The sequence below is a fragment of the Micromonospora sp. NPDC048894 genome, from assembly GCF_040649765.1.
GTDB lineage: Bacteria > Actinomycetota > Actinomycetes > Mycobacteriales > Micromonosporaceae > Micromonospora > Micromonospora antibiotica.
The window spans coordinates 114,918-170,048 of sequence record NZ_JBEZFY010000001.1; the positions used below are offsets into that span (position 1 = coordinate 114,918).

At 72.2% G+C, this 55,131-nt stretch carries 52 protein-coding genes, 2 tRNA genes, 2 pseudogenes and 1 riboswitch (1 of these 57 cut by a window edge); of the genes and pseudogenes, 35 read left to right on the forward strand and 21 right to left on the reverse strand.

Features of this window, described 5'->3' with window-relative positions:
- Positions 1-33: 33 nt before the first annotated feature.
- Complete coding sequence (locus AB0C22_RS00540) at positions 34-912, reverse strand: hypothetical protein (protein WP_357532722.1); 879 nt, start codon at positions 910-912, stop codon at positions 34-36.
- 470 nt (positions 913-1,382) lie between these two features.
- On the opposite strand from AB0C22_RS00540, the gene AB0C22_RS00545 reads away from it, so the two are divergent.
- Both AB0C22_RS00545 and AB0C22_RS00550 read left to right on the forward strand, forming a co-directional pair.
- Complete coding sequence (locus AB0C22_RS00545; RefSeq protein WP_255597796.1) at positions 1,383-1,517, forward strand: hypothetical protein; 135 nt, start codon at positions 1,383-1,385, stop codon at positions 1,515-1,517.
- 164 nt (positions 1,518-1,681) lie between these two features.
- Positions 1,682-2,590 carry a hydroxymethylglutaryl-CoA lyase gene (locus tag AB0C22_RS00550; RefSeq protein ID WP_219470496.1) on the forward strand — a complete coding sequence of 303 codons (909 nt, stop codon included), beginning with the start codon at positions 1,682-1,684 and terminating at the stop codon, positions 2,588-2,590.
- Between the two features lie 82 nt (positions 2,591-2,672).
- Here the strand turns inward: AB0C22_RS00550 and AB0C22_RS00555 are convergent, their stop codons facing one another.
- Positions 2,673-3,242 carry a snapalysin family zinc-dependent metalloprotease gene (locus tag AB0C22_RS00555; protein ID WP_219465429.1) on the reverse strand — a complete coding sequence of 190 codons (570 nt, stop codon included), beginning with the start codon at positions 3,240-3,242 and terminating at the stop codon, positions 2,673-2,675.
- A 205-nt stretch (positions 3,243-3,447) separates the two neighbouring features.
- Between AB0C22_RS00555 and AB0C22_RS00560 the strand changes: the two genes are divergently transcribed.
- The 3 genes from AB0C22_RS00560 (at position 3,448) to AB0C22_RS00570 (ending at position 9,046) form a co-directional block, all read left to right on the forward strand.
- The gene (locus tag AB0C22_RS00560) at positions 3,448-4,980 is read left to right on the forward strand and encodes an acyl-CoA carboxylase subunit beta (RefSeq protein ID WP_219465431.1); all 1,533 of its coding nucleotides are present in this window, start codon (positions 3,448-3,450) and stop codon (positions 4,978-4,980) included.
- Between the two features lie 168 nt (positions 4,981-5,148).
- Positions 5,149-6,297, forward strand: a complete 1,149-nt coding sequence (locus AB0C22_RS00565; RefSeq protein ID WP_357532725.1) for an acyl-CoA dehydrogenase family protein — start codon at positions 5,149-5,151, stop codon at positions 6,295-6,297.
- Positions 6,298-6,421: 124 nt separating this feature from the next.
- Positions 6,422-9,046 (forward strand): helix-turn-helix domain-containing protein, encoded by a 2,625-nt coding sequence (locus AB0C22_RS00570; protein ID WP_219465434.1) that lies wholly within the window; start codon positions 6,422-6,424, stop codon positions 9,044-9,046.
- Between the two features lie 255 nt (positions 9,047-9,301).
- Here the strand turns inward: AB0C22_RS00570 and AB0C22_RS00575 are convergent, their stop codons facing one another.
- Positions 9,302-9,808 carry a MarR family transcriptional regulator gene (locus AB0C22_RS00575; protein ID WP_219465435.1) on the reverse strand — a complete coding sequence of 169 codons (507 nt, stop codon included), beginning with the start codon at positions 9,806-9,808 and terminating at the stop codon, positions 9,302-9,304.
- Positions 9,809-9,909: 101 nt separating this feature from the next.
- Between AB0C22_RS00575 and AB0C22_RS00580 the strand changes: the two genes are divergently transcribed.
- Both AB0C22_RS00580 and AB0C22_RS00585 read left to right on the forward strand, forming a co-directional pair.
- On the forward strand, positions 9,910-10,488 hold the full coding sequence (locus AB0C22_RS00580; protein WP_208565216.1) for a YceI family protein: 579 nt from the start codon (positions 9,910-9,912) through the stop codon (positions 10,486-10,488).
- A gap of 237 nt (positions 10,489-10,725) precedes the next feature.
- Positions 10,726-12,204, forward strand: coding sequence for a glutamate--cysteine ligase (locus tag AB0C22_RS00585; protein ID WP_219465436.1), 1,479 nt, complete (start codon positions 10,726-10,728; stop codon positions 12,202-12,204).
- Between the two features lie 658 nt (positions 12,205-12,862).
- Here AB0C22_RS00585 and AB0C22_RS00590 read toward each other — a convergent pair.
- Positions 12,863-13,744: pseudogene (locus AB0C22_RS00590) on the reverse strand (hypothetical protein); the annotation flags it as partial.
- A gap of 112 nt (positions 13,745-13,856) precedes the next feature.
- On the opposite strand from AB0C22_RS00590, the gene AB0C22_RS00595 reads away from it, so the two are divergent.
- Together AB0C22_RS00595 and AB0C22_RS00600 are read left to right on the forward strand one after the other, a co-directional pair.
- Positions 13,857-14,537 (forward strand): PASTA domain-containing protein, encoded by a 681-nt coding sequence (locus AB0C22_RS00595; RefSeq protein WP_219465438.1) that lies wholly within the window; start codon positions 13,857-13,859, stop codon positions 14,535-14,537.
- Between the two features lie 142 nt (positions 14,538-14,679).
- On the forward strand, positions 14,680-15,414 hold the full coding sequence (locus tag AB0C22_RS00600) for a PASTA domain-containing protein (protein WP_219465439.1): 735 nt from the start codon (positions 14,680-14,682) through the stop codon (positions 15,412-15,414).
- A 78-nt stretch (positions 15,415-15,492) separates the two neighbouring features.
- On the opposite strand, the gene AB0C22_RS00605 is transcribed toward AB0C22_RS00600, so the two are convergent.
- Both AB0C22_RS00605 and AB0C22_RS00610 read right to left on the reverse strand, forming a co-directional pair.
- Positions 15,493-16,056 carry a hypothetical protein gene (locus AB0C22_RS00605; protein ID WP_255597797.1) on the reverse strand — a complete coding sequence of 188 codons (564 nt, stop codon included), beginning with the start codon at positions 16,054-16,056 and terminating at the stop codon, positions 15,493-15,495.
- A gap of 101 nt (positions 16,057-16,157) precedes the next feature.
- The gene (locus tag AB0C22_RS00610) at positions 16,158-16,442 is read right to left on the reverse strand and encodes a hypothetical protein (protein WP_219465440.1); all 285 of its coding nucleotides are present in this window, start codon (positions 16,440-16,442) and stop codon (positions 16,158-16,160) included.
- 634 nt (positions 16,443-17,076) lie between these two features.
- Here AB0C22_RS00610 and AB0C22_RS00615 point away from each other — a divergent pair.
- The 3 genes from AB0C22_RS00615 to AB0C22_RS00625 all read left to right on the forward strand — a co-directional run bounded on the left by AB0C22_RS00615 (position 17,077) and on the right by AB0C22_RS00625 (position 18,699).
- On the forward strand, positions 17,077-17,958 hold the full coding sequence (locus tag AB0C22_RS00615) for a helix-turn-helix transcriptional regulator (RefSeq protein WP_219465443.1): 882 nt from the start codon (positions 17,077-17,079) through the stop codon (positions 17,956-17,958).
- Positions 17,928-18,149, forward strand: coding sequence for a DUF397 domain-containing protein (locus AB0C22_RS00620; RefSeq protein WP_091253343.1), 222 nt, complete (start codon positions 17,928-17,930; stop codon positions 18,147-18,149). The genes AB0C22_RS00615 and AB0C22_RS00620 overlap by 31 nt, the downstream gene beginning before the upstream one ends.
- A 154-nt stretch (positions 18,150-18,303) precedes the next feature.
- Entirely contained in the window at positions 18,304-18,699 is a 396-nt protein-coding gene (locus AB0C22_RS00625) for a hypothetical protein (protein ID WP_219465444.1), read from the forward strand.
- On the opposite strand, the gene AB0C22_RS00630 is transcribed toward AB0C22_RS00625, so the two are convergent.
- From AB0C22_RS00630 to AB0C22_RS00645, 4 genes are all read right to left on the reverse strand, one after another.
- Positions 18,667-19,287, reverse strand: a complete 621-nt coding sequence (locus AB0C22_RS00630; RefSeq protein ID WP_255597800.1) for a hypothetical protein — start codon at positions 19,285-19,287, stop codon at positions 18,667-18,669. The two genes, AB0C22_RS00625 and AB0C22_RS00630, sit on opposite strands and share 33 nt — an antisense overlap.
- Positions 19,288-19,445: 158 nt before the next feature.
- Positions 19,446-20,252, reverse strand: a complete 807-nt coding sequence (locus tag AB0C22_RS00635; RefSeq protein ID WP_219465445.1) for a WecB/TagA/CpsF family glycosyltransferase — start codon at positions 20,250-20,252, stop codon at positions 19,446-19,448.
- Positions 20,249-21,322, reverse strand: coding sequence for an NAD-dependent epimerase/dehydratase family protein (locus AB0C22_RS00640; RefSeq protein WP_357532731.1), 1,074 nt, complete (start codon positions 21,320-21,322; stop codon positions 20,249-20,251). The genes AB0C22_RS00635 and AB0C22_RS00640 overlap by 4 nt, the downstream gene beginning before the upstream one ends.
- A 112-nt stretch (positions 21,323-21,434) precedes the next feature.
- A tRNA-Leu gene (locus tag AB0C22_RS00645) sits at positions 21,435-21,520 on the reverse strand.
- A 228-nt stretch (positions 21,521-21,748) separates the two neighbouring features.
- Between AB0C22_RS00645 and AB0C22_RS00650 the strand changes: the two genes are divergently transcribed.
- The 7 genes from AB0C22_RS00650 to pknB all read left to right on the forward strand — a co-directional run bounded on the left by AB0C22_RS00650 (position 21,749) and on the right by pknB (position 30,802).
- Entirely contained in the window at positions 21,749-22,546 is a 798-nt protein-coding gene (locus AB0C22_RS00650; protein ID WP_208565226.1) for a DUF3662 and FHA domain-containing protein, read from the forward strand.
- Positions 22,547-22,552: 6 nt separating this feature from the next.
- Entirely contained in the window at positions 22,553-23,041 is a 489-nt protein-coding gene (locus tag AB0C22_RS00655; protein WP_208565227.1) for an FHA domain-containing protein, read from the forward strand.
- The gene (locus AB0C22_RS00660; RefSeq protein WP_219465447.1) at positions 23,038-24,462 is read left to right on the forward strand and encodes a PP2C family serine/threonine-protein phosphatase; all 1,425 of its coding nucleotides are present in this window, start codon (positions 23,038-23,040) and stop codon (positions 24,460-24,462) included. The genes AB0C22_RS00655 and AB0C22_RS00660 overlap by 4 nt, the downstream gene beginning before the upstream one ends.
- Before the next feature lie 92 nt (positions 24,463-24,554).
- On the forward strand, positions 24,555-25,982 hold the full coding sequence (locus tag AB0C22_RS00665) for an FtsW/RodA/SpoVE family cell cycle protein (RefSeq protein ID WP_208565229.1): 1,428 nt from the start codon (positions 24,555-24,557) through the stop codon (positions 25,980-25,982).
- On the forward strand, positions 25,979-27,484 hold the full coding sequence (locus AB0C22_RS00670) for a penicillin-binding protein 2 (protein WP_219465448.1): 1,506 nt from the start codon (positions 25,979-25,981) through the stop codon (positions 27,482-27,484). The genes AB0C22_RS00665 and AB0C22_RS00670 overlap by 4 nt, the downstream gene beginning before the upstream one ends.
- 1 nt (position 27,485) lies before the next feature.
- Complete coding sequence (locus tag AB0C22_RS00675; protein ID WP_219470500.1) at positions 27,486-28,997, forward strand: serine/threonine-protein kinase; 1,512 nt, start codon at positions 27,486-27,488, stop codon at positions 28,995-28,997.
- Complete coding sequence (gene pknB, locus AB0C22_RS00680; RefSeq protein WP_357532734.1) at positions 28,994-30,802, forward strand: Stk1 family PASTA domain-containing Ser/Thr kinase; 1,809 nt, start codon at positions 28,994-28,996, stop codon at positions 30,800-30,802. Before AB0C22_RS00675 ends, pknB begins: the two co-directional genes overlap by 4 nt.
- A gap of 118 nt (positions 30,803-30,920) precedes the next feature.
- Here pknB and AB0C22_RS00685 read toward each other — a convergent pair whose 3' ends face one another.
- The 4 genes and pseudogenes from AB0C22_RS00685 to AB0C22_RS00700 form a co-directional block, all read right to left on the reverse strand.
- A complete protein-coding gene (locus AB0C22_RS00685) occupies positions 30,921-31,571 on the reverse strand; it encodes an aminodeoxychorismate/anthranilate synthase component II (RefSeq protein ID WP_208565232.1) in 651 nt (216 codons plus the stop codon).
- 4 nt (positions 31,572-31,575) lie between these two features.
- Complete coding sequence (locus AB0C22_RS00690; RefSeq protein ID WP_208565233.1) at positions 31,576-31,854, reverse strand: hypothetical protein; 279 nt, start codon at positions 31,852-31,854, stop codon at positions 31,576-31,578.
- Positions 31,855-31,859: 5 nt separating this feature from the next.
- Positions 31,860-32,768: pseudogene (locus AB0C22_RS00695) on the reverse strand (class E sortase); the annotation flags it as partial.
- A gap of 263 nt (positions 32,769-33,031) precedes the next feature.
- Positions 33,032-33,838 (reverse strand): DUF881 domain-containing protein, encoded by an 807-nt coding sequence (locus AB0C22_RS00700; RefSeq protein WP_208565235.1) that lies wholly within the window; start codon positions 33,836-33,838, stop codon positions 33,032-33,034.
- A 229-nt stretch (positions 33,839-34,067) separates the two neighbouring features.
- On the opposite strand from AB0C22_RS00700, the gene AB0C22_RS00705 reads away from it, so the two are divergent.
- Both AB0C22_RS00705 and AB0C22_RS00710 read left to right on the forward strand, forming a co-directional pair.
- The gene (locus AB0C22_RS00705; RefSeq protein WP_208565236.1) at positions 34,068-34,331 is read left to right on the forward strand and encodes a cell division protein CrgA; all 264 of its coding nucleotides are present in this window, start codon (positions 34,068-34,070) and stop codon (positions 34,329-34,331) included.
- Positions 34,332-34,618: 287 nt separating this feature from the next.
- Positions 34,619-36,835 carry a (Fe-S)-binding protein gene (locus tag AB0C22_RS00710; RefSeq protein WP_219465453.1) on the forward strand — a complete coding sequence of 739 codons (2,217 nt, stop codon included), beginning with the start codon at positions 34,619-34,621 and terminating at the stop codon, positions 36,833-36,835.
- A gap of 69 nt (positions 36,836-36,904) precedes the next feature.
- Here the strand turns inward: AB0C22_RS00710 and AB0C22_RS00715 are convergent, their stop codons facing one another.
- Positions 36,905-37,585, reverse strand: a complete 681-nt coding sequence (locus AB0C22_RS00715) for a GPP34 family phosphoprotein (RefSeq protein ID WP_255597803.1) — start codon at positions 37,583-37,585, stop codon at positions 36,905-36,907.
- Positions 37,586-37,727: 142 nt separating this feature from the next.
- Here AB0C22_RS00715 and AB0C22_RS00720 point away from each other — a divergent pair, with 142 nt between their 5' ends.
- The 4 genes from AB0C22_RS00720 (at position 37,728) to AB0C22_RS00735 (ending at position 42,554) form a co-directional block, all read left to right on the forward strand.
- A complete protein-coding gene (locus AB0C22_RS00720; RefSeq protein ID WP_255598825.1) occupies positions 37,728-39,035 on the forward strand; it encodes a hemolysin family protein in 1,308 nt (435 codons plus the stop codon).
- The gene (locus AB0C22_RS00725) at positions 39,028-40,032 is read left to right on the forward strand and encodes a hemolysin family protein (protein WP_219465458.1); all 1,005 of its coding nucleotides are present in this window, start codon (positions 39,028-39,030) and stop codon (positions 40,030-40,032) included. Before AB0C22_RS00720 ends, AB0C22_RS00725 begins: the two co-directional genes overlap by 8 nt.
- A gap of 177 nt (positions 40,033-40,209) precedes the next feature.
- A complete protein-coding gene (locus tag AB0C22_RS00730) occupies positions 40,210-41,208 on the forward strand; it encodes a C40 family peptidase (RefSeq protein WP_208565241.1) in 999 nt (332 codons plus the stop codon).
- Between the two features lie 156 nt (positions 41,209-41,364).
- Positions 41,365-41,501: riboswitch (cyclic di-AMP (ydaO/yuaA leader) on the forward strand.
- A 12-nt stretch (positions 41,502-41,513) separates the two neighbouring features.
- Positions 41,514-42,554: an NlpC/P60 family protein gene (locus tag AB0C22_RS00735; RefSeq protein ID WP_357532738.1), complete on the forward strand. Its 1,041-nt coding sequence runs from the start codon at positions 41,514-41,516 to the stop codon at positions 42,552-42,554.
- Positions 42,555-42,605: 51 nt separating this feature from the next.
- Here the strand turns inward: AB0C22_RS00735 and dcd are convergent, their stop codons facing one another.
- On the reverse strand, positions 42,606-43,184 hold the full coding sequence (gene dcd / locus AB0C22_RS00740; protein ID WP_208565243.1) for a dCTP deaminase: 579 nt from the start codon (positions 43,182-43,184) through the stop codon (positions 42,606-42,608).
- Positions 43,185-43,375: 191 nt separating this feature from the next.
- On the opposite strand from dcd, the gene AB0C22_RS00745 reads away from it, so the two are divergent.
- Positions 43,376-43,930 (forward strand): pyridoxamine 5'-phosphate oxidase family protein, encoded by a 555-nt coding sequence (locus AB0C22_RS00745; protein WP_357532740.1) that lies wholly within the window; start codon positions 43,376-43,378, stop codon positions 43,928-43,930.
- 69 nt (positions 43,931-43,999) lie between these two features.
- On the opposite strand, the gene AB0C22_RS00750 is transcribed toward AB0C22_RS00745, so the two are convergent.
- Positions 44,000-45,034, reverse strand: a complete 1,035-nt coding sequence (locus tag AB0C22_RS00750; protein WP_357532742.1) for a zinc metalloprotease — start codon at positions 45,032-45,034, stop codon at positions 44,000-44,002.
- Between the two features lie 234 nt (positions 45,035-45,268).
- Here AB0C22_RS00750 and AB0C22_RS00755 point away from each other — a divergent pair.
- The 3 genes from AB0C22_RS00755 to AB0C22_RS00765 all read left to right on the forward strand — a co-directional run bounded on the left by AB0C22_RS00755 (position 45,269) and on the right by AB0C22_RS00765 (position 47,230).
- Positions 45,269-45,342: transfer RNA gene (locus AB0C22_RS00755), tRNA-Gly, on the forward strand.
- A gap of 675 nt (positions 45,343-46,017) precedes the next feature.
- On the forward strand, positions 46,018-46,281 hold the full coding sequence (locus AB0C22_RS00760) for an e9imm peptide (RefSeq protein WP_219465474.1): 264 nt from the start codon (positions 46,018-46,020) through the stop codon (positions 46,279-46,281).
- 61 nt (positions 46,282-46,342) lie between these two features.
- Positions 46,343-47,230 (forward strand): LLM class flavin-dependent oxidoreductase, encoded by an 888-nt coding sequence (locus AB0C22_RS00765; RefSeq protein WP_219465475.1) that lies wholly within the window; start codon positions 46,343-46,345, stop codon positions 47,228-47,230.
- A gap of 113 nt (positions 47,231-47,343) precedes the next feature.
- On the opposite strand, the gene AB0C22_RS00770 is transcribed toward AB0C22_RS00765, so the two are convergent.
- Positions 47,344-47,775: an ASCH domain-containing protein gene (locus AB0C22_RS00770; RefSeq protein ID WP_219465476.1), complete on the reverse strand. Its 432-nt coding sequence runs from the start codon at positions 47,773-47,775 to the stop codon at positions 47,344-47,346.
- A gap of 164 nt (positions 47,776-47,939) precedes the next feature.
- Positions 47,940-48,488: a phosphoribosyltransferase family protein gene (locus AB0C22_RS00775; protein ID WP_219465477.1), complete on the reverse strand. Its 549-nt coding sequence runs from the start codon at positions 48,486-48,488 to the stop codon at positions 47,940-47,942.
- A 219-nt stretch (positions 48,489-48,707) separates the two neighbouring features.
- Between AB0C22_RS00775 and AB0C22_RS00780 the strand changes: the two genes are divergently transcribed.
- The 4 genes from AB0C22_RS00780 (at position 48,708) to AB0C22_RS00795 (ending at position 53,094) form a co-directional block, all read left to right on the forward strand.
- Positions 48,708-49,352 (forward strand): septal ring lytic transglycosylase RlpA family protein, encoded by a 645-nt coding sequence (locus AB0C22_RS00780; RefSeq protein WP_219465478.1) that lies wholly within the window; start codon positions 48,708-48,710, stop codon positions 49,350-49,352.
- A gap of 87 nt (positions 49,353-49,439) precedes the next feature.
- Positions 49,440-50,567 (forward strand): PP2C family protein-serine/threonine phosphatase, encoded by a 1,128-nt coding sequence (locus AB0C22_RS00785; protein WP_219465479.1) that lies wholly within the window; start codon positions 49,440-49,442, stop codon positions 50,565-50,567.
- Positions 50,568-50,684: 117 nt separating this feature from the next.
- The gene (locus AB0C22_RS00790; RefSeq protein WP_219470507.1) at positions 50,685-52,541 is read left to right on the forward strand and encodes an acyl-CoA dehydrogenase; all 1,857 of its coding nucleotides are present in this window, start codon (positions 50,685-50,687) and stop codon (positions 52,539-52,541) included.
- Positions 52,542-52,824: 283 nt separating this feature from the next.
- Positions 52,825-53,094 (forward strand): DUF6458 family protein, encoded by a 270-nt coding sequence (locus AB0C22_RS00795; protein WP_091253403.1) that lies wholly within the window; start codon positions 52,825-52,827, stop codon positions 53,092-53,094.
- A gap of 89 nt (positions 53,095-53,183) precedes the next feature.
- Here AB0C22_RS00795 and AB0C22_RS00800 read toward each other — a convergent pair whose 3' ends face one another.
- The gene (locus AB0C22_RS00800; RefSeq protein ID WP_357532746.1) at positions 53,184-53,720 is read right to left on the reverse strand and encodes a histidine phosphatase family protein; all 537 of its coding nucleotides are present in this window, start codon (positions 53,718-53,720) and stop codon (positions 53,184-53,186) included.
- A gap of 124 nt (positions 53,721-53,844) precedes the next feature.
- Between AB0C22_RS00800 and AB0C22_RS00805 the strand changes: the two genes are divergently transcribed.
- A complete protein-coding gene (locus tag AB0C22_RS00805; protein WP_208565265.1) occupies positions 53,845-54,135 on the forward strand; it encodes a DUF6458 family protein in 291 nt (96 codons plus the stop codon).
- A 129-nt stretch (positions 54,136-54,264) separates the two neighbouring features.
- On the opposite strand, the gene AB0C22_RS00810 is transcribed toward AB0C22_RS00805, so the two are convergent.
- On the reverse strand, positions 54,265-54,942 hold the full coding sequence (locus tag AB0C22_RS00810) for a hemolysin III family protein (protein WP_357532748.1): 678 nt from the start codon (positions 54,940-54,942) through the stop codon (positions 54,265-54,267).
- Positions 54,943-55,049: 107 nt separating this feature from the next.
- Here AB0C22_RS00810 and AB0C22_RS00815 point away from each other — a divergent pair, with 107 nt between their 5' ends.
- On the forward strand, positions 55,050-55,131 hold the 5' portion of the coding sequence (locus AB0C22_RS00815) for an allophanate hydrolase subunit 1 (RefSeq protein ID WP_219465485.1). Its footprint extends 530 nt past the window's final position; only the first 82 of its 612 coding nucleotides appear in the window; its start codon is at positions 55,050-55,052; its stop codon lies beyond the right edge, outside the window.

The window sequence follows — 55,131 nt, forward strand, 5'->3', positions numbered from 1 at the left end:
GGCGGCGGGCCTGACCTGTCCGGCCCGGTCAGGTCAGGCCCGCCGGATGCCGCCCGGCGGGTACGGCAGGGGCGTCGGCCGGTGCGTCGGGGTGCCGACGACGTCGAGGCGGGGCGTCACCGGGTCGATCCGGGGTGCGCGGTGCCGGCCGGCCGGGGCGTCGTTGGTCGGGGCCGGGCCGGCGGGGAAGTGCCCCGGGTTGCGGTCCTTGCGGGCCAGCCCGTCGAGCAGGGCCGCCTCCCGTCCCGGCGGGTCCGCCGGGTGGTTGCCCCGATCGGGCAGCCGGTGCGGGTGACCCTTCGGGGCGGTCCGGTTCGCGGCCTTGAGGGTGGCGCGGAGCAGGTCGTTCTCGGCTTCCCGGGCGGCCAGCGTGCGCCGCAGCACGGCGTTCTCCGAGCGGAGCTGGGCGATGATCCGGCCGGCGTCGCCCGTGACGGCCGCCCCGTCGGGGGTGGTCGCCTGGTGCCCGGGGCGGTACGGTTCGGTCCGGGCGTCGGTCGGTCGGCGATCCGTCGGCGGCTCACCCCGGGCCGCCTCGTAGAGCCGCTCGAAACGGCTCAGGGTGGCCGCCCGGTCGGCAGCCGGGACGGTGCACTCGACCACCATCACCACGGTCTGCCACGGCGGGCCCTTCGTCTCGGTGGTGAAGTGCCGGGACAGCCGCTTGCGCCAGGTGTCCCGGTCCCGGCCCGGCCGGTTCCGGCAGATCCGTTCGGCCAGCCTGCTCCAGGTGTCGACCGTCCCGATCTCCGGGGCCCGTTCGACCAGGTCACGGACCGCCAGGGCGTACTCGGCCACCGCCGGCGACCCGTACCGGGCCGTGTAGCCGGCGGCCAGGTGCTCGCGTGGGACGAGCCAGTGCCGCTGGTGCCGGCCCCGGGCCGGGGACGGCGTGCTGGTGTGGGTGGCCATGGGCGGACCTTTCGTGCGGGGCTGTCTGACGCGGGAAGGTATTCGTACCCTCCATCCGCAAATCGTGAGCGTCCCGGCCTGTGTCCGTGGTCAGTTTCTGGCCGGGTGGTTGTCCGGGTAGCACCGGACGCCGTCCGGGTTGGACGGTCCCGGTCCCGAGCCGGCGGTCGGTGTCCCGTAAACGTCGTCGTACGGTCCACTTTGGCCGCCCACCCCGGGACTGCCCGGCCAGAACGGCGTACGGGCGTGGCCCGGCCCGTCGTTGGGCCCGTCGTGCGACCGGCTCCGCCGTCACACGCTCGCCGACAGTCGGCCGGCACACGCACGGTGGAGCCGGACACGTCACCCGGCGGTGGAGACGCCATCGCCGGTCAGGTGGCCTGGGAGCGGAGAACATGGGAAGCGGAAGACTGACCGACGGCGCGCGCCCGCGCCCCGACCGTCGTCGGCTGGGCCGGAGCCTGCGGTCGATGTCACTGTTCGTCGAGGGCGCGGTGGCGATGGCCCTGGTCCTGGGCCGGGAGGACGCGGCGGCCTCGGCGGGCGCGGTCGCGGCGGTGTTGCGCAGCGCCGCCGAGGTGGTGGAGGGGTCGTCGGGCCGGTGATCTCGGCCCGACAGCCGGGGTGGCGTGGCGGCGGTGGGCGGCGTGGTGGTTCCCTGGAGGGACCACCGGTCGTCCGGCGTCGCCGGTCGTCGTTCCCACGAGGGGCGGCGGCCCGGGACGACCCCCCGGCGACCCGATGTCACAGCGAGGTGACCATGAGTCAGATGCCAGCGGCGGTGTCGATCCGGGAGGTCGGGCCGCGCGACGGGCTCCAGAACGAGGAGCCGATCCCCACCGGGGCCAAGGTGCGGCTGCTCGACGCGCTCTCCGGCACCGGGGTCCGCCGGATCGAGGCGGTGTCGTTCGTGCACCCCAGGGCGATCCCGCAGATGGCCGACGCCGACGAGGTGTGGCGGCAGGCCGGGAAGGTCGACGGGGTGCGCTACTCGGCGCTGGTGCCCAACACCCGGGGTGCCGAGCGGGCCCTGGCCGCCGGTTTCACCGAGATCGAGGTGGTGGTCTCGGCCAGCGACACGCACAACCGGCGCAACGTCAACCGCTCCACCGACGAGTCGCTCGACGACATCGCCGAGCTGATCGACCTGCTGCACGGGGCGGGCGCGCGGGCCGAGGTGATCGTGGCGACCAGCTTCGGCTGCCCGTACGAGGGGGACGTCGACCCGGGGCGGGTCGCCGGGATCGTCGAGCGGGTGGTCCGCGACGGCGCCGACCGGGTCGCGTTCGGCGACACCACCGGCATGGGTACGCCCCGACGGGTCCGGGAGTTGGTCACCGCCGTCCGCGACCGGGAGCCGGACGTGCCGGTGCTGCTGCACTTCCACAACACCCGGGGCACCGCGCTGGCGAACCTGCTGACCGCCCTGGAGCTGGGGATCACCGAGTTCGACGCCAGCGTCGGTGGCCTGGGCGGCTGCCCGTACGCGCCGGGGGCGAGCGGGAACCTGGCGACCGAGGAGGCGGTGCACATGCTGCACGACATGGGCGTCGACACCGGCATCGACCTGGACGCGCTGATCGGGGTCGCCGAGTTGGCCGAGGAACTGCTCGGCAAGCGGCTGCCGTCGGGGGTGCTGCGGGCCGGTCCGCGTACCCGGCTGACCGCCCGGCCCTGACCGGGTCGGCCGGGACGGATCGGCCCGACGACGCGGGAGGGGCCGGCGTGGTGCCGGCCCCTCCGTCGGGTCGCTTCGCGGGTCAGCCCACGCTGAGCAGGCCCGGCCAGCTGTCCTTGAAGACCTGGCTGCCGGTGCTGCTGCGGCGGTCGTTGGCGCTGAGGGTGCCGGCGAACAGGCTGCTGACCCGGTTCGCCTCGGTGGTGCTCGGGTACGGGTTGGTGCAGCTGGTGCCGGCGCTGCCGCCCGACATCAGGATCGAGCAGTTGCCGTTGTAGTTGTCGGGCAGGCCGAGGATGTGCCCGATCTCGTGGGTCATGATGCGCAGCGGGCTGTACTGGGCGGCCTGCTGGGTGTCGATGTAGACCCGCCCGTTGCCGAGGCTGGTGCGCTGGGCGTACGAGCCGCCGCCGGTGATCTGGTAGATCCGCAGGTTGGTGCCGCAGTTCGCGGTGAGCGTCAGGTTGGTGGTGGCGTTGTTCCAGATCGAGGCGGCCTGGTTGGCGATGCCCGCGTAGCTGGGCGCCTGGCTGGTGTTGTAGCAGATGGTCATCGCGGCGGAGGCGGGCGCGGGGTTGGCGACCGTGAGGCCGAGGGTCGCCGTCGCCGTCGCCAGGGCGGCGACGGCGAGGCGCTTGATGCGTGAGTTCATGACTCACTCCAATCCGGAGGGGGTGTCTGGAGCGTAGTCACATCGATAGTTGAGTATCAATATCCAGAGCGGAAGTCGGTCGGGTGGTCGGGCGGGGGCCGGATGCGCTAGCCTAACGATCGTTCAGGCTGGTCGGCGCGTCCACGACGCCGACGGCGCGTGTGGCGGTCGGGCGCGTCCACGGGGCGCGGGCGAGGGGGTCGGCGTGACGCTCGACGGTGCGGCACTGGAGCAGCTGCGCAAGCGCGCCCGCTCCGGCGGGGCCGACAAATACCATGCGGCGAACGCCGGCAAGGGCAAGCTCTTCGCCCGGGAGCGGGTCGCCATCCTGGTCGACGAGGGCTCGTTCGTCGAGGACGGCCTCTATGCCAACGCGCTGGCCGAGGGGCTGCCCGCCGACGGCGTGGTCACCGGCACCGCCACCATCGACGGCCGGCCGGTCTGCCTGATGGCCAACGACTCCACGGTCAAGGCCGGCAGCTGGGGCGCGCGCACCGTCGAGAAGATCATCCGGATCATCGAGCGGGCCTACTCGACAGGCGTGCCGATGGTCTACCTGGTCGACTCGGCCGGCGCCCGGATCACCGACCAGGTCGACCTCTTCCCCGGCCCCCGCGGCGCCGGCAAGATCTTCTGGAACCAGGTCCGCGCCTCCGGGGCGATCCCGCAGGTCTGCGCGTTGTTCGGGCCGAGCGCCGCCGGTGGGGCGTACATCCCGGCGTTCTGCGACGTGGTGGCCATGGTCGAGGGCAACGCCAGCATGTACCTCGGCTCCGACCGGATGGTCGAGATGGTCACCGGGGAGAAGACCACCCTGGAAGCGATGGGTGGGGCCCGGGTGCACTGCGCCGAGTCCGGCGTCGGGCACTTCCTGTGCAAGACCGAGGCCGACGCGCTCGACGTGGTGCGGGACTACCTGTCCTACCTGCCGTCGAACTGGCAGCAGCAACCGCCGGCCGCGCCGGCCGTCGCCGCGCCCGCCAAGGCCGACCTGGCCGCGCTGGTGCCGGCCAGCGAGCGGCAGGCGTTCGACATGCGTCGGTACGTCAAGGGCCTGCTCGACGACGGCTCGTTCTTCGAGATCCAGGCACTCTGGGCCAGGGAGCTGACCATCGGGTTCGGCCGGCTGAACGGCGAGGTCGTCGGCGTGGTCGGCAACAACTCGATGTTCAAGGGCGGGGTGCTCTTCGTCGACTCGGCCGACAAGGCGACCCGGTTCGTGCAGCTCTGCGACGCGTTCAACGTGCCGCTGCTGTTCCTGAGCGACGTGCCCGGGTTCATGGTCGGCAGCGTGGTGGAGAAGCAGGGCATCATCCGGCACGGGGCCAAGATGATCACCGCGATCTCCGAGGCGACCGTACCCAAGATCTGTGTGGTGGTGCGCAAGGCGTACGGCGCGGGCCTGTACGCGATGGCCGGCCCCGGCTTCGAGCCGGACGCGACGATCGCCCTGCCCACCGCGAAGATCGCGGTGATGGGTGCCGAGGCGGCCGTCAACGCCGTCTACGCCAACAAGATCGCCGCGATCCCCGACGAGGCCGAGCGGGCCGCGTTCGTCGCCGCCAGGCGGGCCGAGTACGAGCGGGACATCGACGTGGTACGGCTCGCCAGTGAGCTGGTGATCGACACGATCGTCGAACCGCACGAGCTGCGCGCCGAACTGGTCCGCCGGTTCACCGCCGCCCGCAGCAAGGACCGGCACTTCTCCCGCCGCCGGCACGGTGTCACCCCGGTCTGACCGACCGCCGCCGGTGACCCGCCTGACCGGTCGGCACCGGACCGCCGCCCGGTCACTGCCCGCCGGGCCACCGCCACCACCGTCGACCGGGACCGACCGGTCGTCCAGCCGATCCGCCGTCCCCGGCGTCACGAGCGTCCGGGGGAGGCAGCCGCACAGGAGGAACCGATGGACTTCCGGCTCAGCGAGGAGCACGAGGCGCTGCGGGAGAGCGTGCGGGACTTCGCCCGCGACGCCGTCGCCCCGGTGATCGCCGAACACTACGAGCGGCACACCTTCCCGTACGAGATCGTCCGGCAGATGGGCAAGATGGGGCTGTTCGGTCTGCCCTTCCCCGAGGAGCACGGCGGCATGGGCGGCGACTACTTCGCGCTCTGCCTGGCCCTGGAGGAGCTGGCCCGGGTCGACTCCAGCGTGGCGATCACCCTGGAGGCGGCGGTCTCCCTCGGCGCGATGCCGATCCACCGGTTCGGCACCGACGAACAGAAGGCCCGGTGGCTGCCGAAGCTGCTCAGCGGCGAGGCACTCGCGGGATTCGGGCTCACCGAGCCGGGCACCGGCTCGGACGCGGGCGGCACCCAGACGCGGGCCGTCCTGGACGGCGACGAGTGGGTGATCAACGGGTCGAAGGCGTTCATCACCAACTCGGGCACCGACATCACCGCCCTGGTCACCGTCACCGCGGTCACCGGCACCAACCCGGACGGCTCGAAGGAGCTGTCCACCATCATCGTGCCGTCGGGGACCCCCGGCTTCACCGTCGCACCCGGGTACTCGAAGGTGGGGTGGAACGCCTCGGACACCCACGAGCTGACCTTCGACGACTGCCGGGTGCCGGCCGGGAACCTGCTCGGCGCGCGGGGTCGGGGCTTCGCCCAGTTCCTGCGGATCCTCGACGAGGGGCGGATCGCCATCGCAGCCCTGGCCGTCGGCCTCGCCCAGGGCTGCGTCGACGAGTCGGTGAAGTACGCGAAGGAGCGCCAGGCGTTCGGCCAGCCGATCGGCAACTACCAGGCCATCCAGTTCAAGATCGCCGACATGGAGCTGAAGGCGCACACCGCCCGGCTGGCCTACTACGACGCCGCCGCGCGGATGCTCGCCGGTGAGCCGTTCAAGCGGCAGGCGGCGATCGCCAAGCTGCACGCCAGCACCGTCGCGGTGGACAACGCCCGGGAGGCCACCCAGATCCACGGCGGCTACGGCTTCATGAACGAGTACCCGGTGGCCCGGTTCTGGCGGGACTCCAAGATCCTGGAGATCGGGGAGGGCACCTCCGAGGTGCAGCGGATGATCATCGCCCGCGACCTGGGCATGTGACCGTACCGCCCGGGCGGGTGGGGCACCGCGCGGCGACAGCGGTTTGTCGGGTATCCGCAGCCCTTCGTCAGTAGGCCGACGAAGGGCTGCCCGGCGTCGTATCCCGACCGTACCCTTCCTGCCCATGACCCCGGATCATGATCACTCGCCCGGCGTGGGTGGTCGTACCCCGATCGGGGAGCTGGTGCGGTCCCACCGCCTGGCCGCCGGTCTCACCCAGGTCGACCTGGCGCAGCGGGCCGGGGTCGGCGTGCGGACGGTCCGTGACCTGGAACGCGGCCGGTCGCACCGGCCGCAACGCACCACCACCGAGCTGATCGCCGGGGCGCTCGGCCTGACCGGCCAGGCGCGGGCCGGCTTCCTGGCCAGCGCCCGTGGCCAGGCCCTCCCCGCCCCGACCGCCCCGGGTGGCGGCGGCCCGCCGCACCGACCGGTCGTCGGCACCGTCCTGCGGGACCTCGACCTGCCGGGTACGCCGATGGCGCTCCCCCCGGCGGTCGAGCTGATCGGCCGGGAACGGGAGCTGACCGAGCTGACCGGGCTGCTCACCGGCGACGGCTGGCCCCCGGTGCTGAGCCTGGTCGGCCTGGCCGGGGTGGGCAAGACCGCGCTCGCCCTGGCCGTGGCGCACGCGGTGGCGCACGCCCACCCCGGCGGGGTGGCCGGCGTGCTGGTCGGCACCGGCTCCGACGGCAACGACGTGCTCTCCGCGGCCTGCGCGGTGCTCGGCGCGGCCCGGCTCGCCGAGTTGGCCGCCCGGCTCCGGGGCCGCCCGGCGCTGCTGCTGGTCGACGCGGTCGAGCGGGCCCCCGACCCGGTGGCCGAGGTGCTGCACCTGCTCGTCGCGGCGGTACCCACCCTGCGGGTGGTGGTGACCGGACGACACCCGGTCGGCCTCCCCGGTGAACTCGTCCGCCCGGTGGCCCCGCTGGAGGTGCCCCCGGCCGACGTGGTCGACCCGGACGAGCTGGCCCGCTGGCCGGCGGCGGCCCTGTTCACCACCCGACTGACCCGGGTCCGCCCCGAACCGCCCGGCCCCGACGAGCTGCCCGCCCTCACCGCGCTGGTGCGTCGGCTCGACGGCCTGCCGTTGGCGATCGAGCTGATGGCGGCCCGTGGGCGGATCCTCGACCTGCCCGAACTGCTCGACCGGTACGGCGACCGGGTGCTCGACCTGGCCGGCCCGGAACTCGGCGGGCGGGGTTGGGAGGCCGCGCCGTCGGGTCGGGCCGGCGAACCGGCCCGCACGACGGTGGCGGTGACCCTGCGGGAGGCGGTGGCCACCAGCTACCGGCTGCTCGACGACGGGGAACAGGCCGCCCTGCGTCGACTCTCGGTCTTCGCCAACCGGTGGTCGGTGGAGCTGGCCGAGGAACTGCTCGCCGACGACGTCGACCCGGATCCGGCGACGGTGGTCGATCCGGTGCCCCTGCTCGACCGGCTGGTCGAGTTGGGCCTGCTCAGCGTCCGGGGTGCCGGGTCGCTGCGGTTCCGCCTGCTCGACGCGGTCCGCGAGTACGCCGTCGAGCAGGCCGCTGGCCGGGGGGAGTTGACCGCCGTACGACGCCGGCACGCGGTGGTGATCACCCGGCTGGTGACCCGTACCGCGCCGGATCTGGTCGGCGCGCGACAGCCCACAGCCGCCCGCCGGCTCGACGAGGCGACCGGGGACATCGGCGCGGCACTGGCCCACGCCGCCGGGGACGACCCGGTCACCGCGCTGCGGTTGGCGGCCCGACTGACCCGCTGGTGGCGGATGCGGGGGCGGGACGTCAGCGGTCGGCAGTGGCTGCGGCGGCTGCTCGCGGACCCGCGTACCGCCGATGCCGATCCGGTCCTGCGGGCGTGGGCGCTGCTCGGGGTGGCCCGGCTCGCCGCCGAGCACGGCGCTGCGGCACAGGAACTGCCCGCCGCCCGCGCCGCGCTCGTGGTGCTCGCCGGCCGGGCCGACGTGGCCGGTGAACTGACGGCACGGATCGTGCTCGGCACCCTGCTGGTCGCCACCGGGGGCTACGACGAGGCGGCCGAACAGGCGCACGCGGTGCTGACCCTGGCCACCCGGCACGGCCGGACCCGGGACATGGCCGTCGCCCAGCACCATCTGACCTGGCACGAGATCCGCCTCGGTGACCTGCCGGCCGCCCGACGTCGACTTGCCGCGGTGGACCGGCTGGCGGCCCAGTGCGGGGAGCCCCGGCTGCGCCTGCTGGCCCGCGCCGACCTGGCCGAGGTGGCCCGGTTGGAGGGCCGGCACGGCGACGCGGTGGAGCAGGGTCGGCGGGTGGTCGCCGCGTTGGTCGGGGTGGGGGACCCGGGGCACCGACGGCGGGTGCTCGGCACGGTGGGCCTGGCGCTGGCCCGGTCTGGCCGGGTGGACGAGGCGGCCGAGGTCCTGGCCGAGCTGCGCTGCGACGGTCGTCCGGGGCCGTCCGGGACCCGGACGGCGGCGGAAGCGGGGACGGTGGTGGGTCGTCCGGCCGGGGGTGGGCCGGTCCGGGCGGAGGAGGGGGTGTGCGCGTTGATCGAGGGCACGGTGGCGCTGCACCGGGGGGACCGGGAGCTGGCTGCGGAGTGGTTCGCGGTGGCGGTCGCCGCCGGGGAGCTCGGTCAGGACCGACGGGACGTGATCGAGGCGCTGGTCGGGCTGGCCGCGAGCACCGGTTCCGCCGAGGTGCGGCAGCGGTTGGCGCAGGTGTGCCGGCGCAGCGGCATCCGGCTGCTGCCGGAGGAGGAGAACCTGCTGGCCTAGGTGCGGGAAAGCCCGTCGGTCGAGGCGCGGGAACGCCCGTCGGTCGAGGCGCGGGGGTGGCGCGAGCGAACAAGCCCCCTGGTCAAACCCCTCGCTCAATCGCTCGCGCCGGCACCCCCCGGTGCTCCCCCCGCGTGATGAAGGCTAGCCAGCCGGGACATCCGATTTGTGGGGATCGGCGAGTGTGCGTCCGGTGGGTCGAACGGGTTCTGCCGCTTTTTCTGCCGGTGGGTCGGCCGGGCCCCTGCCGGCGGGTCAGCAGGCGGACGTCGGCTCGTCGGTGGGTGCCTGGTCGGTGCTGCCGGCGGTCGCCCCCGGGTGGACGGCGTCGCGTACCCGGCGCAGCCCGTCCAGCATCGCGGCCAGGGTCTCGGGTTCGAGCTGGCCGGTGAACCACTGCTCGATGATCCGCAGGTGACCCGGCAGGGTCTCGTCCAGCCGCTGCATGCCGGCCGGCGTGACCACCGCGTACGAGCTGCGCCGGTCGGACGGGCAGGCGCGACGGCGCAGCAGCCCGTCGCGTTCCATCCGGTCCACCACCCGGGTGACGCCGCTGGTGGACAGGGAGGTCTGGGCGGCGAGGTCGGTCATCCGCAGCTGGTTGCCCGGGGAGCGGGCCAGGCGCATCAGCACCTCGAACTCGACTGCGGAGACGTCGTGTTCCTCGTACTGCGCGGTGAACCGGGCGGTGAGCCCGGCGTGCGCCTCGACCAGGAGGCCGACGGCGGTGATCCGGGGGTCGTCGAACACGTTTTCGTTCACCAGGCCATCCTAACAGTGCTTGACACGGGGAATATTGTTGCGGCTATAGTTGCTCAGGCAGTCGTTGGGCTACTAAACAATCTTCCCCGGAGGGCAGTTACATGACCAGCACCGAGTCGGTTACCCGCGACTGGGACGGCCTGACCATTCCCGCCGCCGGCACCTACCTGCTGGACGCCGCGCACAAGCGGGTGGGCTTCGTCGCCCGGCACATGATGGTCAGCAAGGTACGCGGCGAGTTCGCCGACGCGACCGCCACCATCACCGTCGCCGAGGACCCGTTGCAGTCCGCGGTCACCGCCACCATCCAGGCGGCCAGCATCAACACCGCCCAGGCGGACCGGGACGGCCACCTGCGCAGCCCCGAGTTCCTCGACGTCGAGCAGTTCCCGACGCTGGAGTACCGCAGCACCGCCGTGAAGTCCCACGACGGCAACGAGTTCGTCCTGCTCGGTGACCTGACCATCAAGGGTGTCACCCGTCAGGTCGAGCTGGAGGTCGAGTTCGAGGGCGTCGGCCGCACCCCGTTCGGCACCGACGTGTTCGGCTTCACCGCCAGCACCGAGATCGACCGTGAGGAATTCGGCCTGACCTGGAACGTCGCCCTGGAGACCGGTGGCGTGCTGGTCGGCAAGAAGATCAAGATCGAGATCGAGGGCGAGGCCATCCGGCAGGCCTGAGCCACCCCGTCCTCGCGCCCCCGCTCTCCACGAGCGGGGGCGCGACGCGTACGGGTGTGGATTGTCACTGACCGGCGACGGCGCTCCCGGTGCCGGGGCGACGGCGGCGGGGTAGAGAAGGCGGCAAGCGCATACCCGGTGGGCACTGGCCCCGGCGCGTGGGCGCTCTTACCGTTGTGGTTCACACTGCGCACCGGGACGCTCACCGTCCCGGGCGTCTCACGCCGGGAGGAAACAATGGGTAGGGACGTCGAGCAGGGCGCCTTCTCCCGGGAGGACCGGATCCGCTACCGGCAGAAGGTACGGCGGTGCCTGGACGTCTTCGCGTTGATGCTCGACGACTTCGGCTTCGACGCCGACCGGCCGATGACCGGCCTGGAGATCGAACTCAACCTGATGGACCCGGACGCCGAACCGGCGATGCGCAACGACGAGATCCTCGCCGCGATCGCCGACCCGCTCTTCCAGACCGAGCTGGGACAGTTCAACCTGGAGCTGAACGCGGCACCCCGGCTGATCGAGGGGGCCGGGTTCGCCAACTACGAGACCGACCTGCGCAGCAGCCTGGACCGGGCCGACGAGCGGGCGGCCAAGTCGGACGCCCGGATCGTCATGGTCGGCATCCTGCCCACCCTGACCGAGCAGCACCTGGTGGCCGACAACCTCTCCACCAACGAGCGCTACCGGGTGCTCAACGACCAGATCGTCGGTGCCCGGGGCGAGGACATCGAGCTGGACATCCGGGGGGTGGAGCAGCTCCGTACGCACACCGACTCGATCGTCCCCGAGGCCGCCTGCACCAGCCTCCAGTTCCACCTCCAGGTGGCCCCGGACAGCTTCGCCGACTATTGGAACGCCTCCCAGGCCATCGCCGGTGTCCAGGTCGCGGTGGGCGCGAACTCGCCGTTCCTCTACGGCCGCCAACTGTGGGCCGAGACCCGGATCGCGCTGTTCCAGCAGGCCACCGACACCCGCCCGGACGAGCTGAAGGCCCAGGGGGTACGCCCCCGGGTGTGGTTCGGTGAACGCTGGATCACCTCGATCTTCGACCTGTTCGAGGAGAACGTCAGGTACTTCCCGCCACTGCTGCCGATCTGCGCCGACGAGGACCCGGTCGAGGTGCTGCACGGTGGCGGCGTCCCGCAGCTGTCCGAGCTGCGGTTGCACAACGGCACCGTCTACCGCTGGAACCGCCCGGTGTACGACATCATGAACGGCCGTCCGCACCTGCGGGTGGAGAACCGGGTCCTGCCGGCCGGCCCGACCGTGGTCGACATGCTGGCCAACGCCGCCTTCTACTTCGGGTTGGCGCGCGGGCTGGCCGAGTCGGACCGGCCGATCTGGAGCCAGCTCACCTTCAGCTCCGCCGAGGAGAACTTCCACGCCGCCGCCCGACGGGGCATGGACGCGGTGCTGCACTGGCCCCGGCTCGGCGAGGTGCCGGTCACCAAGCTGGTCCTCGACACCCTGCTGCCGAAGGCGGCCGTCGGGTTGGACCGGTTCGGTGTCGCCCCCACCGAGCGGGACCGCCTGCTCGGCATCATCGAGCAGCGCTGCCGTACCGGCCGCAACGGCGCGGTCTGGCAGACCGAGACGGTGTGGGCCGCGCAACGGCACCGCAACCTGGACCGCGACGCCGCGCTGCACCACATGGCCAACCGGTACGCCGAGCTGCAACGCAGTAACGAGCCGGTGCACACCTGGCCGGTCGGCTGATCCCCTTTTCCCGCCTGCCCTTTTCCGCCCCGCCCCACCCCTTCCGGTGCCCCGACGAGTCGGAGGGCCGGGAGAGACGCGGGTCGGAGAGGGCCGGGAGAGACGCGAGCCGGGAGAGGGCCGGCATCCGGGAAGGTCAGGGGGTGCGGCGTCCGGGGCGGGGCCTGGGCACGCCGGGCGGGTCCGCCGGCAGGCTGGCCGGCGACCCGGTGTCCTGCTCCGGAGACCCACTGGCCGGCAACCCGCCGGTCGGAGACCCACCGGCTGGCAGCCCACCGGCCGGCGGAGCCGTCGGGGCGGCCCGACCCCGGCGGACCGGCCGGGCCCGTCCCACCGCCGAGGGCGTCGGCTCCCCGACCGGGGTGTCGGTCGGGGTGGCCGGGGGGTCCGCCGGGGCGGCCGTGGGATCGGCACGTGTGTCCGGGTCGACACGGGCGTCCGGGTTGGCCTGAGCGCCCACGTCGGTGCGGGCACCCACGTCGGCGCGGGCGTCCTGGTTGGCCCGCGCGTGCTGGTCCGCAGGGGCGTCCAGGTCCGCAGGGGCGTCCACGTCGGCGCGGGTGTCCGAATCGGACGGTGGGACCGGATGGGTGTCGGCCGGCCGGTCGTCCAGCTCGCCGGTGCGGGGGTGCGGTACGGATGCCGTCCGCGCGGCGGCACGCCGCTCGGCCCGCTGGGCGAGCGAGGCCACCAGCACCGACCCGGCCGCCCCGACGATGACCGCGTACGGCGCGACGAGGTGGGCCGAGACCTGGGCCGGCGAGATCGTGGCCAGCCGGGGGACGGCGAGGAAGTAGGCGACGGCGACGAGCAGCGGGCCGGCGGCACCGGAGACCACCGCACCGAGTCGCAGCTCCGCCCTACGGGCGGCCCGCCGGGCGGCCAACGCGCCGATCAGCAGCGCCGAGCCGAGGGCGAGCAACGCTCCTGGCCAGTAGAGGTGGTCCCGCAACCAGAAGCGGGGGCTGTCCTGGGCGATCTGCCAGATGCCGAGTTGGGCGCTGGTCAGCCCCCGTCCGGCGAGCACCCCGTCGACGACGGAGACCACGGCCAGCAACCAGAGCCAGCCGACGGTGGCGGTCACGTTCGTCGCCGCGGCCCGGGAGTGCAGCGTCCACACCGCCACCACCAGCCCGATGAGTACGCCGACCCCGGCGTATCCGGCCGCGACGGTCTGCGGCGAGAAGGTGTCCGGCACGGAGGCGGCCCGGGACGGCACCGCGACCAGCAGCACGGTGATCAACGCGCCGACCGCGCCCGCCACCGCGAGGGTGACCCGGTGCAGGGCACCGCCGGTCTCGACGTCCGTACCGCGTTCGTGCAGCCGCTGGGCGCAGACCGCCCCGCCGACGGTGGAGACGGCGGCGATCCAGGTCGCCCAGGCGAGACTGGCGAACCAGGACGGCTCGGTGGCCCCGACGTCGACCGGTGCCCAGTTGATGATGCCCAGGCCGTAGCCGAAGCCCAGTTGCGCGGCACCCACGCCGGCGGCGACGCCCACCGCCGTGAGCACCGATCCTCCCCAGCTCCGTCCCGCCATGCCGGGACTGTAGCGTCCCCTGGTCGGGGCGGCGAGTCGGACGAGCGGCGGAGCACGGCCGGTGACCGGTGGGCAGCGGCCGGTACCGTCTCGGGGACGAGGCGGGAGCGGCATGGACGACGAGTACACCGAACAGGACACTGCGGAACGCGACCGGCCCGGCCGGGGCAGGCTGCTGCTCGGCGGCACCCTGGCGACGGTGCTGCTGGCCGCCGTCGGTGGCACCGTCGGGTGGGTGCTGGCCGACCCCGGTACCCCCGACACGGGGGCCACCCCGGCGGCGGCGGGCCCCGGACCGGTGAGCCCGTCCGCCGCGCCGACCACCGCCCCGCCGACCACCGCGCGGGCCACGACGCCCCCGCCGCCGCCCGCCGCGACCAAGGGTGGCCTGACCGTGCCCCGGCTGGTCGGTCTCGATTTCGAGAAGGCGCGCGACGAACTGCACGACCGCAAGCTCGGCTGGCGGCTGGTCTTCGGCACCGGCTCCGGGCGGACGGTGGTCCGTACCGTGCCCGCCCAGGACACCTCGGTCCGGCCGGGCACCACGGTGCGGGTCGAGGTCAGCGGGCCGGCCCCCGAGGTCGAGGTGCCGGACCTGGTCGGCGAGGACTGTTCGGACGCGGCCGACGAGCTGGGTGACGTCGGCCTGTTCCCCCGGTATCCGACCGGGAACCGGGGCGAGGTCACCGCCCAGGTGCCGGCGGCCGACGCGACCGCGCACTGGAACGACGCGGTGGCGATCTCCTGCGGTGACGGTCCGACGCCGACGGCCGAGGCGACGCCGACGGGGTAGGGGGCGGGTCGTCGCGTCCATCCCGGTGGATGGTGCCTCCGACCGTTACGTTGGGGGCCGAGGGCCACGACCGTCTGGCCGGCCGGGGACACCGACCCCGGGTCCGGGGCCTACCGCCCGCCAGGTGGCGAGAGGACGTGCGATGAGCGACGACCGCCAGGAGCCACCCGCCGACGACGCGACCCGCCCGCTGCCACCGGCACGACCGGGGGCCGGTGGGCCGCCCGACGCCACCGCCCGGCAGGAGCCGGTGGACGCGACCCGTCCGTTGCCGCCGGTCGGTGGCGGGCCGGCCGGTTCGCCGGTGTGGTCCGGGCGGGCCGGGGTGCCACCGCCGCGTCCGGACGAGCCCCGGGAGCCGGCCGAGTGGTACGGCGAGGATCAGCGCGGCCGGCGCTGGTGGACGCCGATCCTGCTGGGCGTCCTCGGGTTGCTGCTGCTCGGGCTCGTCGGAGCAGGGATCTGGCTGGCCCTGCGGGCGGTGGATTCCCCGTCGGACGAGACACCGACCCCACCGCCGACCGCCCCGACCACGACCGCCCCGACCCGTGCCCCGACGACGAGCGCGCCGACCACCGCAGCGCCGACGACTCCGCCGACCACCCCGCCGACGACCGGCCCCGCCGCCATCGCGGTGCCACCCCTGGTCGGGCTCTCCCAGGAGACCGCGGAGAACCTGCTGGGTCGACTCGGCCTGTCCTCCCGGGTGCAGACGCGGGAGTCGGACCGGCCGGCCGGCACCGTCCTGTCCACCGACCCGGGGCAGGGTGAACTGGTGTCGCCGGGGGACGAGGTGACCCTGGTGGTGGCCGCCGAGCCGACGGCGTCGCCGACCGGGGCCGGCACCGCCACGCCGACGGCCAGCCCCACCGGGTGACGGTTCCGCCGCCGGCCCGGGTCGAAGTCCGTCGCCGCGCCACCCTGCCGTCTGGGGCCTACCGGGCCCGTCGGGGGCTCACCACATCCGGCGTCGGGTGCCCACCAGACCCAGACCGGCCAGGGAGATGGCCAGCCCGAGCAGACCGGAGTAGAAGAGCGACTGGGCGACGGTCTGCGGGTCGTCCGAGGGACGTCGGGGCTCGGTGAGCGTGGACGTGCCGCCGCCCACCCCCGACTGCGCGCCGTTCGGGTCGGCCATCGGTCCGGCGGCGGCGTCGGCCGGTCCGCCGTGGCCAGGGTCGCCCGGTTCGCGGGGGGCGGCGTCGGCCGGTCCGTCAGGGCCAGGGGCGGCCGGTTCGCGGGCGGCGGCGTCGGCCGGTGCTCCCGAACCTGCGTCGGCCGGTGCGGCGGAGCCGGGGTCGGTGGGCGCGGCGGGGTCGCCGGCCGGGAGGTCGCCCTGCCCGACCACGGTGATCTCGGGCGCCGGTACCGGCTCGGCGAGCCGGGTGGCCGATGTGGCCGGGTAGTGGGTCACCACCGCGACGGTGATGACCGCGCCGATCAGGGCGAGCAGTCCGAAGGCGTATCGGATACGGGACCTGTGGTGCCGCCGCGCGGCGGGCAGATTGACCATGGCCATCCCAGGTTCAGGGGCCGGAACGCGCGGGGTGGAGACGTTCGCCGGGGTGGGCGTACCGAGTCTATGGCGGCGGTACGCCCTCCGACCTGGTAATCGGGGAGTCAGCCCACCGCGATCGGTGCGCGGTTGACCGGCCGGCGCGAACGGGCGGGGTGCTGACGGGGCACGGTCGCCGCCCGGAGCTGGGTCAGTCCGGCCTGCTGGACGAAGATCGACCGGCGGCTGACGGCGTCTCCCGACGCGTTCAGCTGGTAGCCGTCAAGCCAGAGCCAACCGTCGTACGTCGGCCAGTCGAGCACCCGGATCACCCGGAAGGTGATCGGCCTGAGGAACTGCACGCTGGCGGCACGCGTCACGTGCAGAACGTCACCGGAGCGGGGAAGCACATGGGCTCCTGGGAGGGTATGGCCGGCGTCGCGGGCCGGCCGGTGCGGAACGGGGACGAGGTGCGGGTCCGGCGACGGGGTTGTGCCTCGCGGGCCGGTGCTCGATGTGGTGCTGGTCGGGCCGTACCCGCTGGTGGTGGATCGCCACCCGACCATCACCCGGCTGCTCACGGGTGTTACCGCTCCCACCGCCGCAGCCTCCGGGCGTGCAGCGGTGGGGTCATCAACCCGAGGCAGGCCTCGATGACACAACTGGTCCGGGGCGCCCGCCGGCCCGTCCGCTCCCCCGGCAATGATCACTCGGTGAGATCGGTCGAAAGCGGTGAGTTACTCGAACCATACGGACAGACTGCATCAGCGTCGTGCTAGATGCAAGTTGCACGTCGACTTTTGCCGATACGTGAGTGCGACACGTGAACCGGGCGCTTGATCACGCCGACTCCGGGGCGGCACACTGGACGCCGGTTCCGCCCGCCGCGGCCGGTCGGCGACCGGGCTCCACCCCTGCCGCGAACGATGCCCGCCGCCCACGGTCGCGCCCTTGGCGGTAATGGACGCGGGCGCGATCGACCGGAGGTAACCGGGTGGGCCCGAGGCACCAGCTTTCCCCGTCAACAGGACCCGGGGCGCCCCGATGAGCGAACGGCGGAGCCCGACCATCCGGCGTCGCCGGCTCGGGGCCGAGCTGCGCCGGCTGCGCGACGGTGCCGGGATCACCATAGAGGCGGTCGCCGAGCAGTTGGAGTGCTCCGCCTCCAAGGTCTCCCGGATCGAGACCGGTCACACCTCGGCGACCCCGCGTGACGTCCGGGACATGCTCCGCATCTACGGGGTGGTGGGCGCGGAGAGCGAAGAGCTGGTGCAGATCGCCCGCGAGGCGCGGCAGAAGGGCTGGTGGCACCCCTACAGCACGGTGCTCGTCGGGGCGTACGTCGGCCTGGAGGCGGCGGCCGGTTCCATCCGGGCGTACGAACAGCAGGTCGTGCCCGGTCTGCTGGAGACCGAGGAGTACGCCAGTGCGATGATCCAGGCGGCCCGTCCGGACATCTCTCCCGATCAGGTGCAACAACGGGTGCGTGTCCGATTGGGCCGTCAGTCGTTGTTGACCCAGGACGATCCGGTCGATCTGTGGGTGGTGCTCGATGAGGCGGTGTTGAGTCGGCCGGTGGGCGGCGACGCGGTGATGCGTGGTCAGCTCAGACGGCTGGTGGAGGTGGCCGAACTGCCGAACGTGACGCTGCAGATCCTGCCCTTCGAGGTGGGAGCGCACGCCGGCATGGACGGGACCTTCACGATTCTCGGTTTCCCCGACTCGGTTGATCCGGATGTCGTGTACGCGGAGAACGCCACGGGTGGGCTCTTCCTGGAGAAGAGCGACGAGCTACAGAAGTACAACTTCATCTTCGATCAGATTCAGGCAGCGGCCAGGCGACCGGAGGAGTCCATCGCACACATCGCAGAACTGGCAGAGGAGCCGTTGTGGAAATGGCGACCAAGAGGTTCCCCGAGGACCTGACGCAGGCGACCTGGTTCAAGAGCTCAAAAAGTGGGCCGAACTGTGACAACTGCGTCGAGGTAGCTTACGTGATCGGGGCGGTCGGGGTGCGGGACTCGAAGGACAAGACAGGTCCCGCCCTCGTATTCGCCCCCGGGGAATGGAACGCCTTCGTCGCCGACGCTCGGAACGGCGCGTTCGGCCAACACTGACCAACGCAGCGTGGCGTTGACCGCGGGTCGGTCGGGGGACACTCCCCGGCCGGCCCGTCGCCACTTGCGCCCCCGCATCGTTGAACCCCTCGGTACGGCGCTGGTCGATGACCCGCCACACGCGGCGGCAACCAAGCGAGGCAGGCGAGAGCACATGACGACGATCGGTTCAGAAAACCTCACCCACGGCCCGGGCCGGGTCGAGCGCTTCGGCGGCAAGTACCGCAGCGCCCGCCGCGACACGATGCTCACCGAGGTGGGCGCCGGCGACACCGACTTCGATGACGACGGTGTCCTCGCACCCGAGCAGGCCGGGCCACCGATGACGTCGCTCGACCCGAACCCGCTCGCCGAGCCGTCGTTTCCCAGGGACACCTGGGAAACGACGGCACCCGAGTCGATGATCGACCACCCGCTGCTGCGTGGCCTGCTGCTGGAGTTGCCGCCCAAGGGGAGCGTACCGCCGCCCGGCTGGCTGGACCGGTGGTTCGAGGCGACCCGGGCGATCTTGGAACTGCTATACGTGCAGGGAGCCGGCCGCAGCCGGTGAGGCGGGCAGGCCGACCAGCGCGGGTCCGGTGCCCGGCAGCGTCCGCTCCGTGAGCCGGTTGTGCCGCAGGCCGTGGCGTACCCCGATGGCGAGGACGGCCAACCCGCCGAAGGTGAGCGCGACCCCGGTGACCCCGTTGCCGGCACCCAGGTCCAGCCCGGCGGCGGTGAGCAGCCCCGGCACGGTGGCCAGCGCGGTCACCTGCACCGGTAGACCGACCAGCGGGTGCCCGGCGGCGGCCCGCAGACCGTACGGCGCGGGCGTCTCCGGCGCGGCGGCGAACGCGCCCGCGCCCGCCCGCAACCGGCGGACCCGGCGCACCGTGCAGACCGCCACCGCGAGCGCCGGCACCGCCACCAGTGGGAGCTGCCCGGCGGCCCGGTCGACCGGGGTGTCCCCACCGCTGACCGTGCCGGCGACCAGCACCGTCGCGGTCAGTGCGAGCCCGGCCACGGAGAGGGCGAGCAGCCATCCGGTACGCCGTCGCAGCGCGCGGGCCCGATCCAGCCGGGGGAGGCCGTCCGCCACGACGCCGGCGGCGAGCCAGACGGCGGCGATCGACAGCAACACGATGAGATGCCCATCCATGGACACAGCCTTGCCCACAACGGCGGGCGGCGAATCCGGGACGAGCCCCTGTTCCCACCCCGGAGCATCCCGTAGGGGTGGCCGTGTCCCGGCCGGTCGGCCCAGCGGCACGGAACCGACCGGGTCGTCGTACCGGCCGGTCGTCCGCAGTGGACGGATCAGACCGCGAAGGTGGCCGGCCGCTCGGTGGCCGGGGCCGGCGGACGGGCCTTCCACAGGCCGGTCTTCTGGCCGGCGAGGCGGGTCAGGTAGGCGGGGTTGAGGATGACGTACCGCCGCCAGAGCCGCTTCGGCTCCAGGCCGAGCCGCCAGAACCACTCCAGGCCGGCCCGCTGCATCCACGGCGGCGGCTGCCGGAGCAGGCCGGCGTGGTAGTCGAAGGCCGCGCCGACGGCCATCAGCGGCATGTCCAGCAGGGGCCGCATCGCGTACGTGAAGACCTCCTGGCGGGGGCAGCCCAGGCCGACCAGGACCAACCGGGCACCGCTGGCCCGGATCCGGTCGGCGATCTCGACGTCCTCGCCGGGCTGCACCGCGCGGAACTTCGACGGCTCCACCCCGGCGATCTTGAGGGCCGGGAACATCCGCTCCAGCGCCGGGATCAGCTTCGCCAGGGTCTCCTCGGTCGAGCCGTACAGGTAGACCGGCAGGCCCTCGTCGGCGAAGCGGCGCAGCACGTGCAGGGTCAGCGTCGGGCCGTAGACCCGGTCGGCCAGGCCGGCGTGGTGCAGCAGGTTGAGCGCCCAGCGCACCGGCTGGCCGTCCGGGGTGACCACGTCGAAGGAGTTGAGCCGGGCGTTGTGCGCCGGGTCGAGCACCCCGGTCATCACCCCGTGCACGGCCAGCGCGGTCAGCGCCAACGGCCGGCGGTCCCGGGCCGCCGCGACGACCTGCTCGGTGGCCGAGGCGTAGTCGGTGGCGTCGACCAGGACGCCGAGGACGTTGCGCTTGCCCTGTGCGGTCATGCTCCCGGCACCCACTTGTCGACGTTGGCCTGGTAGATCTCCCGCATGATCATGGGTACGTCGTAGACCTGCTTCCAGCCCGGGTAGTCGGCCTGGAACGCCTCGTTCGAGCCGATCCACCACTTGTGGTCGCCGATCCGGTTCGCATCGACGTACTCGGTGATCATCTCCTGGCCGGTGATCTGCTCGGCCAGGGCGAACGCCTCCCGGTTGGAGGTGTTGGAGTGCCGGCCGCCACCGAGGTTGTAGACCGCCGCCGAGCGGGGCGCCCGGAAGAACGCCTCGAACGCCGACACCACGTCGGAGCTGTGGATGGCGTCGCGCACCTGCTTGCCCTGATAGCCGAAGATCTTGTAGGTGCGGCGCTCCATGTTGGCCCGCATCACGTACCCGAGGAAGCCGTGCAGCTCGGTCGCGGAGTGCGCCGGGCCGGTCAGCGTGCCACCCCGGAAGCAGGCCGTGCGCATGTCGAAGTAGCGGCCGTACTCCTGCACCATCACGTCCGCGGCGACCTTGGAGGCCCCGAAGACCGAGTGCAGGCAGGCGTCGATCGACATGTCCTCGCGGATGCCCTGCTCGTACGGGTGGCCCGACTCGATCTCCCAGCGGGTCTCCTGCTCCACCAGCGGCAGGCTGTTGGGGCGGTCCCCGTAGACCTTGTTGGTCGAGCAGTGGATCACCGGCGCCTCGATGCAGTGCTCCCGCACGTTCTGTAGGACGTTGAGGGTGCCACCGGCGTTGACGTCGAAGTCGGTGAACGGGTCCCGTACCGCCCAGTCGTGCGACGGCTGGGCGGCGGTGTGGATCACCACGGCGATGTCCCGGCCGTACCGGGCGAAGAGCTTGCCGAGGGTGTCCCGGTCGCGGATGTCGATGCTGTGGTGCGCGTACGCCGACCCCAGCTCGTCGGTCAGCCGCCGGACGTTCCACGCGGTCGAGGCCTCGGCGCCGAAGAACTCCTGCCGCATGTCGTTGTCGATGCCGACCACGTCCAGACCGAGCCCGGCGAAGTGCCGGACCGCCTCGGAACCGATCAGACCGCCCGACCCGGTCACCAACGCGACACTCACACGACACCCCTGGTCAAAGGTAGGAGGCTGGAAAAACCACCGGAGCATAGCCTGACGTCCGGTACGCCCCGATACGAAGTGAGGGCCCCGCGACTGCGGAGCCCTCGTCTGGTGGTGGGGATGGGGGGAGTTGAACCCCCACGTCCTTTCGGACACACGGACCTGAACCGTGCGCGTCTGCCATTCCGCCACATCCCCGTGGCACGACCGTCGAACGCGGTAGTGCGCGTCGACTCCGCCGTCTCCGGCGGGCCGGCAACATGCTACCCGGTCCTGCGGTCTCGCCTCGACCGGTTACCGTTCCTGCGAGCGGTCACCCTTCGTGGCGGACGAAAGAGTAGCACGGGCCTGGGGGCCGCTCCGAACGGGCCGCCGCGCGGTGGCCGAGCGGCGCGCGAGCTGCGCGCGCGCCGTCCAGATACCATCATGTCCTCGGGACCCGAGGAGGAGCCGGTGAGCGTGCTGCAACGCTTCGAGAAGCGTCTGGAAGGCCTGGTCGAAGGGGCCTTCGCCAAGGTCTTCAAAGGGGTGGTCCACCCCGTGGAGATCCTCAACGCCATGCAGCGGGAGGCCGAGGCGCACAAGGCCATCCTCGCTGGTGGCCGCACCCTGGTGCCCAACCGCTACGTGATCGATCTCTCCCCGTACGACCACAGTCGGTTGGCGCCGTACGCCGCTGCGTTGGCCCAGGAGCTGGCCCAGTCTCAGGCGGAGTTCATCGGTGAGCAGGCGTGGACGGTCTACGGCGACGTGATCGTCGAGGTCGAGCGGGGCGAGGGGCTGGACACCGGCATGTTCCGGGTCACCGCTGAGGTCTACACCGGCGGCGAGGTCGCCCCGGTGTCCTCCCCGGGCGGCTACGACCCCGGCCCGCCGGCCTACCCGGCGTACGACCAGGGCGGCGGCTACGGCCCGCCGCCCGGCCACGGCGGTGGCGGCGCGCGCAACGTCCGGCTGGTCTCGGGCGACGGCCGCACCTATCCGTTGCAGATGGGCTCGACCGTGATCGGCCGGGGCGACCAGGCCAACCTGCGCCTGCCCGACGTCGGGATCTCCCGACGGCACGCCCGGCTGGACTTCGACGGCGGCCAGGTGGTGCTGACCGACCTCGGGTCCACCAACGGGACCATGGTCAACGGCCAGCGGGTCTCGGCGGTCGCCCTCAACCCGGGCGACATGATCCAGCTCGGCACCACGACGCTGACCTTCCGCGTGGACGGCTGACCCGCCTTGCCGGAACTCGTCATCACCGTCGCCCGGTTCGGGTTCCTCATCCTGCTGTGGATCTTCGTGTTCACGGTGGTGGGTGTCATCCGTCGGGATCTGTTCGCCGGTGCCCGGTCGGGCCGGCTGGTGGCCGCGCCGCGGGGGGTCGGCGCCTCGACCCAGCAGCAGGCGGCGAAACCGGCGAAGGCGAAGCGGGGCCGGGCGGCCCACCAGTTGGTGGTCACCGCCGGCCAGCTCGCCGGCACCCGGATCACCCTCGGCGAAGCGCAGATCACCATCGGTCGGGCCGAGGACTCCACCCTCGTCATCACCGACGACTACGCCTCCGCCCGGCACGCCCGGCTGGTGCCCCGGGACGGTCAGTGGTTCGTCGAGGATCTCGGCTCGACTAACGGCACGTACCTCGATCGCGCTAAGGTCACCGGACCAACCCCCGTCCCCCTCGGCGTGCCGATCCGTATCGGCCGCACCTCTCTCGAATTACGGCCATGACTCTGACCCTGCGCTATGCGGCCCACAGCGACCGCGGTCTGATCCGAGACGGAAACCAGGACTCCGTCTACGCCGGGCCGCGGCTCCTCGCCGTCGCCGACGGCATGGGCGGCATGGCCGCCGGTGACGTCGCCAGCAACATCGTCATCGGTGCCATGGCGCCGCTCGACGAGGACGTCCCGGGGGACGCGCTCGTCGACGCGCTGCGATCGGCCGTGGGCACCGCCAACCAGCAGCTCCGCGACACCGTGGACGCCAACCCGCAGCTGGAGGGGATGGGCACCACGCTCACCGCGACCCTCTTCTCGGGCAGCAAGCTCGGCATGGTCCACATCGGCGACTCGCGTGCCTACCTCCTGCGCAACGGCGAGTTCGCCCAGATCACCAAGGACGACACCTACGTCCAGATGCTCGTCGACGAGGGACGGATCAGCGCGGAGGAGGCGAGCAGCCACCCCCAGCGCTCGCTGCTCACCCGCGCCCTCGACGGCCGGGACATCGACCCGGAATACAGCGTCCGGCAGGTGCTGCCCGGGGACCGCTACCTGATCTGCAGCGACGGCCTCTCCGGTGTGGTGAGCGCGGAGACCATCGGCGACAGCCTCCGGGAGTACACCGACCCGCAGCAGTGCGTCGAGCGGCTGGTGCAGCTGGCCCTGCGCGGCGGCGGCCCGGACAACATCACCGTGATCATCGCGGACGCCACCGACCAGGACATCGTCGAGGCGAGCCCGATCGTCGGCGGGGCCGCCGCCCGGGACCGGGGGATGGCCACCGCGGCCGACGACTCCACCCCGGCGGCCCGCGCGTCGGCGCTGGCCGCCCCGCGACCGCCCGCCCCGGAGGAACCCGCCGCCAACCGGGACGACGACCCGGAGCGCCCCCGCCGGCCGCTGCGTACCGTGGCGATGCTGGCGGCCCTGCTGGTCATCCTCGGTGGTGGCCTCTTCGCCGGCTGGAGCTACACCCAGCGGCAGTATTACGTCGGGGCGACCGACAACGGGCAGCTCGCGGTCTTCCGGGGGGTCCCCGGCCAGGTCGCCGGCCTCGACCTGTCCAGCGTGAACTCGACCAGCCAGGCCAAGCTCGACGACCTGACCCTGGCCGCCCAGGAGCAGGTCAAGCAGGGCATCCAGGCCAAGAGCCGGCCGGACGCGCTGCGCCGGTTGGCCGAGCTGACCAGCGAGGACCCGGGCAACCCGAACCTGAAGCCGGTCTGCCCGCCGGTTCCCTCCCTCGTCACCGGCTCCCCGGTGCCGGCGAACTCAACGGTGCCGCCGAGCCCCGGGGCGACCAGCCCCGGCGCGACCGGCGTGCCGATCGTCACCGGCACCCCCACGCCGCCCACCACACCCGACGCCTCGGCCTCCGACGCGGTTCCGCCGGCCGGAGACCCGGCGGGCTGCCGGTCGCCCGAGTGACCGCCGGCTGAGATCCGAGGGACACCTTCTTGACCGCAGCGGCCCAGCCGGTAGTCTCGCCCGCCACGACGGGCGAGCGGCCCGGCGTACGTATGGCGCGGTCCCGGCGTAACGCCGAACTGTCCCTGCTGGCGCTGGCGATGGTGCTGGTGGCCGCGTACGGGGCGATCGTCGAGGCGAACCTGCTCGACACCGTCACCCGCGACTTCTGGATGCCGGCCGCCGCGCTGGGGCTGGTCTTCTTCGGTATGCACCTGGTGATCAGGTGGTTGGCACCGTTCGCCGATCCTGCCCTGCTACCGGCGGTGGCCCTGCTCAACGGCATCGGGGTGGGCTTCCTGCGTCGCCTCGACCTGGGCAAGGCCGCTCCCGCCGACCGGGAGACGCTGGCCATCTTCGCCGGCACCGGTGGCCGCCAGCTGGCCTGGACGCTGGCCGCGGTGATCCTGGCCGCCGGGCTGCTGGTGGTGATGCGCGACCACCGGGCGGTCTCCCGGTACGCGTACACGCTGGGGTTGGCCGGCATCGTGCTGGTGATGATCCCGGCGGTGCTGCCCGGCCGGTTCTCCGAGATCAACGGCGCGAAGCTGTGGATCCGGGTCGGTGGGTTCAGCATCCAGCCCGGTGAGTTCGCCAAGCTCGCACTGCTTGTCTTCTTCGCCTACTACCTGGTCCGCAAGCGTGAGGTGCTGTCGCTGGCCAGCCGCCGCGTCCTCGGCATCGACTTCCCGCGTGGCCGGGATCTCGGCCCGGTGGTCGGGGTCTGGCTGATCAGCCTGCTGGTCCTGGTCTTCGAGAAGGACCTCGGCACGTCGCTGCTCTACTTCGGCATGTTCGTGGTGACGCTCTACATCGCCACCGAACGGGTCAGTTGGCTGCTGATCGGTCTCGTCCTCTTCTTCGGCGGCGCCTACCTCGCGTACGTGCTCGGTGGCACTGTGGGTGGGCCGTTCGCCAACTTCTACACCCGCGCGGAGATCTGGCTCGACCCGTTCGCCGAGCCGTACGACCGGGGTTACCAGCTGGTGCAGGGGCTGCTCGGCCTGGGCAGCGGTGGCCTGTTCGGGTCCGGGCCGGGTGCCGGGGAGCCGCTGGAGATCCCCGAGGTGCAGAACGACTTCATCTTCGCCGGCATCGGTGAGGAGATCGGCCTGTTCGGGTTGACCGCGCTGCTGGTGGTCTACCTGCTCGTCGTCGAGCGGGGGCTGCGGGCCGGGCTGGCGGTGCGGGACTCGTTCGGCAAGCTGGTCGCCGGTGGTCTCGCCTTCACCCTGGGGCTCCAGGTCTTCGTGATCGTCGGCGGGATCAGCAAGCTCATTCCGCTGACCGGTCAGACCACCCCGTTCCTGTCCGCAGGTGGCTCGTCGCTGATGGCGAACTGGCTGCTCATCGCGGTGCTGCTGCGTATCTCCGACGCCGCCCGGCGGCCGGTGGCCCAGGGTGGCGGCCCGGCGGCCCGGCCGGGTGGCGGCCCGCCGGAACAGCTGCACGGTGCTCCCACGGAGGTGATCCGCCCGTGAACGCGCCCCTGCGCCGCGTCGGCGTCGTCGTCATGGTCCTGTTCGGTCTGCTCTTCGCCAACCTGAACTGGATCCAGGCCTACAAGGCGGACGAATACCGCAACAGCGACTACAACGGCCGGGTCCAGGTGGCCGAGTACGAGCGCCGGCGGGGCAACATCGAGGCCGGCGGCACCGCCGTGGCCACCAGCAAGGAGACCGGCGGCAAGCTGAAGTTCCAGCGCAGCTACCCGGCGGGGACGAAGTACGCCCACGTGCTCGGCTACAAGCCGGTCAACCTGGGTGACACCGGCATCGAACGGCTGGAGAACGACTTCCTCGCCGGCACCAGCGACGCCCTGCTCGGCAACCGGATCAAGGACATGTTCACCGGCGACGAGAGCGGCGGCGGCAACGTGCTGCTGAGCATCTCGAAGCGGGCCCAGGACACCGCCTACGAACAGTTGCGCAACAACCGCAACGGGGTGAAGAAGGGCGCGGCCATCGCCATCGACCCGCGTACCGGTGCGGTGCAGGCGCTGGTCTCGATGCCCAGCTTCGACCCGAACCCGCTGGTCGACCACGACACCAACGTGGCCTCCGCGGCCTACAACAAGTACGAGCAGGACCCGGACGGCCCGCTGAAGAACCGGGCGCTGTCGGAGGTGCTGCCGCCCGGCTCCACCTTCAAGATCGTGATAGCCGCCGCCGCCCTGGAGAACGGGGTCGGCAAGGACACCGAGATCCCGGCCGGTCCCAGCTGGACCCCGCCGACCTCGGGCACGCCGATCCGCAACGCCGCCCCGTCGATCTGCCCGGAGGCGCAGGTCACCCTGATGGACGCGGTCACCGAGTCGTGCAACACCGGCTTCGCCCAGCTCGGCGTGAAGCTCGGCGCGGACACGGTGAAGGAGAAGGCCCGGCAGTTCGGCTTCGAGCAGGACGACCTCACCGTCGGGCAGCTCGGCGAGGGGGGCCTGCCGGTGGCGGCCAGCCGGACCGGCGACATGCAGAACCCCGACGGCGGCACCGACCCCGCCGCGCTGGCGCAGTCCTCGATCGGCCAGAACAACGTCCGGATGACCCCGCTCCAGGGGGCGCTGATCGCCGGTTCGGTCGCCAACAAGGGCCGGCAGATGCGTCCCTACCTGGTCAAGCAGCTCCTCGGGCCGGACCGCACCACCAGCTACTACAACGCCCAGCCCCGGGAGCTGCGCCAGCCGGTCAGCGGTCAGGTCGCCGACGACCTGCGGGACATGATGGTCAGCGTGGTCAAGAACGGCACCGGCAGCTCGGCGGACATCGACGGCTACACCGTCGGCGGCAAGACCGGCACCGCCCAGTCCGCCCCGGACCGGCCCGACCACGGCTGGTTCATCGGCTTCGCGCTGGACAAGAACGGCAACGCCGTCTCCGCGGTCTGCGTGGAGCTGGAGCAGGCCGGCAGCGGCGGCAGCGCCGAGGCGGCCCGGATCGGCGGCAAGATCATGCAGGCGGCCATCGCCGATGCGGGGGGCCGCTGACATGCTCAGCCCCGGGGTGCAGCTCGGCAACCGTTACCGTCTCGACGAGCGGATCGCCAGCGGCGGCATGGGCGACGTGTGGCGCGGCACCGACCAGGTGCTGGGCCGTACGGTCGCGGTGAAGAGCCTGCTCCCGGCGCTGCTCGACGAGCCCGGCTTCGCCGAACGGTTCCGGGGCGAGGCGCGCACCATGGCCACCATCAACCACCCCGGCGTGGTCGACGTCTACGACTTCGGCAGCGACCAGGAGATCGCCTTCCTGGTGATGGAGTACGTCGAGGGCGACGCCCTGTCGGCGACGCTCAGCCGGGTCGGCCGGCTCACCCCGGCCCGGACGATGGCGCTGCTCGCCCAGGCCGCCGACGCGTTGCACGCCGCCCACGAGAAGGGCATCGTGCACCGGGACGTCAAGCCGGGCAACCTGCTCGTCCGGCCCAACGGGACGCTGGTGCTGACCGACTTCGGCATCGCCCGGTCCGAGCTGGTCGGTCAGCTCACCGCCGCCGGATCGGTGCTCGGCACCGCCTCGTACATCTCCCCCGAGCAGGCCACCGGCGCGGTGGCCACCCCCGCCTCCGACGTGTACGCCCTCGGTGTCGTGGCCTACCAGTGCCTGGCCGGTCGGCGACCCTTCGAAGGCGACAACCCCCTCGAAATCGCCATGCGGCACGTCCGGGACACTCCCCGGGCCCTGCCCGGGGACATCCCGCCGCAGGTCAAGGCGATCGTGGAGCGGGCCATGGCCAAGGAGCCCGGCCACCGCTGGCCGAGCGCCGCCGCCCTGGCCGCCGTTGCCCGGCAGGCCAAGCAGGTCCTCTCCCAGCAGGCCCGAGCGGGGGGCGGACATCCCGGCCCGGTGTCCGGTGGTCCGGTGTCCGGTGGTCCGGTCTCGGGTGGCCCGGTCTCCGGGGCGGCGCCGGCCTCCCCCGCCGGCCCGATGGCCCGGGCCCAGGTGCCCGCCGTACCCCGGCAGCAGCCGGCGGCGCTGGCCCACCAGCACCGTCCGCCGGTCAGCGGGCAGGCCCGTCCGCCGGTCGGTGGGCAGTCCCGGCCACCCGTCAGCGGTCAGGCCAGGCCGCCGGTAGCCGCCCGGCACCCGCAGCCACCGGTGGCGCAGCAGCGCCCGCCGGTCCAGGCCACCCCGATGACCCGGCCCTATCCGCAGCAGCCCCGGGGCGCGGCGGCAGTCCCGTCGGCCCCGCTGCGTGTCGACCGACCCATGGGGTACGCCCGGCAGCCGCTCCCACCCCCGGCCCCGCCACAGCGTTCCCGGTCCGGCATGGTGACCCTGGCGATTCTGCTGGCGGTACTGGTGCTGGTCTGTTCCGGGGTGCTCGCCTACGCGGCGCGACAGCGGACCAGCGCCGGTGATCCCAGCGCGCCCCAGATGACGTCCGGCGCGCTGAGTGCCTTCGGACGCGACGATCCGGCCGGGACGTCGTACCGTCGGGTGGTACGGCTCGAACCGGGTGCCGGCGAGACGACGACGAGCGAAGGACGACGAACGCGATGACAGCCCAGGCCCGCCTGCTCGGTGGCAGGTACCAGGTCGGCGAGCTGCTCGGTTACGGTGGCATGGCCGAGGTGCACCGCGGCCGGGACCTCCGGCTCGGTCGGGACGTCGCGATCAAGATGCTCCGGACAGACCTGGCCAGGGACGCCACCTTCCAGATGCGGTTCCGCCGCGAGGCGCAGAACGCCGCCTCGCTGAACCACCCGGCGATCGTCGCCGTCTACGACACCGGCGAGGAGACCGCCCCGACCGGCGAGACCCTTCCGTTCATCGTGATGGAGTTCGTGAACGGGCGGACCCTCAAGGAGGTCCTCGGCGTCGAGGGGCGGCTCCAGCCGCGCCGGGCGTTGGAGATCTGCGCCGACATGTGCGCGGCCCTGGAGTTCAGCCACCGGCACGGGATCATCCACCGGGACATCAAGCCCGGCAACGTGATGCTGACCCAGACCGGTCAGGTCAAGGTGATGGACTTCGGCATCGCCCGTGCCCTGGCCAGCGGTGCCACCACGATGACCCAGACCAGCGCGGTGATCGGCACGGCCCAGTACCTCTCCCCGGAGCAGGCGCGCGGCGAGGCCGTCGACGCCCGCTCCGACGTGTACGCCGCCGGCTGCGTGCTGTTCGAGCTGGTCTGCGGTCATCCGCCGTTCGTCGGCGACAGCCCGGTCAGCGTGGCGTACCAGCACGTGCGGGAGGCCCCGCCGACGCCCAGCGACATCAACCCGGACGTGACCCCGGCGATCGACGCGATCGTGCTGAAGGCGCTGTCCAAGAACCCGCTCAACCGCTACCAGAGCGCCGGTGAGATGCGGGCCGACCTGCTCCGTGCCGCCGCCGGCCGGCCGGTGATGGCGACCCCGGTGATGAGCCAGGACGAGACCACCCCGATGGCGGCGGCTGCGGCCGGTTACCCGACGCAGATGGTCGGTCAGCAGACCCGGCACATCCCGGCCCGGGTCGGTGACCCGCAGCGGCGCAAGAGTTCCGCCTGGGTGATCGCGGCGTTCGCGGCGGTCGGGGTGCTGGCGGTGATCGCCCTGGTCGCGGCCCTGCTGATGAACGGCGACGAGACCAAGACGAGCCCGGTGCCCAACCTGGCGGGCAAGACGCAGGACGCCGCCTTCACCGAGATCCGCAACGCCGGCCTGGTGCCGGCGACCGGTGACCAGGTCTTCGACAGCACCTGCAAGGTGGGTACGGTCGCCCGGCAGGACCCGCCGGCCGGCACCCCGCTGGCCGAGAACCGTCAGGTGACGGTGAACATCTGCGGCGGCAAGCCCGAGGTCAGCATCCCGACCGGCCTCAAGGGCAGCAAGGTCGACAGCGCGCAGGCTCGCCTGAAGGACGCGAAGTTCGTCGTCACCGTCGTGGACAAGGACAGCGAGGAGAACGAGGACATCGTCCTCGACGTGTCCCCGCCCGAGGGGGAGAAGGTGCCGGAGGGCACCAAGGTCACCCTGACCGTCTCCCGGGGCAACGTCCGTGAGGTGCCGAACGTCAAGGACCTCAGCCAGGCGGAAGCCATCCGGGCCATCGAGAACGCCGGTTTCAGGGCCAACCCCGAACTCGGCTCGGAGGTGCCGGCGGACGAGGCCGGCAAGGTGCAGAGCCAGAACCCGAAGGCCGGCACCAAGAAGACGAAGGGGAGCACGGTCACCATCGTGGTGAGCGTGCCGGAGGTGACCGAGCCGCCGACCCCGCCGACCCCGACCACGCCGGTGCCGACCACCACACCGCCCGGTGACGGCACCGGGGGCGGGTTCCCGCTGCCGCCCACCCCGCCGTTCCGGGTCGAGGACCAGTGACCCGTACCCTGCGATGACGTTCAGGCCCGGTCCGGTTGGACCGGGCCTGGCTCTTTCCGGCGGTGACCGACCGGCACCGGTCGGCGCGTGCCCCGGCGCTCGGGCGGCGTCGGCCGTGTCAGTTGGTGGCGAAGGCGGCCCGGCGGCGGGCGTCGACCTCGGCGGCCAGCTCCGGGGCGCGTTCCAGGGCCTCCGGGTGACCGCAGGCGGCGACCCAGTTCGCCAGCATCAGGTGGCCGCCCTCGGTGAGCACCGACTCCGGGTGGAACTGCACCCCCTCGATCGGCAGGGTCCGGTGCCGCATCGCCATCACCACACCGGACTCCGTCCAGCCGGTGACCTCCAGCTCGTCGGGGAGCGTCTCGGGGAGCACCGCCAGCGAGTGGTAGCGGGTGGCGGTGAACGGGTCCGGCAGGCCGGCCAGCACCCCGACGGAGTGGTGCCGCACCTCGGAGGTCTTGCCGTGCAGCAGCTCCGGTGCCCGGGTGACGGTCCCGCCGAACGCCTCACCGATCGCCTGGTGGCCGAGGCAGACGCCGAAGATCGGCAGCTCCCCGGCGTACCGGCGGATGACGTCGAGGCAGATGCCGGCGCGGTCCGGGCTGCCCGGCCCCGGCGAGAGCAGGACGCCCGCCGCGCCGACCCGGCCGACCTCGGCGACGTCGATCTCGTCGTTGCGTCGGACCTCGCACTCCACCCCGAGCTGGCCCAGGTACTGCACGAGGTTGAACACGAAGGAGTCGTAGTTGTCGATCACGAGGACACGCATGGGCTCACTGGTCCGGAGAGGGGGCGGGTGGGGTGTTGTTGCGGTCGGTGTCGTACGGCAGGTCGTGCCCGTCGCCGGCCGGCGCGTCGGGATCGACGGCGGAGTCGCCGCCCGGGTTGCCGGAGTCCTGGGTCACCTGGACGTCGTCGAAGGGCAGCAGCGGCTCGGCCCAGGGGAAGATCACATACCAGAGCAGCGCCACCGTCGCGGTGGCGAGCAGCACCGATCCGATGAGCTTGCCGGGCAGCCCGAAGGGCAGCTTGCGCCAGATGAACGAGTACACCGTGGTCAGCCTCGCAGTTCCGGCGGTGGGCCCTCGGACTTGGGCTGCGCGCGGTCGAGCTCGGCGTGGACGATCAGCCGCTGGTAGTTGTCGAATTTGGGGTTGCAGGTGGTCAGGGTGAGCAGTTTGCGGGTGGCCTTCGCGTTCGGCTCGCCCGGCACCGGAGCGACGACCTCTACCTGGTCGGGGCGGACGATCCGGGTCTGGTAGACCTTGTAGACGTACCAGTCCTGCTTGCCCTCCAGCAGGATCGCGTCTCCGGTCTTCAGCTCGTCCAGCCGCCAGAAGGTGGCCCGGTTGCGGTGCCCGGCCACGGAGAAGTTGCCCACCTCGCCGGGGAGCGCGCTCTTCGGGTAGTGGCCGGGGGCGTACCGGATGTCCTCCTGGGTGACGCCCTCGACGACCACCCAGTTCTTGTCGAGGCTGGGGATGTAGAGCCCGGCGATGGGCTTGCCCTCGGCGGGGGCGACCTGCTTGGCCGGGGTGCTCGGGCTGACCGTCGGGTCGCCGGTCGGGCCCCACGCCTGTTCCAGTTGCTTGTTGAGTTTGCTCTGGTGGGCGTCGACGAGGGCGGACTTGCCCCAGATCTCGTACCCGGCGAACAGGAGCACCACCAGTCCGAAGGTGATCAGCACTTCGCCGCTGACCCGTACCCCGGTGCGCAGCCGTGAGCCGAAGCTGGGCCGGGTCAGCTCCGAGTAGACGCTCTTGTAGCCCTCCCCGGTCTGTTCCGGGCGCAGCTGCACGACCCGCTCACCCCGCCGGGGCGGGGGTGGTGGCGGGGCGGGCTCGCCGGAGCCGGGGTGTTCGGGGGCGGGCGGCACCGCCCCCATCAGGGCGGTGGAGTCCAGCGCCGGGTTGTTCGGTCGGGCCGGCACCACCGGCAGCAGCGCCGTGGCCGCCGGGTCCGCCGGGTGGTCCGGTCCCGGCCGGCCGCGCTCCACCGGCCCGTTCCCGGGTACGCCCCGACCGTGGCCCGTGCCGGGGGCGGGGCCGCCCGGCCAGGCGGGTGGCGGTTGGCGTGCCGGGAGCACGGGGGTGGGCCAGGGGCCGGTGGGTTCCGGGCGGGCCGGCTCGGTGCGGGTGGCGGCGGGCGGCGTGGACCGGTCGACCCTGGGGAGGAACGCGGTCGGCTCGTCGTGCTGGTCGCCGCCGTGCGGACCCCCGCCCTGCCGGGTCATCGCGGCACCGTCGCCGATCGCAGCGCCGTGGAGTCCTCGAACGCGGGCACGGTGACGGAGCCGACGTGCTCGGAGTAGCCGAGCTGGTAGTGGTCGACCGCCTGCTTGAACAACCCGACTCCCTGCGAGCCGGCGAGGGCCTGCTGGAGGGCAGCGGGATCGCCGATTGCTACGATCTTGAATGGTGGCGAGTACACCCGGCCGTGCAGCAGCAGGGTGTTACCGACGCAGCGTACCGCGCTGGTGGAGAGCACGCGGACGTTCATGATGGACATGGCCTCCGCGCCTCCGGCCCAGAGCGCGTTGACCACGGCCTGCACGTCACCCTGGTGGACGACGAGGTCGTCGTTGGTGGCGCCCTTGGGTAGGGTGCCGTCGTTGCGGCGGGGGGCGTCGTTCAACTCGACCGTCACCCCGGAGCCGGTGAGCGCGGTGAAGCCGGCCGCCTGTTGGAGGCCCTGGGCGCGGTCCCGCTGCTCCTTGATCGGTGCGTCGGTGTCGGCCAGGGTCTCGGTCTCGCCCTCCACGTCGGCGCGCAGCCGGGCGGCCCGCAGCTCGCTGGCGGCCACCTGCTCCCGGCGGTCCTCGATCAGCTGGGTGAGCTGGGGCCGGCGGTCCTCCCGCAGGGCGGTGCCGCCCGCCGTGGTCGCCGTGGTGGTGAAGAGCAGTCCGGCGGCGGCGGCGATCAGTGGCACGCCGATCGACCAGCCCGGTCGGCGCTGCCGGGGGCGGCGGGGCAGGAAGGCGGCGACCGCCCGGCGCATGGCCTTCTGCCAGGACGCCGCACCGGATGTGTACTCCACCCTGCGTTCCTCTCCCGTCGTCTGGTGACGCCCGTCACGGTGCGGATCGGGTCGTCGACGGCGCGTCGACCCGACCGAATCCGGTCACCGTGGGCACCGGATCGACCCCATTCATGGCCTGAACCGGCCTTCCGGACTACGCTAGCTGTCGAACATTATTGGCCATGGACCGTCGCCCCCGCGCCCGGTTGTCAGGCCGGACGAGGTCGTCACCCCTCTGGAGAGCGTCGTGCCCAAGTCTCAGGTCCGTAAGAAGAAGGTGTACACCCCGCCGACGGACGTCCGTCCGACGACGACCGCGGCGACGCGCAAGCCTAGCCCGGTGTGGCTGCCGGTGACCGCTGTCGCGTTGATCGTCGGCGGCATCGGCTGGCTGGTGGTCTACTACCTCTCCGAGCAGGAGTATCCGGTCGCCTCGTGGGGCTACTGGAACCTCGCGGTCGGTTTCGGCGCGATGGTGGGTTCCCTGGTGCTGCTCTCCCGCTGGCGTTGAGCCCGGCGCTGCGGCGCCCTCCACGACACGACCCAGGTCATCGCGTACGCCCCCAGCCCGGCGCTTCGGCGTCGGGCCCCCTATGGTGTCCGCAGGGCGGCGTGGCCTGGTGCGAGAAGATTCACGTTACCGTCGGGTAACTTTCGCGTAGGCTGCACCGCATGACCGAGCGGAGCGAGGTCGTCGACCGGTCCGGTCGGGGGTGCGGCGGCGGCAGGCCGGGCACCTCCTGAACCGGCCCCGGCCGCCGCGCCGCTCGCCAGGCAGCAGACCGGGAGGCCAACTCGATGGGCAGCGTCCAGATCGTCACCACGGTCCTCGCCGCCGCCATCACCGCGGTGGCGGTGTGGCTCGCGGTGCGTGCGGTGCGGAAGATGGTGGCCGTCATCCGGCTGGGGCAACCCGCGCCGGAGCGGTTCACCGACAAGGGCACCCGGGCGAAGACCATGCTGGTCGAGACGGCCGGCCACACCCGAATGCTCAGGTGGGGCGTGGTGGGGGCCGCGCACTGGTTCGTGATGGTCGGCTTCATCGTGCTGTCACTGCTCGTGCTGGAGGCGTACTTCGAGGTCGTCTCGTCGACCGGCGGGCTGCCGCTGATCGGTGGCCTCGCCGTGTACGGCCTGGTCACCGAGGTGATCGCGGTGCTCGGCACGGTCGGCATCGCAGTGCTGATCGCGATCCGGATCCGCAACCGGCCGACCCGGCCGGGTGGGCGCTCCCGGTTCACCGGCTCCACCATGTGGCAGGGCTACTTCGTCGAGGCGGTCGTCCTCGCCGTGCTGGTCATGGGGTTCGTGATCCGGGGCTTCAAGGTCGCCACCGACCACTTCGAGTACCCGCTCTGGGCCACCCCGGTCAGCCACGCCGTCGGCGCGCTGCTGCCCGCCTGGCCGGCCGGCGTGAGCATCGCCGCCCTCATCAAGATCGTCATCTCGATGACCTGGCTGATCGTCATCGCGCTGAACGTGACGATGGGCGTCGCCTGGCACCGCTTCCTGGCGTTCTTCAACATCTTCTTCAAGCGCGAGCCGGACCGGCCGGCCGGCTCCGGGCTCGGCCCGCTGCGGCCGATGACGAGCCAGGGCAAGCCGCTCGACTTCGAGGAGGCCGACCCCGAGAAGGACCAGTTCGGCGTCGCCCAGGTCGAGCAGTTCACCTGGAAGGGGCTGCTCGACTTCAGCACCTGCACCGAGTGCGGGCGCTGCCAGTCGCAGTGCCCGGCCTGGAACACCGGCAAGCCGCTGTCGCCCAAGCTGCTCGTGCTCAGCCTCCGCGACCACGCGTACGCCAAGGCGCCCTACCTGCTGGCCGGGGGCGGCAAGGACCTGACCGGCGAGGAGAAGGCCACCGCGGCGCAGCTCGCCCACCTCGACGTGCTCACCCTCGCCGAGGCCGACAAGCCGTTGATCGGTGACGCCGAGGCCGGCGGTGTGATCGACCCGGACGTGCTGTGGTCCTGCACCACCTGCGGGGCCTGCGTCGAGCAGTGCCCGGTCGACATCGAGCACGTCGACCACATCGTCGACATGCGGCGCTACCAGGTGCTGATCGAGTCGAGCTTCCCGTCCGAGGCCGGCGTCATGCTGCGCAACCTGGAGAACAAGGGCAACCCGTGGGGTGCCCCGCAGAACACCCGCGAGGACTGGACCAAGGGCCTGAGCTTCCCGGTGCCCCGGGTCGGCGAGGTCGACGACTTCGAGTACCTGTTCTGGGTCGGCTGCGCCGGGGCGTTCGAGGACCGGGCCAAGAAGACCACCCGCGCGGTCGCCACCCTGCTCAACGAGGCGGGCGTCTCCTTCGCCATCCTCGGTGAGGGCGAGACCTGCTCCGGTGACCCGGCCCGCCGGATCGGCAACGAGTTCGTCTTCCAGATGCTCGCCCAGCAGAACGTCGAGACCCTCAACGAGGCGTTCGAGGGCCGGGACAAGACCAAGCGCAAGATCGTCGCCACCTGCCCGCACTGCTTCAACACCCTCGGCAACGAGTACGGCCAGCTCGGTGGCGAGTTCGAGGTGGTCCACCACACCCAGCTCCTGGCCCACCTGGTCAGCACCGGCAAGCTCACCCCGGTGCAGCCGGTCGACGGCGGCGTCACCTACCACGACCCCTGCTACCTGGGCCGGCACAACCGGGTCTTCGCGGCGCCCCGGGAGGTGCTCGGCAGCGCCGTCAACGGCGGTGGCAGCGCCGACGGCACCCTGATCGAGATGCCCCGCAACAGCGAGCGCTCCTTCTGCTGCGGCGCCGGCGGCGCCCGGATGTGGATGGAGGAGAAGATCGGCAAGCGGATCAACGTGGACCGGGTCGAGGAGGCCATGTCCACCGGGGCGCGCACGGTCGCCGTCGGCTGCCCGTTCTGCTCGACGATGCTCAACGACGGGGTGAACGGCAAGGGCGCCGGCGAGCAGGTCGAGGTGGTCGACGTGGCCAGCGTGCTGCTGCGCTCGGTCAAGCCGGACACCGCGCCGGGCGAGAAGGAGACCGCGCCGACCGCCGGCTGAGGTCGTACCCCCGCCGGGGCGGACGCACGACGGCGGCGGCACCCACCGGTGCCGCCGCCGCAGCGGTCGTCAGGACGTCGTGGTGGTGATGATGGCGGCCGTGGTGGTCACCGTGGTCGCCATCATGATCGCGGCCTGGGTCTCCTCGATCGCCTTCTTCGTCGCCGCGGACGCCCAGTCCCCGTCGGCGATCTCCGTGGTGCGGGCCTTGAGCCGCTCCTTGGGCAGCTCCCGGAAGAGCTTGCGGTCCAGCCCCACCGCCCGGGTCAGGCCGAGCAGCGCGGCCGTCCGGGCCTCCACCGGGCCGTCGGCGAGCAGCGCGTCGAGCATCCGCTGCCGGGCCGCCGTCTCCGCCGTCGGCTCCGCGCCGGTCGGCGACGGATAGCGGGTACGCGGAAAGACCAGCAGCACCCGGTCGGAGTCCCGGCGCAGCACCCCCGTGTCGACCAGACCCGACAGCACCCGGTCGGGCAGCCCCTTGGCCAGCCGGCTGATCCAGTCCTTGGGTCGGCGACGCTTGCCGTCGGCGGCCACCCGGGCGAGGGCGTCGTCGAGCACCGGCCGGCCGACCGGAGTCGGGTCGGTCACCGCCAGCCGGTCGTCGGCCACCTCGACCCGACCGGCGAGGGCCAGCTCCAGCAGGACCGCCCCGGACAGCCCGTAGTCGAGGTGGGGCCGGCCGAGCCGGTTCACCCCGGTGTCGTCGTAGGCGAGCAGGACCAGTTCGTCGGCGAGGGTGAGTGGTGCCATGCCGTCCACGCTAACCCGGTGGCGCGAGTCCCGCCGCTGGGCCGATCCGACGACGCCGGTGACGGTGAGCCACGCCCCGGTGACTGCGGGACGCGGTCGTGAAACAATCACGCCCATCGACTCTCTGCTGCTCGGTACGCTGTTGCCCCTGGTCGGCTTCGTGCTGCTGACCGCCGGCAACGCGTTCTTCGTTGCGGCCGAGTTCGCCCTGGTCACCGTCGATCGGGCGGAGATCGACCGGCGGGCCGAGGCCGGCGACACCACCGCCGCCACCGTCCGTCGGGCGCTGCGCGAATTGTCCTTCCAGCTCTCCGGGGCGCAGCTCGGCATCACCCTCACCGCGCTGCTCACCGGCTACCTGGCCGAACCGGCCCTCGCCCGGCTGTTCGACCCGCTGCTGGCCCCGCTGGGCGGTGCGGACCGGTTCGGTCCGCTGCTCGCCCTGGCGTTGGCCACCCTGCTCTCGATGCTCTTCGGCGAGCTGGTGCCGAAGAACCTGGCGCTGGCCCGGCCGATGCCGGCAGCGCTGGCCACCGCCGGGCCGATGCGCGCCTTCTCGCGGGCCTTCGGCTGGCTGATCAGAGGGCTGAACAACTCGGCCAACCGGCTGGTCCGCCAGCTCGGGGTGGAGCCGCAGGAGGAGTTGGCCAGCGCCCGCTCCCCGGAGGAACTGGGCCTGCTCGCGGCCATCTCGGCCCGCGCCGGGGCGCTGCCACCGGACACCGCCATGCTGCTGCGGCGCACCATCCGCTTCGGCGACAAGCGGGCCGCCGAGGCGATGACCCCCCGGGTGGACGTGATCGCGCTGCGGGCCACCGCCACCGTCGCCGAGCTGCTCGACCTGTCCCGCCGGACCGGTCGGACCCGGTTCCCGGTCTACGAGGAGACCCTCGACCTGGTCACCGGGGTCGCGGCCGTACCCGACGCGCTCGGGGTGCCGCTGGCCGCGCGGGCCGGCACCACCGTCGCCTCGGTCGCCCGCGAGCCGGTGTACGTGCCGGAGAGCCTCGACCTCGACGGCGTGCTGGCGGCGTTGAAGGCCGCCGGGTCCGACCTGGCGATCGTGGTCGACGAGTACGGCGGCACCGACGGGGTGGTGACCGTCGAGGACCTGGTCGAGGAGCTGGTCGGGGAGATCGCCGACGAGTTCGACCCGGCCACGGTGGACGACGCCCACGACACCGGGCTGACCGTGCCGGGTGGGGAACGGACCGTCCTGGTCGACGGGGTGCTGCGGGAGGACGAACTGTACGAGCAGACCGGCTTCCGGCTCCCCGAGGGGCCGTACGAGACGCTGGCGGGGTTCCTGATGGCCCGGCTGGGGCACATCCCGCTGCCCGGCGAGACGACCGGGGCGGACGGTTACGAGTTCACCGTCGTCGAGGTGGAGCGGCACCGGATCGAACAGGTCCGGGTGGTTCGCCCCGAGGAGCCGCACGTCGATGACTGAGCTGCTGGTGGCGGTGGTGCTGCTGCTCGGCAACGCGTTCTTCGTGGGCAGCGAGTTCGCGTTGATCGCGTCCCGGCACACGGTGGTGGAGCCGTTGGCCGCGACCTCGAAGCGGGCCCGGTGGGCGTTGTCGGCGATGAACCAGATCCCGCTGATGATCGCCGGGGCGCAGCTCGGCATCACCGTCTGCTCGCTCGGGTTGGGCGCGATCGCCGAGCCGGCCCTGGCCCACCTGCTGGAGCCGGTGTTCCACGCGGTGCTGCTGCCGGCGGGCGCGGTGCACCCGGTCTCCTTCCTGATCGCCCTGGGCGTGGTGGTCTTCCTGCACACGGTGGTCGGCGAGATGGTGCCGAAGAACATCACCCTGGCCGGGCCGGAGCCGTCGGCGCTCTGGCTGGGGCCGGCGATGCTGGCGTTCTGCCTGGCCACCAAGCCGCTGCTGCTGGCGATGAAGTGGGCGGCCCGGCAGGTGCTGCGGCTGTGGGCGGTGGAGGCCGCCGACGCGGTCAAGACGGTCTTCACCGCCGAGGAGTTGGCCGGGCTGGTGGCCCAGGCCCGTACCGAGGGGCTGCTCGACGCCGAGGAGCACGCCCGGATCACCGGCGCGTTGGCGTTGCACGCCCGGACGGCGGCGGACGCGCTGCAGCCGTGGTCGACGGTGACCACGGTGGCCGAGGACGTCTCACCGGCCTCTCTGGAGGTGCTGGCGACCACCACCGGCCGGTCCCGCTTCCCGGTGGTGCAGCGTTCCACCCGCAGGGTGCTGGGCTTCGTGCACGTCAAGGACGTCCTGGGGTACGCCGGGGCGTCCCGTCGAGCGCCGGTGCCGGCCGAGGTCTACCGGCCGCTGGCCGTGGTGCCACCGGACCGTACGCTGGCCGATCTGCTGCTGGCGATGCGACGCGAGCGGCGGCACATGGTGCTGGTGAGCGACGGTCGCCGCCCCCTGGGTGTGGTCACGCTCGACGATGTATTGACAGCAATCGTTGGAAATTGAGCGAACACCCTTTGTGTGCAAGCGATTGCACTGATGTGATGGAGGGCCCACCCGCCTTGATTCCCCACCGGGACTCCCCCTAATGTTGCACCGGCCGCTGTGGGTCGTCTGCCTCCTTCTTCCCCTTAGCGAGGCGCCCGGCGGTCGGTTGCAAAGGAGTCGACGCCGGTGGCAACCATGCCCCCTCAACGTCACGTCCAGGGCCAGCCGCCCGCCCGGCCGGCAGTCCTTCGGCGGGTCGCCCGCCGCCTGCTCACCGTGGTCGCGGCGGTCGCCGTCGGTGCCGGGATGCTCGCTGTGCCGGCCCACGCCGCGCCGTCGCCCGAGGAGATCGAGGCGGCTCTCGACAAGCAGTGGGAGCAGCTCGAACCCACCATCGAGAACTACAACAAGGTCCGGGCGCAGCTGAAGGTCAACCGCAAGAAGTCGGCCGACCTGCAGAAGAAGATCGAGCCGTTGGCCCTGCAGAGCGAACTGGCCCTCGGCCGGGTGGGCGACCTCGCCTCCCGCTACTACAAGTCCGGGCCGTCGCAGGAGTTGAGCGCGCTGCTCACCACCAGCCGGCCGGGCACCCTCGCCGCGCAGCTGACCATTCTGGACCGGCTCGCCGCCGAGCAGCGGCGGGAGGTCGAGGCGGTGCTCGTGGTGCGCCGCAAGTACGACGCCGAGAAGCAGAAGCTCGACACGCTGATCGCCGCCGAGGTGCAGCAGGAGAAGGACCTCGCGGCCAAGAAGACCAAGATCAACGCTGAGATCAAGCGGCTCCAGGCGGCCATGCCGAAGACCACCGTCAAGGTGAACGGCTGCCCCACGATCAACGGGGTGGTCAGCTCCGCCGCCCGGACCGCGATCGCGACCGCCTGCGCGCAGGTCGGTGACCCGTACGTCTGGGGTGCCACCGGGCCGAACTCGTTCGACTGCTCCGGGCTCACCCAGTTCGCCTACAAGGCGGCCGGCATCTCGCTGACCCACTTCACCGGTGCCCAGTGGAACGAGGGCAAGGCCATCCCGCGCTCCGAGGCCCGCCCCGGCGACCTGGTGTTCTTCTTCAGCGACCTGCACCACGTCGGCCTCTATCTGGGCAACGACATGATGGTGCACGCACCCCGGACCGGTAAGCCGGTCCAGGTGACCAGCATCAACTACATGCCGGTGGCCGGCTTCCGCCGACCCTGACCAGCGCAGACGCCAACCCCCGGCCCGATGGGCCGGGGGTTGGCCCGTCTTCCGGTCACGGAGTGTGCCGGCCCGGCGGGTTGCGGATCGATAACGACCATCTCTACTCTGGTCAATCGTCGGTCGGCACCAGGTCCGCCCCACCCGGGGTGGCGTCGGCCGGCACCGCCGAGTCGCCTCCGGGCGAGCCGGGGACCCAGGTACGCCGGGGTGAATCCGCAACCACTGCGGTAGGGCGCTCCCTTCCCGCCCGAACCCGTCAGCTAACCCGGTAGGCGGTCGAGGAAGAAGGAGCCCGGAGCCCGGTGGCACACGATGCCCCGCGCCCACCGTCACGCCGGTCGACCCAGGTCGCCCGCGAGACGACGGTGCCGCGCCCACGTTGGTCCCGCTTCACCACCACCCTCGCCACCCTTGCCGCCGTCGCGGTCGCCCTGACCGGTGGCGCCACGGCAGCCCACGCCGACCCCTCGGTCGCCGAGATCGAACGACAGATCGACCAGGACTGGAACAAGCTCGAACCGATCATCGAGCAGCACAACGCCACCCGCACCGACCTCGCCGCCAAGCGTCGGCAGGCCGACGCGCTGGGCAAGCGGATCGCCCCGCTGCAACGGCGGGTGGACCAGGCGATGAACCAGGTCAGCGGCCTCGCCGTCCAGGCGTACAAGGGCGAGAACATGTCCACCGTCAATGCGCTGCTCGGCAGCCACAGCCCCAGCCAGGTGGTCGAGCAGTTGGGGTTGCTGGACCGGTTCGCCAGCCGCCAACAGCGCGAGGTGCGGACCGTCGCGGCACTGCGCGACGAACTCGCCGCGACCAAGGCGCCGTTGGACGAGATGGTCGCCCAGCTGACCCGTACCGAGGCCCAGTTGGCGGCGAAGAAGAAGCAGATCAACACCGAGATCGACAAATTGCAGAAGCTGCGGCTGAAGGTCTACGGCAACGGCGGCGGGGGATCACTGCGCCCGGCACCCTGCCCGGCCGGCTACCCCGGCGGCCCGTCCGGCACGGCCGTCAAGTTCGCCTGCGCCCAGATCGGCAAGCTGTACGTGTGGGGCGCGGCCGGCCCCAACAACTACGACTGCTCCGGGCTGACCATGGCCGCCTGGGCGAAGGCCGGGGTGTCGCTGCCGCACAACGCCCGGCAGCAGCGCCAGGTCACCGACCGGGTCAGCCGGGCCGACCTGCGCCCCGGCGACCTGGTCTTCTACTACTCCGACCTGCACCACGTCGGGATGTACGTCGGGGACGGCTGGGTCGTGCACGCCTCCCAGGCCGGCAAGCCGATCACGATGAAGCGGGTCGACGACGGGCCGGTCAACAGCTACGGCCGACCCGGCTGAGCCACGCGTCCGGGCCCCCTGACCCGGGGGGCCCGGCCCGGTGGGGTGTGGTCAGCGGGTGGGCCAGATGCGCCAGTTCTGCCAGGAGCGGCTCTGCGTCGGCCCGCGCTGGCCCTGGTAACGCGACCCGTACACCTCCGAGCCGTAGGGGTGCTCGGCCGGCGAGGAGAGCCGGAAGATGCAGAGCTGGCCGATCTTCATGCCCGGCCACAGGGTGATCGGCAGGTTGGCCACGTTCGACAGCTCCAGCGTGACGTGGCCGGAGAAGCCCGGATCGATGAAGCCGGCGGTCGAGTGGGTGAGCAGGCCCAGCCGGCCCAGGCTCGACTTGCCCTCCAGCCGGCCGGCGAGCTGGTCGCCGAGCGAGATGACCTCGAGCGTGGAGGCGAGCACGAACTCACCCGGGTGCAGCACGAACGGTTCGCCCGCCGGCACCTCGACCATCGACGTCAGGTCGTCCTGCTGCACGGCCGGGTCGATGTGGGTGTAGAGGTGGTTGTTGAAGACCCGGAACAGCTTGTCGAGGCGCACGTCGATGCTGGACGGCTGCACCAGACTCGGCTCGAACGGCTCCAGCGCCAGCGTGCCGGCCTTGATCTCGGAGACCAGGTCCCGGTCGGAGAGCAGCATCGGGCCACCCTATCGAGCACGCCAGTCCGCCCTGCCTACCGGGCCGTCCCGCCGGCCTCGTCGGCGCGTCGGCCGCCCCGACCCACCGGGCCGCCCGCGGTCGTCGTCGGCGGTGGCTGCGGGGCGGATGCCGGGCCCTTCCACCTGCGTGTCGGACTGATTTTCGAACGCCTGTTCGATAGGATGACGGCATGGCATCATGGTCCGCATTCGCCGCCGACGAGCCCCGACTCGCCGACGGGATCCGCCTTCTCCTCCAGCAGTACGGGCCGGGTTTCGGCTACCTGGCCACCGTCCGCGCCGACGGTGGTCCCCGGGTGCACCCGGTCTGCCCGCTGGTCACCGACGGCGGGCTCTTCTGCTTCGTCGTCGACTCACCCAAGCGACGCGACCTCGAACGTGACGGCCGCTACGCGCTCCACTCGTTCCCGGCGGAGGAGAGCGACGACGAGGCGTATCTCGCCGGTCGGGCCGAGCCGGTGGCCGATCCGGCCCGGGTGGCGCTGGTGGCTGCGATCGGTCGGGCCGCTCCCCAGGTCGACTGGCGGCTCTTCGAGTTCAGCGTGGACGTCGCCATGCTGACCCGGCGTGACCACGGCGGCCAGTTGCGCCCCGACGGCGGGCGTCCCGCCGTGCAGGTCTGGCTGGACCCGGCAGCGGGCCGGCCGGGTGTCGCCGACCTGCCCGACCAGCGGCCGGCCCGGCGTGGTCGGCACGGGTTCGACACCCGGCGTACCGCCGCCTGACCCGGAAGACGACGGTGCCGGCCCCGTCCGGGAAGGACGGAGCCGGCACCGGTGCCTGCGGTGTGTCGGTCAGGCCGACGCGCGGTAGGCGGTCCAGGCGTTCACCATGCGGCTCGCCTGACCAGCGGTGAACTGGTACATGCACGAGTCATAGGTGTAGTCCATGAAGTTGGTGATCGGGTCCTTGCCGGACGCGGTGCAGGTGTCCCGACCGGTCGGGCACTCGAAGGCCGGCTCACGCTCGGCCGGGGTGTCCGAGACGCCGTCGCCCGAGCCCGAGCAACCACCCTGGAAGGTGTGGTAGAGGTTCAGCCAGTGGCCGACCTCGTGGGTGCCGGTGTCACCCAGGTTGTAGTTGGTGGCGGCGCCACCCGGCAGCGACTCGCCGAGCACGACGACGCCGTCCATCACGTCCAGGGTGCGCTTGGGGAAGGTCGCCCAGCCGAGCAGGTCGTCGCTCAGCTCACCCAGGTAGAAGTTGAGGGTGTTCTTGCCGCCGGTGCGCAGCTGGGTCTTCATCGCCCGCTCGGCCGAGGAGCCCTGCACGATCGGGTACCAGGACGCGTTGGTGACCCGGTTGATCTTCTGGAGCTGGAAGGTGAAGCCGGTGGCCGCGCCGCCGGTCGCACCGCTGTAAGCCTGGTTGAGCACGGTGATCTGCGAGTTGATCAGCGAGTCGGGGATGTTGCCCCCGGCCCGGGTGCTGTCCCGCTGGATCACGTGGACGACGACCGGGACGGTGATCGGGGCCAGCGCCACCGTCGTGCCCTCGCTCGAACCGGTGCGGATGCTGGACTTCGACCGCAGGGCGCTGTTGCGCAGGGCGGCAGCGAAGTCCGCCTCCCGCTCCTTGACCTGCGTGGCGGTCAGCTGGTTCGGGTCGTGCCGCTTGTGCGCGGCCTTGCTGCCGCCGCGAACGCGCGCGTCGGAGTGGACGTCCTCGTGGACGTCGGCCGGCTCCGCGCAGGAGGCGTTGTCGGGGGCTGCGGAGTATGCGGAAGCCGCAGGCACGACGCCCACCGCAGCAGTGCTCAGCAGCAGCGCGAAGGTCGTCGATGCGACGCCGGCGGCACGCCGGGTCAGCAGGTTGGGACGTAGTCCCATGGGCCCACCTCTTTCTGGCGGCGCGACAGGGGGTATGTCGCGCCGAGGTCGTGAACGTGGGGGTGACGTTACAACTGATCGACACGTTTGAGAACGTCCCTAAGCTGCTTCTGTGAAACATCTGACCGTTTCATTTCAGCAGGTGGTGGTCGATCGGCTACGGAAGGTGTCCGGCGGCGTGCGGGGGTGCCAGGGTGCGCGGGCGTGGTCACCTCAGGTACAGTGGTTCCGCTTGCGGGTGTAGTTCAATGGCAGAACATCAGCTTCCCAAGCTGACAGTGCGGGTTCGATTCCCGTCACCCGCTCCACCACGAAGGCCCTGACCAGGATGCGAATCCGAGTCGGGGCCTTCGATGTTCCAAGGTCAACCAGGGCGCACCGTGCCGATGGCGGGAGCATCAGCGGGCAGTACAGCACGACGCTACTCACCTGGCTCGGAAGCCAGCTGAGCACCGGCGCGGCCGACAGCGGGGTTGTCGCGGTAACAAGTCATGGCCTTGGGCCGGGGTAGCGGCTCCAGGTGCCGCCTGCGTTGGTGACTTGGCGGTTGCGACGAGAGTTACGACCCCGGTGACGTCGCCCAGGCGGCGACCCCGGCGACCTGAAGCCCACTCGATCGGCATGGCGGGGGAGCGGATACCCGTGCGCGTCCTTTAGACCTGATGACGTGAACGACTCACACCGACGGCCGAAGCGGTGTCGACGTCAGCACACTCCGCCGCCCGCCGCCCGCCGCCCGCCGCCCGCCGCCCGCCGCCCGCCGCCCGCCGCCCGCCGCCCGCCGCCCGCCGCCCGTCACCCCCCGCCTGACCACCTGTCACGCCTCACTCGCCGCCTGATTCGTTGACGACATCAGCTCGAAAGGACGCGCCAGGACCACCCGACCCCGGGCCGACCTGGACGACAGCCCGGGGCGGAAACCTCGACACCTCCCCGTCGAGGATCATGTGGGGTGCCATCGACCCTGCTCCGAGGAGGTCACCGTGCCGGCGAAGCTGACCCGGGACGAGGCCGTCGCCCTCGTCGAGCGGATCATGCGGCTCGACTATGCCGACGACGGCGAGCTGAACGACTGGCTGGACAGACTCGCACGCGACCTCGTCTGTCCGGACGTCTCCGATCTGATCTTCACGACCACCCCGGAGCTGACGGCCACCGAGGTCGTCGACCGCGCGCTGGCCTACCGGCCGATCGTGCTGAAGGCGACCCCGTGGTCGGAGACCGAGGAGCAGACCCGGCCTGACTGACCCACGTGAGCGCGGGCACCCGGCACGGGAAGGGCCGGGGGCGGCGTCGGGACGTACCCTGGTGATCATGCGGATTGGCATCGTGATCCTTCCCGACCAGCGCTGGCCGGAGGCGCGTCGGCGCTGGCAGCAGGTGGACGCGTGGGGCTTCGACCACGCCTGGACGTACGACCACCTGGGTTGGCGGGACCTGGTCGACGGTCCCTGGTTCGACTCGATGTCGACGCTGACCGCCGCTGCCACGGTGACCGAACGGATCCTGCTCGGCACCCTGGTCGCCTCGCCCAACTTCCGGCATCCGGCGGCGTTCGCCCGGCAGGTCACCACCCTCGACGACATCTGCGGCGGGCGGCTGCTGCTGGGTCTCGGCGCGGGTGGGATCGGCTTCGACTCGGCGGTGCTGGGCGGGGAGACGCTGCCGCCCCGGCCGCGGGTGGACCGGTTCGGTGAGTTCACCGAGCTGCTGGACCTGATCCTGCGGGAGGACGGCACCACCTGGCGGGGTGACTGGTTCTCCGCCGTGGACGCCCGCAACAACCCCGGCTGCGTGCAGCAACCCCGGGTGCCGTTCGTGGTGGCCGCCAACGGGCCCCGGTCGATGCGGTTGGTCGCCCGGTTCGGTCAGGGCTGGGTCACCACCGGCACCGGCGAGGAGGAACTGACGGCCTGGTGGGGCGGGGTGGCGACGCTCTGCGCCCGGATGGACCGTACCCTCGACGAGGCCGGCCGCGACCCGGCCAGCCTGCCCCGGTACCTCTCCCTGGACTCGGCGCCGGTCTTCTCGCTGAGCAGCGCGGACTTCTTCGCCGAGCAGGTCGCGCGGGCGGCGGCGCTCGGCTTCACCGACGTGATCACGCACTGGCCCCGGGCCAGCAGCTGGTACGCGGGCGACGAGGCGGTGCTGGCGGACGTCGCCACCCGCCTGCTGCCGGAGCTGCGCACGCCCTGACAGGTCGCCGCACGCACTGCGGGGTGCCGCGGGCCCTGAGCGGCTGCACACTGAGGGACCCCGCACGCACCGGCAGGGGGCCGGACACTGACGGGGTGCCGCCCCGGCCCGGTTCAGGTGCCCAGGTCGCCGGTGCGTATCCCGCCGTCGCCGGCCGAGACCAGTCGGAACCGGATGCAGACGATCTCGGTGTCGTCGGTGACCGGGGTGCCGGCCCGGGCCCAGAAGCCGGCGTGCCCCGCCCGCCAGTCCTCGATCGAGCGGTCGCCCTCCCCCTCGGAGCGGGCGAAGTCCCAGGGGACCCGGGCGAAGGGGACGACGTCGATTCCAGTCACCTCGACCACTCCGACGAGCGCGTCCCGGTCGTCGACCAGGGCCAGCCGTTCACCGACGTGCTCCAACTCCTCGGCCTCGGCGGCGTACTCGGTGAGCAGGCCGGCGGTGGCCGTCTTGACCCCGGTGAGCACCAGCGTGTTGAGGGTGGTGCGCAGCTCACCGGGGGTGCCGAGGGCGAGCGTGCGGAGTCCGCCGATCCGTGGCCACATGCGGCCGAGGCTACCGGGGTGCCGCTGTCCCGTCGCCCGGCGCACCACCGGCGGTGGCGGTGGACTGGGTCGCCGGACAGGTCGCCCCGACCCTGGCCACGCCGACCGATCTGCTGGTCGCCAAGTCGCTCGGCACCCTGGCCGGGCTGACACGGGAGCGTGGGTCAGGGCAGGTCGGCGGGGGTGAGTAGCCCGCGTGCGCCCAGTTCGGCGGCGACCGGGTCGGGCAGGTCGACGACCACGGCGGCGACGCCGACCCAGTGTGCGCCCCGGGCGGCGCAGAGGTCCCGGACGGCCCGCACCTGGGCTCCGGTGGCGACCCAGTCGTCGACCATGAGCACCCGGTCGTCCGCGCCGAGCCGGTCGTCGCGTACCGCCAGGTCGACCTGCCGGCCCCGGAAGTCGGGTGGGCTCTGCGCCCAGGTCAGCGGGCCGGCGGGGAGTCGGCCGTCGCCGGGCTTGTGGGCCGGGACGAAGCCGACACCGAGGGCGGTCGCGGCGAGCGGCCCGAGCATCAACCCGGTCACCGCGGGGGCGACGACGACGGTCGGCCGGTCGGGGTGGAACGGCGCGACCAGGGCTGGTCCGAGCCCGGCCAGCACCTGCGGGTCCCGCCACCAGCCGGAGACGTCGCTGACCAGGTGGCTGCTGCCCGGCCCCGGGTCGACCCAGCGGAACAGCTCGACCAGGCGGGCGCGCAGCGCAGCGGTCATGGCCCCATCCTCGCGGTACGCGGCGCGGCGGTCATGACCCCATCCTCGGCGGTGAATGCCAGCGGTGGCATTCTGGCCCGTGCGGCCCACCGGCCGTCGGCTGATCGGTCACACGTATCACTGTAATTCCGGGCATACCACCATGATCACGTTGACTTCGGAAGTGCTTCTGTCGTTACGGTCCGAGCCGCTATGAAGGCCTACGAAAGGACCGAGCCGGTGGTTGGCAGGCACTCCCGTACCCGGATCTTCTCCTCGCCCGCCGGCATCGCGGCCACCGCCGCGCTCGGTGTCGCGCTCGCCGTCGGCGGCACCGTCGGCGCGGTGCAGCTGACGGCCGACGACGCGCCGGCCCCCGTCGTCGTGGACCCGGTCACCCCCGGCGTCGTCGGCACCACCGCCGCGCCGACCCCGAGCCTGAGTGCCAGCCCCACCGTCTCCCCGACCGCCAGCCCGTCGCCCACCGCCACGGCCAGCCCGAAGGCGACCCGGACCCAGGCCGCTTCCCGGAGCAAGCCGCGCACGCCCGCGCCCAAGCCGTCCGCCACCACGAAGAAGGCGGCCCCGAAGAGCAACGTCGTCGACAGCGGCTCGTGCGGCGCGTCCTTCTACGACGAGGGTCAGTTGACCGCCAACGGGGAGAACTTCGACCCGAGCGCGCTGACCGCCGCGCACAAGACCCTGCCGTTCAACACCAAGGTCCGGGTGACCAACCCGGCCAACGGCAAGTCCGTCACCGTGCGGATCAACGACCGTGGCCCGTTCGTCGACGGGCGCTGCATCGACCTGTCCCGGGCCGCCTTCGCCGCGATCGCCTCGGTCGACCTGGGTGAACTGACGGTCAGGTACGAGGTGCTGGGCTGACGGCGAACGGTGACACCAGCGGGACGGCCGGGTAGAACACCCTCAATCGTGGGGCTAGGTTCATTCTCCGGCCCGGTTCCATCAGGCATGCTGTCCCACGTACGTAAACATGCCTTCCAGTTGGGCCGAGGCCCACTGAGTCCCGGGTCCCGCGCCGGCGTCGGCGCGGCCGTCGGGCTGCTCGCGCTCGTCTCGGCGATCGAGTCGGCCGACGGCCGTGCGGTGCACTACGTCGCACTGATGACGGTGGCGCCGATCCTGGCCGCCGGGTTCGCCTCGTGGCGGGCGGTGGCCGGGGTGGGTTTCCTCGCGCTGCTGGTCGGGGCCGGGTTCGCGGTGGCCGATCCGGCGATGAAGCTGACCACTGCGGTGTCCCTGGTCGGGATCGCCTTCGCCACCGTGGTGGCGGCCAGTGTGGCGGCGGTCCGGCAGGGGCAGGTGGTGCGGATCGGCGAGCTGTCCCGGCTGGCCTCGGTGGCTCAGCAGGCCGTGCTGCGTCCGCTCGGCCCGCAGGTCGGGACCCTGGCGGTGGCGGCCCGGTACATCTCCCCCACGGCCACCGCCGAGATCGGCGGTGACCTGTACGAGGCGATAGACACCCCGTACGGCGTCCGGATGATCATCGGGGACGTGCGGGGCAAGGGGCTGGACGCGGTCCGGCTCGCCAGCATCGTGCTCGGCTCCTACCGGCACGTCGCCTATGAGCGGCCCGACCTGCGGGCGGTGGTGGCCGACCTGGACCGGGCGGTGGCCCGCAACGTGGGGGACGAGGACTTCGTCACCGCGGCCGTGGTCGAGGAGCGCGGCGGGACGCTGACCATCGTCAACTGCGGCCATCCGGCGCCGTTGCTGCTGCGTCGGGGCGCGGTGATCCCGCTGGAGCCGCCCGCGCCCGCGCCGCCGCTGGGTTTCATGCCGGTGGTCCGGCCCCGGGTGGAGCGGCTGGAGCCGGGCGACCGGCTGCTGCTGTTCACCGACGGTCTCGGTGAGGCACGCCGGGACGGCGAGTTCTTCCCGACCGCCGACCGGGCGTGGCGGCTACTCGGCCACGGCACGGTCGGCGACGGTCTGGCCTCCCTGGAGACCGCGCTGGTCGAGTGGGTGCACGGGCGGCTCGACGACGACATCGCCCTGGTGCTGATGGAGTACACCGGGCCGCGTAGCGGGGTGACGGTGGCGGTGCCCTCGTGGGAGGTCGGCGCGGCGGAGAACTGACGCGCGCCGGGCTGTGATCGCCGTCACTTCGACGATCGGGTTGTCGCTGCCTACCGGTGAGTAATACAGTGGGGGTTACTGATCGGTAACACCTGTCCGGAAGCGGGGCCAGTGAGCATGACCCACTACAAGAGCAACCTTCGGGACCTTGAGTTCAACCTGTTCGAGGTCTTCGGGGCGGACCGGACGTTCGGCCAGGAGCCGTACACGGACCTGGACGTCGACACCGCCCGCAGCTTCCTCTCCGAGGTCGACCGCCTGGCCCGTGAGGACCTCGCGGCCAGCTACCAGGACAGCGACCGCAACCCACCGGTCTTCGACCCCGCGACGCACACCGCGCCGCTGCCGGAGTCGTTCAAGAAGTCCTACCAGGCGTTCATGGACTCCGAGTTCTGGCGGCTGGACCTCCCCGAGTCCCTCGGCGGCAGCAGCGCCCCGCGCGCGCTCTGGTGGTCGCTCGCCGAGCTGGTGCTCGGCGCCAACGCGCCCGTCTGGATGTACGCCTCCGGCCCGTCCTTCGCGCACGTGCTGGAGGTCGAGGGCACCGACGAGCAGAAGAAGTGGGCCAAGCTCTTCATCGACCAGCAGTGGGCCTCCACCATGGTGCTCACCGAGCCGGACGCCGGCTCGGACGTCGGCGCCGGCCGGGCCCGTGCCGTCCGGCAGCCGGACGGCTCCTGGCACATCGAGGGCGTGAAGCGCTTCATCACCTCCGGCGAGCACGACCTGAGCGACAACATTGTCCACTACGTGCTGGCCCGTCCGGTCGGCGTCGAGGGCGTCGGCGGCCCGGGCACCAAGGGGCTGTCCCTGTTCGTCGTGCCGAAGTTCCACTTCGACGCCGAGACCGGCGAGCTGGGCGAGCGCAACGGCGTCTACGCCACCAACGTCGAGCACAAGATGGGCATCAAGGTCTCCAACACCTGCGAGCTGACCTTCGGCGAGCACGGCGTACCGGCCAAGGGTTGGCTGCTGGGCGAGAAGCACGACGGCATCCGGCAGATGTTCATGATCATCGAGTACGCCCGGATGATGGTCGGCACCAAGGCGATCGCCACTCTGTCCACCGGCTACCTCAACGCCCTGGAGTACGCGAAGAACCGGGTGCAGGGCGCCGACCTGACCCAGCAGGCCGACAAGGCCGCGCCCCGGGTCACCATCACCCACCACCCGGACGTGCGCCGTTCGCTGCTGATGCAGAAGTCGTACGCCGAGGGGCTGCGGGCGCTGGTCTGCTACACCGCCACCTGGCAGGACAAGATCGCGATCGCCGAAGCGGCCGGCGACGAACCGGCCACCAAGCTGGCCAGGCGGGTCAACGACCTGCTCCTGCCGCTGGTCAAGGGCGTCGGCTCCGAGCGGGCCTACGAGCTGCTCGGTCACGAGTCGCTCCAGACCTACGGTGGCTCCGGCTTCCTCCAGGACTACCCGCTGGAGCAGTACGTCCGGGACGCCAAGATCGACACCCTGTACGAGGGCACCACCGCGATCCAGAGCCTCGACCTGATCTTCCGGAAGATCGTCCGGGACAACGGCAGGGCGCTCACCTCGGTCGCCGGTGAGATCCAGGAGTTCATCAGCACCGAGGCCGGCAACGGGCAGCTCAAGGAGGAGCGGCAGGCGCTCGGTCGGGCGCTCGCCGAGATCCAGAACATCCTCGTCGTGCTGACCGGTTGGCTCGGTGAAGCCCAGGGCGGCGACACCCGCAGCCTCTACAAGGTCGGCCTGAGCAGCCGCCGCTTCCTGCTCGCCCTCGGTGACCTGGTCGTCGGGTGGCTGCTCCAGAAGCAGGCCGACGTGGCGCTGAAGGCGCTGGCCGGTGAGGTCTCCACCACCGACCAGGCGTTCTACACCGGCAAGGTGGCCGCCGCCCGGTTCTTCGCCCGTGAGGTGCTGCCCCGCATCGGCGCCGACCGCCGGATCATCGAAGGCGCCGACCTGGACATCATGGACATCCCCGAGGAGGCCTTCTGAACTGACCGCCGGTCCCGACCGGGTCGAGCCGGCCGGATTCGGCGGGTGACGCGCATGGGGCCGATGTGGCGGTGTCCGGGACGTCCGGACATCACCACATCGGCCCTTCTGCGTCGACCATGAGGATCGGGACAGCGCCACCCCTTGAGGCGTGCGGGAAGCGGTCGGGAGAGGGGCCAGATTTGCCGGGTGCGATCCCGGTAGGAGGGCTGCTGGGCGGGTAACCCGCGCGGACCACGTCAGGGCACGCCCAACGGCCACCGCACGGGGGAGTGCAGCGCACATGGGCATTGGTAGCGGCATCTTTCTCATCGCGCTCGGCGCGATCATGACGTTCGCCATCCGGGCCGACGTCTGGTGGATCAACCTGCGCGCCGTCGGCTGGGTCTTCATCCTGGCCGGCCTGGCCGTGCTGCTCACCACGCTCTGGTTCTGGCAGGACCGGCGCAAGCGGGCGCGCACGCTCATCGTGGAGGAGAACCGGCTCTCCCACCCGACCGCGATGATGCCGCCGCCGCCCGATCCGCCGCCGCCCACCGCACCCCCGTCCTGACCGTCCGCCCCGCTGGACGACACCGGCCGCTGACCGGCCGCGCGCAGGACGACGTCACCAGAGCCGGGCTGCCCGGCGGGTGGGTCGGGTCAGCCGCGGGCGGTGTGCCGGTCGACGACCGGGGTGTCGCCCGGTGTCAACTCCGCCCACGGGGCTGCCGCCCGGTGCACCACCAGACCGGTGGTACGCAACCCTTCCCGGTCGGCCCCTTCCGGGTCGAGGAGCACCGACAGCAGCGAGATGCCCGGGTTGTGGGCGACGAGCAGGACCGTGTGGGCCTCCGGCTCGACCATCCGCACCAGGTCGAGCAGGTCGTCCGGGTGCGCCTCGTACGCGGCGGCGGCGTACCGCACCACCGGTGCTGTCCCCGCCGGGCCACCCTCCGGCGGGACCCCGGTCATGCCCAGCGCCACGTCGTGCCAGGTCTGCCTGGTCCGGCGGGCCGCCGAGCAGATCACCACGTCGGGGAGGAGACCCTGCCCGGCCAGCCACGCCCCGGCGGCGGCGGCGTCGGCGTGCCCGCGTGCGGTCAGTCGCCGGTCGACGTCGGAGCCGCTCCCGGGCTGTTCGGCCTTGGCGTGCCGCAGCAGCACCAGTGTCCGTGTCTCGGCCTCGCCGTCCGTCATTCCCCCAGCTTGCCTGATTGACGCGAGTGTCGCCTGGGTATGTCAGTGGGGCCACTCGCTCATCGATGCCCTCGATGGCCGTGGCGGGTGGGTAACGCCAGCTGACAGCCAAGGAGGCGACGTCATGGGCATCGGTGCCAGCATCTTCCTCATCGCGGTGGGTGCGATCTTCGCGTTCGCCGTCGACGCCGATCTGGGATGGCTCAACCTCGACGTGGTGGGCTGGGTGCTGATGCTCGCCGGCCTCGTCGGGCTGCTGACCACCCTCTTCTTCTGGAACAGCCGTCGCCGGGCGGTGGTGACCACCGCCGTGCGTCAGGACCAGGTCGTCGCCGACCGGGTCGTGCCGGTGCAGGGCGGCCAGGTGGTACGCGAGGAGTACCGCGAGGCGCGCGGCCCGGGTTACCCGGTCTGACCGCACCGCACCACATGATCTCAGGGGCCCCGCAACGGCGCGGGGCCCCTGAACTGTTCCCTGCTCAGGCCGGCTCCGGCTTGCCGCGCGGCCGGCGCGACTGCCCCCGGACCGGCCGGAGACGGGTGATCAGGTGAAGAGGGCGAAGTAGATCGCGATGTGGTGACAGAGGGCGGCGAGCAGGGTGCAGGCGTGGAAGAACTCGTGGTGGCCGAAGACGGTGGGCCAGGGGTTGGGCCGCCGCAGCGCGTAGAAGACCGCGCCGATGCTGTACATCGCCCCACCGGCGGCGAGCAGCACCAGCACGGTGACCCCGCCCTGGCGCAGGATCTGCGGGAGGATCGCCACCGACACCCAGCCGAGGGCCAGGTAGAGCGGGGCGGAGACCCAGCGCGGAGCGTGCGGCCAGATCAGTTTGACGGCCACGCCGGCCAGCGCCCCACCCCAGACCAGGCCGAGCATCATGGTGGCCATCCGCCGGTCGAGCAGCAGCGCACAGAGCGGTGTGTAGGTGCCGGCGATGAACACGAAGATCATCGAGTGGTCCATCCGGCGCATGATCTGGTAGCCGCGCTCCGACCACACCCTGCGGTGGTAGAGGGCGCTGGTGCCGAAGAGGCCGCAGACGGTGACGCTGTAGATCAGGCAGCTGACCAGGGGCGCCCAGCCGGGACGGGTGGCCGCGACGGCGCAGAGCACGGTGCCGCAGACGAGCGCGACAAAGAACGCGTAGGTGTGCAGCCAGCCGCGCATCCGGGGCTTACCGATGTCGACAGGCTTGAGTCGAAGCGGTGCGGAGGTGGTCACGGAATCAGGTTACGGCACCGTAGGTTACTTCTAGGTAGTGCGACCCGTCACCAGACCTGTCGAGTCTAGCGACCCTGGACGGCACATCGATCGGGGAGTATGGCGGGATGCGCATCCGACCCGTGGGCCGGCACGCCCTCCTGCTCGACTGTGACGACCCCGGCCAGGTGGAACGGTGGCGGGCCGAGC

Bases quoted from the DNA above. Each gene is read 5' to 3' on its own strand.
- AB0C22_RS00635 (WP_219465445.1), bottom strand. From the start codon at position 20,252: ATGACCGCACAGGGCAAGCGCAACGTCCTCGGCGTCCTGGTCGACGCC.
- AB0C22_RS00770 (WP_219465476.1), bottom strand. From the start codon at position 47,775: ATGTGGCCACGGATCGGCGGACTCCGCACGCTCGCCCTCGGCACCCCC.
- AB0C22_RS00650 (WP_208565226.1), top strand. From the start codon at position 21,749: ATGTCCTCGGGACCCGAGGAGGAGCCGGTGAGCGTGCTGCAACGCTTC.
- AB0C22_RS00620 (WP_091253343.1), top strand. From the start codon at position 17,928: ATGGCGACCAAGAGGTTCCCCGAGGACCTGACGCAGGCGACCTGGTTC.
- AB0C22_RS00540 (WP_357532722.1), bottom strand. From the start codon at position 912: ATGGCCACCCACACCAGCACGCCGTCCCCGGCCCGGGGCCGGCACCAG.
- pknB (WP_357532734.1), top strand. From the start codon at position 28,994: ATGACAGCCCAGGCCCGCCTGCTCGGTGGCAGGTACCAGGTCGGCGAG.
- AB0C22_RS00715 (WP_255597803.1), bottom strand. From the start codon at position 37,585: ATGGCACCACTCACCCTCGCCGACGAACTGGTCCTGCTCGCCTACGAC.
- AB0C22_RS00595 (WP_219465438.1), top strand. From the start codon at position 13,857: ATGGACGACGAGTACACCGAACAGGACACTGCGGAACGCGACCGGCCC.
- AB0C22_RS00795 (WP_091253403.1), top strand. From the start codon at position 52,825: ATGGGCATTGGTAGCGGCATCTTTCTCATCGCGCTCGGCGCGATCATG.
- dcd (WP_208565243.1), bottom strand. From the start codon at position 43,184: ATGCTGCTCTCCGACCGGGACCTGGTCTCCGAGATCAAGGCCGGCACG.
- AB0C22_RS00785 (WP_219465479.1), top strand. From the start codon at position 49,440: ATGCTGTCCCACGTACGTAAACATGCCTTCCAGTTGGGCCGAGGCCCA.
- AB0C22_RS00615 (WP_219465443.1), top strand. From the start codon at position 17,077: ATGAGCGAACGGCGGAGCCCGACCATCCGGCGTCGCCGGCTCGGGGCC.
- AB0C22_RS00710 (WP_219465453.1), top strand. From the start codon at position 34,619: ATGGGCAGCGTCCAGATCGTCACCACGGTCCTCGCCGCCGCCATCACC.
- AB0C22_RS00580 (WP_208565216.1), top strand. From the start codon at position 9,910: ATGACCAGCACCGAGTCGGTTACCCGCGACTGGGACGGCCTGACCATT.
- AB0C22_RS00625 (WP_219465444.1), top strand. From the start codon at position 18,304: ATGACGACGATCGGTTCAGAAAACCTCACCCACGGCCCGGGCCGGGTC.
- AB0C22_RS00545 (WP_255597796.1), top strand. From the start codon at position 1,383: ATGTCACTGTTCGTCGAGGGCGCGGTGGCGATGGCCCTGGTCCTGGGC.
- AB0C22_RS00775 (WP_219465477.1), bottom strand. From the start codon at position 48,488: ATGACCGCTGCGCTGCGCGCCCGCCTGGTCGAGCTGTTCCGCTGGGTC.
- AB0C22_RS00605 (WP_255597797.1), bottom strand. From the start codon at position 16,056: ATGGCCATGGTCAATCTGCCCGCCGCGCGGCGGCACCACAGGTCCCGT.
- AB0C22_RS00550 (WP_219470496.1), top strand. From the start codon at position 1,682: ATGCCAGCGGCGGTGTCGATCCGGGAGGTCGGGCCGCGCGACGGGCTC.
- AB0C22_RS00570 (WP_219465434.1), top strand. From the start codon at position 6,422: ATGACCCCGGATCATGATCACTCGCCCGGCGTGGGTGGTCGTACCCCG.
- AB0C22_RS00660 (WP_219465447.1), top strand. From the start codon at position 23,038: ATGACTCTGACCCTGCGCTATGCGGCCCACAGCGACCGCGGTCTGATC.
- AB0C22_RS00675 (WP_219470500.1), top strand. From the start codon at position 27,486: ATGCTCAGCCCCGGGGTGCAGCTCGGCAACCGTTACCGTCTCGACGAG.
- AB0C22_RS00745 (WP_357532740.1), top strand. From the start codon at position 43,376: ATGGCATCATGGTCCGCATTCGCCGCCGACGAGCCCCGACTCGCCGAC.
- AB0C22_RS00585 (WP_219465436.1), top strand. From the start codon at position 10,726: ATGGGTAGGGACGTCGAGCAGGGCGCCTTCTCCCGGGAGGACCGGATC.
- AB0C22_RS00685 (WP_208565232.1), bottom strand. From the start codon at position 31,571: ATGCGTGTCCTCGTGATCGACAACTACGACTCCTTCGTGTTCAACCTC.
- AB0C22_RS00565 (WP_357532725.1), top strand. From the start codon at position 5,149: ATGGACTTCCGGCTCAGCGAGGAGCACGAGGCGCTGCGGGAGAGCGTG.
- AB0C22_RS00600 (WP_219465439.1), top strand. From the start codon at position 14,680: ATGAGCGACGACCGCCAGGAGCCACCCGCCGACGACGCGACCCGCCCG.
- AB0C22_RS00730 (WP_208565241.1), top strand. From the start codon at position 40,210: ATGCCCCCTCAACGTCACGTCCAGGGCCAGCCGCCCGCCCGGCCGGCA.
- AB0C22_RS00725 (WP_219465458.1), top strand. From the start codon at position 39,028: ATGACTGAGCTGCTGGTGGCGGTGGTGCTGCTGCTCGGCAACGCGTTC.
- AB0C22_RS00750 (WP_357532742.1), bottom strand. From the start codon at position 45,034: ATGGGACTACGTCCCAACCTGCTGACCCGGCGTGCCGCCGGCGTCGCA.
- AB0C22_RS00555 (WP_219465429.1), bottom strand. From the start codon at position 3,242: ATGAACTCACGCATCAAGCGCCTCGCCGTCGCCGCCCTGGCGACGGCG.
- AB0C22_RS00665 (WP_208565229.1), top strand. From the start codon at position 24,555: ATGGCGCGGTCCCGGCGTAACGCCGAACTGTCCCTGCTGGCGCTGGCG.
- AB0C22_RS00790 (WP_219470507.1), top strand. From the start codon at position 50,685: ATGACCCACTACAAGAGCAACCTTCGGGACCTTGAGTTCAACCTGTTC.
- AB0C22_RS00805 (WP_208565265.1), top strand. From the start codon at position 53,845: ATGGGCATCGGTGCCAGCATCTTCCTCATCGCGGTGGGTGCGATCTTC.
- AB0C22_RS00630 (WP_255597800.1), bottom strand. From the start codon at position 19,287: ATGGATGGGCATCTCATCGTGTTGCTGTCGATCGCCGCCGTCTGGCTC.
- AB0C22_RS00800 (WP_357532746.1), bottom strand. From the start codon at position 53,720: ATGACGGACGGCGAGGCCGAGACACGGACACTGGTGCTGCTGCGGCAC.